The sequence below is a fragment of the Verrucomicrobiota bacterium JB022 genome (assembly GCA_030673845.1).
In the GTDB taxonomy this organism is placed as follows: Bacteria; Verrucomicrobiota; Verrucomicrobiia; order Opitutales; family Oceanipulchritudinaceae; genus WOUP01.
Genome location: JAUTCQ010000017.1, coordinates 113477 through 170405, shown reverse-complemented (window position 1 = coordinate 170405; position 56929 = coordinate 113477). Strand labels below are relative to the sequence as shown.

53 protein-coding genes and 1 tRNA gene (2 of these 54 cut by a window edge) are annotated in these 56929 nt (G+C 62.3%); 22 read left to right on the top strand and 32 right to left on the bottom strand.

The genetic code is table 11. The features are described 5' to 3' along the window. Both Q7P63_13500 and Q7P63_13495 read left to right on the top strand, forming a co-directional pair. On the top strand, positions 1 to 516 hold the final stretch of the coding sequence (locus tag Q7P63_13500) for a S8 family peptidase (protein ID MDP0501104.1). The gene continues 1143 nt to the left of window position 1, outside the view; only the last 516 of its 1659 coding nucleotides appear in the window; the start codon falls outside the window, past its left edge; its stop codon occupies positions 514 to 516. A gap of 67 nt (positions 517 to 583) precedes the next feature. After that, complete coding sequence (locus tag Q7P63_13495; GenBank protein MDP0501103.1) at positions 584 to 1396, top strand: hypothetical protein; 813 nt, start codon at positions 584 to 586, stop codon at positions 1394 to 1396. 187 nt (positions 1397 to 1583) lie between these two features. Here Q7P63_13495 and Q7P63_13490 read toward each other — a convergent pair whose 3' ends face one another. Continuing rightward, positions 1584 to 3305 carry an Rne/Rng family ribonuclease gene (locus Q7P63_13490; protein MDP0501102.1) on the bottom strand — a complete coding sequence of 574 codons (1722 nt, stop codon included), beginning with the start codon at positions 3303 to 3305 and terminating at the stop codon, positions 1584 to 1586. 129 nt (positions 3306 to 3434) lie between these two features. Beyond that, positions 3435 to 4688, bottom strand: coding sequence for an FtsW/RodA/SpoVE family cell cycle protein (locus Q7P63_13485; GenBank protein MDP0501101.1), 1254 nt, complete (start codon positions 4686 to 4688; stop codon positions 3435 to 3437). Between the two features lie 138 nt (positions 4689 to 4826). On the opposite strand from Q7P63_13485, the gene Q7P63_13480 reads away from it, so the two are divergent. Next, positions 4827 to 5570 (top strand): single-stranded DNA-binding protein, encoded by a 744-nt coding sequence (locus Q7P63_13480; protein ID MDP0501100.1) that lies wholly within the window; start codon positions 4827 to 4829, stop codon positions 5568 to 5570. Between the two features lie 152 nt (positions 5571 to 5722). After that, positions 5723 to 7735, top strand: coding sequence for a methyl-accepting chemotaxis protein (locus Q7P63_13475; GenBank protein ID MDP0501099.1), 2013 nt, complete (start codon positions 5723 to 5725; stop codon positions 7733 to 7735). Positions 7736 to 7998: 263 nt separating this feature from the next. On the opposite strand, the gene Q7P63_13470 is transcribed toward Q7P63_13475, so the two are convergent. Beyond that, positions 7999 to 8574 carry an outer membrane beta-barrel protein gene (locus tag Q7P63_13470; protein ID MDP0501098.1) on the bottom strand — a complete coding sequence of 192 codons (576 nt, stop codon included), beginning with the start codon at positions 8572 to 8574 and terminating at the stop codon, positions 7999 to 8001. Between the two features lie 208 nt (positions 8575 to 8782). On the opposite strand from Q7P63_13470, the gene Q7P63_13465 reads away from it, so the two are divergent. Both Q7P63_13465 and Q7P63_13460 read left to right on the top strand, forming a co-directional pair. After that, a complete protein-coding gene (locus Q7P63_13465) occupies positions 8783 to 9967 on the top strand; it encodes a glycerate kinase (GenBank protein ID MDP0501097.1) in 1185 nt (394 codons plus the stop codon). A 60-nt stretch (positions 9968 to 10027) separates the two neighbouring features. Further along, positions 10028 to 11284, top strand: coding sequence for a DUF1343 domain-containing protein (locus tag Q7P63_13460; protein MDP0501096.1), 1257 nt, complete (start codon positions 10028 to 10030; stop codon positions 11282 to 11284). Between the two features lie 220 nt (positions 11285 to 11504). Here Q7P63_13460 and Q7P63_13455 read toward each other — a convergent pair whose 3' ends face one another. Together Q7P63_13455 and Q7P63_13450 are read right to left on the bottom strand one after the other, a co-directional pair. Next, entirely contained in the window at positions 11505 to 11999 is a 495-nt protein-coding gene (locus Q7P63_13455) for a hypothetical protein (protein MDP0501095.1), read from the bottom strand. A gap of 182 nt (positions 12000 to 12181) precedes the next feature. After that, a complete protein-coding gene (locus Q7P63_13450; GenBank protein ID MDP0501094.1) occupies positions 12182 to 12553 on the bottom strand; it encodes a hypothetical protein in 372 nt (123 codons plus the stop codon). A 153-nt stretch (positions 12554 to 12706) separates the two neighbouring features. Here Q7P63_13450 and thiS point away from each other — a divergent pair, with 153 nt between their 5' ends. Both thiS and Q7P63_13440 read left to right on the top strand, forming a co-directional pair. Next, positions 12707 to 12922 (top strand): sulfur carrier protein ThiS, encoded by a 216-nt coding sequence (thiS, locus tag Q7P63_13445; protein ID MDP0501093.1) that lies wholly within the window; start codon positions 12707 to 12709, stop codon positions 12920 to 12922. Positions 12923 to 12933: 11 nt separating this feature from the next. Further along, on the top strand, positions 12934 to 13338 hold the full coding sequence (locus Q7P63_13440; protein MDP0501092.1) for an ApaG domain: 405 nt from the start codon (positions 12934 to 12936) through the stop codon (positions 13336 to 13338). Between the two features lie 266 nt (positions 13339 to 13604). On the opposite strand, the gene rny is transcribed toward Q7P63_13440, so the two are convergent. Together rny and Q7P63_13430 are read right to left on the bottom strand one after the other, a co-directional pair. Next, the gene (rny, locus tag Q7P63_13435) at positions 13605 to 15155 is read right to left on the bottom strand and encodes a ribonuclease Y (protein ID MDP0501091.1); all 1551 of its coding nucleotides are present in this window, start codon (positions 15153 to 15155) and stop codon (positions 13605 to 13607) included. Positions 15156 to 15276: 121 nt separating this feature from the next. Continuing rightward, entirely contained in the window at positions 15277 to 16905 is a 1629-nt protein-coding gene (locus tag Q7P63_13430; GenBank protein MDP0501090.1) for an exosortase/archaeosortase family protein, read from the bottom strand. A gap of 107 nt (positions 16906 to 17012) precedes the next feature. Here Q7P63_13430 and Q7P63_13425 point away from each other — a divergent pair, with 107 nt between their 5' ends. Genes Q7P63_13425 through Q7P63_13415 form a run of 3 tightly spaced genes read left to right on the top strand, consistent with a single transcriptional unit; the run spans position 17013 to position 20463 of the window. Beyond that, complete coding sequence (locus tag Q7P63_13425; GenBank protein MDP0501089.1) at positions 17013 to 18131, top strand: glycosyltransferase family 4 protein; 1119 nt, start codon at positions 17013 to 17015, stop codon at positions 18129 to 18131. Between the two features lie 2 nt (positions 18132 to 18133). Continuing rightward, on the top strand, positions 18134 to 18931 hold the full coding sequence (locus Q7P63_13420) for a hypothetical protein (GenBank protein ID MDP0501088.1): 798 nt from the start codon (positions 18134 to 18136) through the stop codon (positions 18929 to 18931). A gap of 53 nt (positions 18932 to 18984) precedes the next feature. Further along, entirely contained in the window at positions 18985 to 20463 is a 1479-nt protein-coding gene (locus Q7P63_13415; GenBank protein ID MDP0501087.1) for a hypothetical protein, read from the top strand. Positions 20464 to 20482: 19 nt separating this feature from the next. Here the strand turns inward: Q7P63_13415 and Q7P63_13410 are convergent, their stop codons facing one another. Continuing rightward, positions 20483 to 21097 carry a polysaccharide biosynthesis/export family protein gene (locus Q7P63_13410; protein ID MDP0501086.1) on the bottom strand — a complete coding sequence of 205 codons (615 nt, stop codon included), beginning with the start codon at positions 21095 to 21097 and terminating at the stop codon, positions 20483 to 20485. A gap of 45 nt (positions 21098 to 21142) precedes the next feature. After that, a complete protein-coding gene (locus Q7P63_13405) occupies positions 21143 to 21910 on the bottom strand; it encodes a hypothetical protein (protein ID MDP0501085.1) in 768 nt (255 codons plus the stop codon). A gap of 138 nt (positions 21911 to 22048) precedes the next feature. Here Q7P63_13405 and Q7P63_13400 point away from each other — a divergent pair, with 138 nt between their 5' ends. The 3 genes from Q7P63_13400 to Q7P63_13390 are packed head-to-tail and all read left to right on the top strand — an operon-like array spanning position 22049 to position 24224. Then, positions 22049 to 23149 (top strand): quinone-dependent dihydroorotate dehydrogenase, encoded by a 1101-nt coding sequence (locus Q7P63_13400; protein ID MDP0501084.1) that lies wholly within the window; start codon positions 22049 to 22051, stop codon positions 23147 to 23149. A 21-nt stretch (positions 23150 to 23170) separates the two neighbouring features. After that, on the top strand, positions 23171 to 24055 hold the full coding sequence (locus Q7P63_13395) for a hypothetical protein (GenBank protein MDP0501083.1): 885 nt from the start codon (positions 23171 to 23173) through the stop codon (positions 24053 to 24055). Continuing rightward, a complete protein-coding gene (locus Q7P63_13390) occupies positions 24030 to 24224 on the top strand; it encodes a hypothetical protein (protein ID MDP0501082.1) in 195 nt (64 codons plus the stop codon). Before Q7P63_13395 ends, Q7P63_13390 begins: the two co-directional genes overlap by 26 nt. Before the next feature lie 190 nt (positions 24225 to 24414). Here Q7P63_13390 and Q7P63_13385 read toward each other — a convergent pair whose 3' ends face one another. Next, entirely contained in the window at positions 24415 to 25497 is a 1083-nt protein-coding gene (locus tag Q7P63_13385; protein MDP0501081.1) for a hypothetical protein, read from the bottom strand. Between the two features lie 99 nt (positions 25498 to 25596). Further along, entirely contained in the window at positions 25597 to 26703 is a 1107-nt protein-coding gene (locus Q7P63_13380; protein ID MDP0501080.1) for a DegT/DnrJ/EryC1/StrS family aminotransferase, read from the bottom strand. 139 nt (positions 26704 to 26842) lie between these two features. Between Q7P63_13380 and Q7P63_13375 the strand changes: the two genes are divergently transcribed. Further along, the gene (locus Q7P63_13375; protein ID MDP0501079.1) at positions 26843 to 27415 is read left to right on the top strand and encodes a hypothetical protein; all 573 of its coding nucleotides are present in this window, start codon (positions 26843 to 26845) and stop codon (positions 27413 to 27415) included. Here Q7P63_13375 and Q7P63_13370 read toward each other — a convergent pair. The 12 genes from Q7P63_13370 to Q7P63_13315 all read right to left on the bottom strand — a co-directional run bounded on the left by Q7P63_13370 (position 27412) and on the right by Q7P63_13315 (position 42396). Further along, positions 27412 to 28149, bottom strand: a complete 738-nt coding sequence (locus Q7P63_13370) for an SDR family oxidoreductase (GenBank protein ID MDP0501078.1) — start codon at positions 28147 to 28149, stop codon at positions 27412 to 27414. The two genes, Q7P63_13375 and Q7P63_13370, sit on opposite strands and share 4 nt — an antisense overlap. A gap of 66 nt (positions 28150 to 28215) precedes the next feature. After that, entirely contained in the window at positions 28216 to 29409 is a 1194-nt protein-coding gene (locus tag Q7P63_13365) for a DUF2264 domain-containing protein (GenBank protein ID MDP0501077.1), read from the bottom strand. 135 nt (positions 29410 to 29544) lie between these two features. Further along, complete coding sequence (locus Q7P63_13360; protein ID MDP0501076.1) at positions 29545 to 30348, bottom strand: TIGR00282 family metallophosphoesterase; 804 nt, start codon at positions 30346 to 30348, stop codon at positions 29545 to 29547. A gap of 183 nt (positions 30349 to 30531) precedes the next feature. After that, a complete protein-coding gene (locus Q7P63_13355; GenBank protein MDP0501075.1) occupies positions 30532 to 31662 on the bottom strand; it encodes a DUF481 domain-containing protein in 1131 nt (376 codons plus the stop codon). Between the two features lie 117 nt (positions 31663 to 31779). Continuing rightward, positions 31780 to 33228, bottom strand: coding sequence for a Na+/H+ antiporter NhaC (nhaC, locus tag Q7P63_13350; GenBank protein MDP0501074.1), 1449 nt, complete (start codon positions 33226 to 33228; stop codon positions 31780 to 31782). Positions 33229 to 33540: 312 nt separating this feature from the next. Continuing rightward, positions 33541 to 33618 (bottom strand) — tRNA-Pro (locus Q7P63_13345). A gap of 65 nt (positions 33619 to 33683) precedes the next feature. After that, complete coding sequence (locus Q7P63_13340) at positions 33684 to 34184, bottom strand: DUF4339 domain-containing protein (protein MDP0501073.1); 501 nt, start codon at positions 34182 to 34184, stop codon at positions 33684 to 33686. Then, positions 34171 to 34479: a hypothetical protein gene (locus Q7P63_13335; protein ID MDP0501072.1), complete on the bottom strand. Its 309-nt coding sequence runs from the start codon at positions 34477 to 34479 to the stop codon at positions 34171 to 34173. The genes Q7P63_13340 and Q7P63_13335 overlap by 14 nt, the downstream gene beginning before the upstream one ends. Positions 34480 to 34528: 49 nt before the next feature. Beyond that, entirely contained in the window at positions 34529 to 39487 is a 4959-nt protein-coding gene (locus tag Q7P63_13330; GenBank protein ID MDP0501071.1) for an autotransporter-associated beta strand repeat-containing protein, read from the bottom strand. Positions 39488 to 39640: 153 nt separating this feature from the next. Then, the gene (locus Q7P63_13325; protein ID MDP0501070.1) at positions 39641 to 40444 is read right to left on the bottom strand and encodes a TatD family hydrolase; all 804 of its coding nucleotides are present in this window, start codon (positions 40442 to 40444) and stop codon (positions 39641 to 39643) included. 60 nt (positions 40445 to 40504) lie between these two features. Next, positions 40505 to 41797: a glycosyltransferase family 4 protein gene (locus Q7P63_13320; protein MDP0501069.1), complete on the bottom strand. Its 1293-nt coding sequence runs from the start codon at positions 41795 to 41797 to the stop codon at positions 40505 to 40507. Between the two features lie 128 nt (positions 41798 to 41925). Continuing rightward, positions 41926 to 42396, bottom strand: a complete 471-nt coding sequence (locus Q7P63_13315) for a thioredoxin family protein (protein ID MDP0501068.1) — start codon at positions 42394 to 42396, stop codon at positions 41926 to 41928. Positions 42397 to 42619: 223 nt separating this feature from the next. Between Q7P63_13315 and Q7P63_13310 the strand changes: the two genes are divergently transcribed. From Q7P63_13310 to Q7P63_13280, 7 genes are all read left to right on the top strand, one after another. Next, the gene (locus Q7P63_13310; GenBank protein MDP0501067.1) at positions 42620 to 43792 is read left to right on the top strand and encodes a M20/M25/M40 family metallo-hydrolase; all 1173 of its coding nucleotides are present in this window, start codon (positions 42620 to 42622) and stop codon (positions 43790 to 43792) included. Beyond that, on the top strand, positions 43782 to 44786 hold the full coding sequence (locus tag Q7P63_13305; protein ID MDP0501066.1) for a glucosyl-3-phosphoglycerate synthase: 1005 nt from the start codon (positions 43782 to 43784) through the stop codon (positions 44784 to 44786). The genes Q7P63_13310 and Q7P63_13305 overlap by 11 nt, the downstream gene beginning before the upstream one ends. A 20-nt stretch (positions 44787 to 44806) precedes the next feature. Beyond that, positions 44807 to 46264, top strand: a complete 1458-nt coding sequence (locus Q7P63_13300; GenBank protein MDP0501065.1) for a glycosyltransferase family 4 protein — start codon at positions 44807 to 44809, stop codon at positions 46262 to 46264. 120 nt (positions 46265 to 46384) lie between these two features. Next, positions 46385 to 46783: a DUF983 domain-containing protein gene (locus Q7P63_13295; GenBank protein MDP0501064.1), complete on the top strand. Its 399-nt coding sequence runs from the start codon at positions 46385 to 46387 to the stop codon at positions 46781 to 46783. Positions 46784 to 46829: 46 nt separating this feature from the next. Next, a complete protein-coding gene (locus tag Q7P63_13290; GenBank protein ID MDP0501063.1) occupies positions 46830 to 48182 on the top strand; it encodes an arylsulfatase in 1353 nt (450 codons plus the stop codon). A gap of 103 nt (positions 48183 to 48285) precedes the next feature. Then, positions 48286 to 49641: an MBL fold metallo-hydrolase gene (locus Q7P63_13285; protein ID MDP0501062.1), complete on the top strand. Its 1356-nt coding sequence runs from the start codon at positions 48286 to 48288 to the stop codon at positions 49639 to 49641. Positions 49642 to 49830: 189 nt separating this feature from the next. Continuing rightward, positions 49831 to 50730, top strand: a complete 900-nt coding sequence (locus Q7P63_13280; protein ID MDP0501061.1) for a hypothetical protein — start codon at positions 49831 to 49833, stop codon at positions 50728 to 50730. 60 nt (positions 50731 to 50790) lie between these two features. Here Q7P63_13280 and Q7P63_13275 read toward each other — a convergent pair whose 3' ends face one another. The 9 genes from Q7P63_13275 to Q7P63_13235 all read right to left on the bottom strand — a co-directional run. After that, the gene (locus Q7P63_13275; protein MDP0501060.1) at positions 50791 to 51393 is read right to left on the bottom strand and encodes a PEP-CTERM sorting domain-containing protein; all 603 of its coding nucleotides are present in this window, start codon (positions 51391 to 51393) and stop codon (positions 50791 to 50793) included. A 208-nt stretch (positions 51394 to 51601) separates the two neighbouring features. Continuing rightward, complete coding sequence (locus Q7P63_13270) at positions 51602 to 52276, bottom strand: PEP-CTERM sorting domain-containing protein (protein MDP0501059.1); 675 nt, start codon at positions 52274 to 52276, stop codon at positions 51602 to 51604. Between the two features lie 266 nt (positions 52277 to 52542). Continuing rightward, entirely contained in the window at positions 52543 to 53199 is a 657-nt protein-coding gene (locus tag Q7P63_13265) for a PEP-CTERM sorting domain-containing protein (GenBank protein MDP0501058.1), read from the bottom strand. Positions 53200 to 53392: 193 nt separating this feature from the next. Continuing rightward, positions 53393 to 54025 carry a PEP-CTERM sorting domain-containing protein gene (locus Q7P63_13260; protein MDP0501057.1) on the bottom strand — a complete coding sequence of 211 codons (633 nt, stop codon included), beginning with the start codon at positions 54023 to 54025 and terminating at the stop codon, positions 53393 to 53395. A 146-nt stretch (positions 54026 to 54171) separates the two neighbouring features. Then, entirely contained in the window at positions 54172 to 54831 is a 660-nt protein-coding gene (locus Q7P63_13255) for a PEP-CTERM sorting domain-containing protein (GenBank protein ID MDP0501056.1), read from the bottom strand. A gap of 178 nt (positions 54832 to 55009) precedes the next feature. After that, complete coding sequence (locus Q7P63_13250; protein ID MDP0501055.1) at positions 55010 to 55396, bottom strand: VOC family protein; 387 nt, start codon at positions 55394 to 55396, stop codon at positions 55010 to 55012. 44 nt (positions 55397 to 55440) lie between these two features. Continuing rightward, positions 55441 to 55734 carry a hypothetical protein gene (locus tag Q7P63_13245; GenBank protein ID MDP0501054.1) on the bottom strand — a complete coding sequence of 98 codons (294 nt, stop codon included), beginning with the start codon at positions 55732 to 55734 and terminating at the stop codon, positions 55441 to 55443. Position 55735: 1 nt separating this feature from the next. After that, complete coding sequence (locus Q7P63_13240) at positions 55736 to 56767, bottom strand: WecB/TagA/CpsF family glycosyltransferase (GenBank protein ID MDP0501053.1); 1032 nt, start codon at positions 56765 to 56767, stop codon at positions 55736 to 55738. Beyond that, positions 56764 to 56929, bottom strand: the 3' portion of a protein-coding gene (locus Q7P63_13235; protein ID MDP0501052.1) for a trypsin-like peptidase domain-containing protein. Its footprint extends 1199 nt past the window's final position; only the last 166 of its 1365 coding nucleotides appear in the window; its start codon lies beyond the right edge, outside the window — the gene reads right to left on this strand; it ends in the stop codon at positions 56764 to 56766. The genes Q7P63_13240 and Q7P63_13235 overlap by 4 nt, the downstream gene beginning before the upstream one ends.

Genomic DNA, 56929 nt, shown 5'->3' with positions numbered 1-56929 from the left:
TACTCAAATTACGGTAGTGTCGTAGATGTCTGGGGCCCTGCTGATGAACTCTATTCCGCAAGCCATAATGATAATTATGACTATGCTTTCTGGCATGAAGGCGGGACGTCTTCAGCTTCTCCCCATGTGGCTGGGGCAGCGGCACGAATTTTAGAGCAATCCCCATCGCTTACACCGGATCAAGTCCAACAGGCAATCAAGAATCAAGCCTCTATTGGAAAGATCACCGGCTCTCTTGGTGGTTCAGCAAACAGAATGCTCTTCATTAACTCATGGTTCTACCCCTTTCAGTGCAATCAACAGGATGGCCTGAAAGAATGGGCTGACAGTGATGAACCGATGACAACGCATACGGTATGGCGCGAAAATCTAGGCTGGATTTCTGTAGATCCTAGCACACATCCTTGGTTCTGGCGCTACAGTGACAACGCTTGGATTAATTTCCACAGCACGGGTGCAAATCATTGGATGTTCTGGAATGACTCCACCCAGGGCTGGGAAGCTTACAACGAATAAAACTCCTAGCATATCTATCACCTCCCATACGACCTGCAGCCTGGATGCAGGTCGTTTTCTCCGCATCATGAAAATCCATTTATTACCTTTTCTTGTCTTTACTTCGATCTCACTATGTGCCCAAGTCGCGACGCAAGGTCGTGCTTTTGTGATAGGGAGCACCTCACTGGACGACAACAAGCGTGATTCTTATATTGTATCCTTGCAAGAAGAGGATGACATTGCATACGCAAGGCAGCTGATTGAAGTCTGGAGACGCCCAGATTACAAACCAGGATTATTCAGCGAGCTCGGTCTATTGCCGATGGTCGTCGTGAACATATATCGCGGGAGCGACTCCATCAACGGTGACTACATATCCGGTCTTACCGATCCCTCTGTTCCACATGCATTGCCCACCGATTTCTCGCGGTGGAACTGGAACGCTGAATTCCTCCGCTTCACTGATGCCTCGCCTGAAATCCTGGATAGCTGGCCGTCATACATCGAAAGCAATCTGGACACCTGGATCTCGGTTACGCACAACCATCCAAAAATAGACGTAGGAGGTGCCGCGTTTTGGGGCTACACCATCGTGGGCGAGCTTCCCCTGCAGTTCACGCAATATTCGCCTGATGGCTGGCGCAAGGGCTGGTTTGGCTGGTTCTGGGATTTCGACTGGCCGTGGGTATGGCGGAAGGATACGGGGTGGTTTTACCTCTCCGGGCTCGATCCGTTCAACATCTGGATGTATCACCCAACCGCCGGCTGGCTCTGGACCAGCGAGACTGTCTACCCACACCTCTGGAAGCCAGACGAGGGCTGGATCTTCCACAACCGCAATCCAGACACCCCGAAGTGGTACTGGAGCTACGAGGAAGAGGTCTGGAAAAAGTTTTAAAACCACATTGCCTCACGCCAAGGCGCGAAAACGCCAAGGGATGCGCTGACCGCCGCCTGAGTCTACTCTTGGCGGCCTGGCGTGGTCCACATCACCACCCTCTTTACACAAAAAAGCCGCCTCCGGTGAGATCCGGGAGGCGGCGAGAAAGTGGTTTCTGGCGAACTGACAGACGGGAGCGGGCGCTCTAGCGCAGCTCCTGACCGGTCATGGCGTCGACGATCTTGAAGTTCTCGACGTGGTAGGCCGGGTCGGCGCGGAAGGAGAGTTTGACGCCGTAGGTGTCTTCCATCTCCACCAGCACCTTTTCGTCTTCCTGGCGCAGGCTTTCGAGGGCGTGCGGGTGGCAGAAGACGCGCAGCCAGTAGGGCTCCTTGCGGGACTCGATCTGGGCCTTGAGGCGGCGGATGACGCTGATGAGGCGGCGCTGGATCTCAACGCTCATCGTGCGGGGGCTCTTGACCGTGCCGCGCCCGCTGCAATAGGGGCAGGCGTGGTAGAGGCCACTGGAGACGGACTCCTTGTGGCGCTGGCGGGTCATCTGCATGATGCCGAGCGAGGAGATGGGCAGGATCTGGCATTTGGCTTTGTCCTTGGCCATCTCGTCCTTCATCACCTTGTAGACCGCGCGGCGGTCCTTGGGGTTCTTCATGTCGATGAAGTCGCAGATGATGAGGCCGCCGATGTTGCGGAGGCGGATCTGGCGGGCCATTTCGGCCGCCGCTTCGAGGTTCACCTGCAGGATGAAGCCGTTCTGGTCGCCCTTTTGCTTGTGCGAGCCCGTGTTGACGTCGATGGCGACGAGCGCCTCAGTCTCTTCGATCACGATTTCGCCGCCACTGGGCAGGGGCACCTTGCGTTGGAAGGTCTGCTCGATCTGGCGCTCGATGTTGAAGCGCTCGAAGATCGGGATGTTCTCCTTGAAGCAGGCGATCTTGCCTTTGCTGCGGGGGGAGATCTGGCTGACGAGCTCGGTCACGCGGGCGGCGTCTTCCTGGTTGTCGACGAGCACGCGGTCGACGTTTTCGGTCAGGAAGTCGCGCACGGTGCGCTCGATCAGATCGGGCTCCTTGTAGACGCAGGTGGGCTGGCGGGCCTGGTCGATGCGGGCCTGGATCTGGCGCCACTCGTTGAGCAGGATGGTGAAGTCGCGCACGAAGTAGGTCCAGCGTTTGCCTTCGCCGGCGGTGCGGATGATCACGCCCATGCCTTCGGGGATGGAGAGCTTGCGCAGGATGTCCTTGAGGCGTTTGCGCTCGCCCTCGTCCTCGATCTTCTTGGAGATGCCGACCTGGCCGCCGTAGGGCATGAGCACGAGGTAGCGGCCCGGGATGGCGAGGTTGGTCGTGGTGCGGGGGCCCTTGCTGCCGATGGTGCTCTTCGTGATCTGGACCACGATTTCGCTGCCGATGGGGAAGAGCTTGGGGATCTCCTTGAGGCTGGGCTTCTTGGCCTTTTGGGCGGCGGTGCGGGTGTCGCGCACGACTTCGACGTCGCCGTTGGGCTCAGCCTGGGGGATAATGTCCCAGTAGTGGAGGAAGGCGTTCTTGGGCATCCCGATGTCGACGAAGGCTGCCTTGAGGCCGGCTTCGAGGTTCTGGATCTTGCCTTTGAAGATGGCGCCGACGAGGCGGTCTTCGTCCACCCGTTCGAGGTCGAACTTTTCGAGAATGCCGTCGTTGAGCACGGCCACGCGCTTTTCGAGCGGCTCGGAATTGATGATGATCTCGCGGTAGGGCTCTTTCTCGTTCTTGAGCTTTTGGGCGAGCTTCTGCATCACCGGGCGCTGTTTGCTGCGCTCGCCGGCTTCCTGCTTGATTTTCTCGGGATCGACGTTGGTGGCGGCGGCCTCGACCGGGGGATGCTTCAGTTCAGCTTCCTGCTCGGGGGAAAGGTCTGTCGAGGGCATAGAGCTGGAGGGTTTCATGATGTATTGAACCAGCGTGATAAGGTTGAAGGTGATGGTGCCCCCTCATTCTCTGTCCGTGCTGCCCGCCTCGGCGGTTCGCAGGTGAGGTATCGTAGTGTCGGTGCGTCATCATTCGAATGCTCGGCGATGGCGGTAAACACTTTGGACGATCCCCTGCAGGATGCAGCAGCTTAAAATGAAGGAGCCTCCGTAACTGACAAAGGGCAACGGAAGGCCGGTAATTGGAGTGAGACCAATCGTCATTCCAATGTTCACAAAAACGTGAATCAGAAAGATCACGGACACGCCCACACAGAGGAGCATGCCGAAACGGTCACGGGCCTGGCCGGCGACACGGACGCCGTTGCCGATCAGGACACCAAACAAACCAACCATCAGCATTCCGCCCAGAAATCCTTGTTCCTCGGCGAAGACGGCGAAGATAAAATCGTTGTGCGCTACCGTGCGCGGCAGGTAGCCCAGACGGGCCTGCTGCCCGTTACTGTAGCCCCGGCCCGTAAGCCCACCCGAACCGACGGCCGACTCGGCCTGGATGGCATTCCACGCCGCCCCGGTGCCGGTGGGGTCGACAATCTGCGGGTAGGCGAAAGTCATGATCCGCTCGCGCTGGTAGTCGCGCAGCGGCATCAGCGATTCCGACTGGTATTGCCCACGGAAGTCCTGGGCCGAGAGGCCGCTCTCCTTGAGCGCCTTGGCGTAGTGGTAAAGGTCGAAGCTCAGGACGCTCGCCATCAAGACAACAATGGCGAATCCAATCAGAAAGAAGCGTATCGACAGCTTCGACACATACAGCAAAGCCAAAACCATTGGCGGAATAATCAGGCACGAACCTAGGTCGGGCTGCAGAAAAATCAAGAACATTGGCAATGCAGCCAAGCCAAAGACTATCAACAGCACACGCACCGAGTCCGTGATCTTGCCGATCCGCGTGGTGGCCAGGACCGACGACACCATAATGAGCGTGCACACCTTGGCTGCCTCCGAGGGCTGGTAGGCCAGCACCACGAAGTTGAGCCACCGCGTCGCCCCCTCCCGCGTCAAGCCCAGCGGAGTAAAGATGAGCAGGAGCAGAAACAGACCCGCCAGGTAGAACCAGATGGCGTTCTGCAGGTAGAAGCGGTAGTCGATCAGCGCGACAGCCGTATACAACGCCCCGCCAAGCCCGATCCAGACCAGTTGCTTGAGCCAGAAATCCGTAACGGTGAAGGCGTGGGCCGAGTAGATAAAGGCGACGCCGATCAGGCTGAGCAGCAGCATGCACACAGGCGCAACCCAGTCGAAACGCAGCTTCGACGAAGCGCGGATCCACTGTCTGGTCGTATCCAGGAGATGTTCACTGTCCAGGCGACGAACGGCACCCATAGTAAAAACAGTACACTACAGCACAATCCACCGCACACGCAAAGGGTAAAGCGGCGGCAGTGGGTAAAAGAGCGCAGCACCCCGCCCCATCCGCGCTTTGCCCTTGCCAGCGCGGCGGAAGCGGAGAAGTTCGTGCCCATGAGCGAACACCCCGTAACCGCCGAGGTGCTGCAGGCCGCGCGCGACCTCCGCCAGACCGTCGATTCCCTCCACTTTGCCGCCCCGGTGGCCTGGGTCTACAACCCGCTGAGCTACGCCTGGGCGGGTTACGAGGCCTACGTGCGCAAATTTGTGACGGGCACCCGGCGCACGGTCTTCCTCGGCATGAATCCGGGGCCGTTTGGCATGACGCAGACGGGCGTGCCCTTTGGCGAGATCGAGGCGGTGAAGAGCTGGATGGGCATCGAGGTGCCCATCGGCCAGCCCGAGCGCACACACCCGAAGCGCCCGGTGCAGGGCTTCGACTGCCACCGCAGCGAGGTGAGCGGCCGTCGGCTGTGGCGCGAGCTGTTTGCGGTCAAATACCCGCAAGCGGAGGACTTCTTCGACCAGCATTTCGTGCTCAACTTTTGCCCGCTCGTCTTCATGACCGAAACGGGCGCCAATTACACGCCGGACAAGCTGAAGGCTGCCGAACGGGCCGAGCTGGATATCGCGTGTCAGGACCACCTCATCCGCTGCCTCACCGCGCTCAAGCCGGAGTTCATCGTGGGCGTGGGGGCCTATGCGCGCAAGCAGATCGACCAGGTGGTGGGCTTGCTGCCGCTGGAAAAGCTGCCCACGGTGGGCCAGATCATCCACCCGGCCCCCGCCAGCCCCATCGCCAACCGCGAATGGCCCGAACGGCCGAAACAGGAATTGTTAAACTTGGGCGTCTGGTAGGTGACAGGGAGGCGACACCACTTCGCCAAATCTTTTATGGCCCGCGATTTGTAAAAGTTTGTTCAATTTAGCGGCTCCGGGGGTAGATAAAGAAGGGCTGGCGGTGGCCGATCTGCGGGGTAAACCTCCAGCTCACGCACCCGCAAACCCCTATGCCGCGCCGTCCGCTCTCCATCCGCATCCAGATTGCACTCTTTGCCGCCGCCCTCGTGACCGTGAGCGTCGTGCTCACCTCCTGGGCGGCCCAGCGACATGCCACCGCTGCCCTGCAGGAGCGCGGTGAGGCCTTGATGATCGAAAAGGCCGACGACTTGACCCAAGCCATCGACCACCAGTTGCGCAACCAGGCGATCTTGATGCGCAGCCTTGGCCGCATGCCCGGGCTCGACCGCAAGCTGAAGGCGGCGCAGAGCAAGCTGGCCGGCATGTCTGCCCCCGCCAAGCGCAGCATGGAGGCCCTGCTCGCCTCGCTGCTGGAGCCGCACCAGGACGTCTACCAGGGCTTCTGGCTGGCCAACCTCCAAGGCGAGGTGATCGTGAGCGTACACCAGAACGCTCAGGACGGGGCGAGCCCTTTTACCTCGCTGCAACTGGCCGACGCCCCGTGGTTTGCGGAGCTGCTGGAGCACCAGGAGGCAATTTTCAGCGAGCCGGAGTTCCCGGAGGGAGGCGAGCCGGTGGTGCAACTGGCCGCGCCCATCCTCGATGACGAGGGCCAGATGCAAGGCGTGCTCGGCGGCGCCTTCAGACTGGGTTACCTGACCAAGCTGTTGCAGGACACGCGCCTCTCGGAGGAGAGCTACGCCTTGGTGGTCGACCGACAGCAACGTATCCTTGCCCACCGCGACGCCTCCCAAGTGGCCGCCACGATAACCACCCCGGCCCTCGTCGCGGCCCTAGATGCCGTGGCCGCCGACCAATCTCGCCTCGACTACATCGGGCAGGAGGCGGGCAACGAAGTCGTGGCGCTGCATGGGCTGGTCGAGCGCCCCTGGCGGGTGCTCGTGGCCATGCCGGAGCGTGAGATCCTCGCCCCCGTAGCCGCGATGCGCCTCAACCTCGCCCTGCAGGGCCTCGCCATCCTCGCGGCGTCGATCCTCGTGGCCGGCTATGCCGGTAATCGCCTGACGCTGCCGATCCGCCGCGCCATCCGTCGCCTCGGCCACACGCACCGCGGCCTTGGCCACGCCTCGGACCAGCTGGTGAGCAACAGCCGCACGATTGCCGATACCAGCAGCGAGCAGGCCGCCTCCATCGAGCAGACCTCCGCCAGCATGGAGGAGATGCACGCGACCACCCACGCCAACGGCGAGCGCGCCAAGGAGGCCGAAACGGTCGCCCGCTCGACCGAGGCGCATATCCGCCAGGCGCTGAAGCGCATGCACAGCCTCGACGAGAGCATTGCCGCCATCGAGCAACAGAGCCAGCACACGCAGAAGATCATCAAGACGATCGACGAAATCGCTTTCCAGACCAACCTGCTCGCGCTCAACGCCGCCGTGGAAGCCGCTCGCGCCGGAGAGGCCGGAGCCGGTTTTGCCGTGGTGGCCGACGAGGTGCGCAGCCTCGCCCGCCGCGCCGCCGAGGCCGCCCGCTCGACCACCGATATTATCGAGGCCACCTTCAAGCGCATCAAGGACGGTCAACGCCTCTCCCGCGAGACGGTCGAGGCGTTCACGACGGTCGACCAGGACACCATGCGCCTGCGCACCGCAGTGGAGCAGATTGCGATTTCCTCTCGCGAGCAGGCCCGGGGCAGCTCCCAGATCAACGACTCGCTCCAGACCATCGAGCAGGCCGTCCAACGCAATGCCGCCCAGAGCGAGGAAGTGGCCGCCGCCGCCAGCGAACTCGACGAGCAGGTGGGCCAGCTCGAACGCATCACGCGCGACCTCAACCGCATGGTCTACGGCCAGCGCCGCCGCACCCCCCAGGCGCCGACATCCGAACCCGGCGAGGCGGAGGCAGCCAAACCCGCCCCGAAGAAGCAGTCGAGCGACGCGCCCTACGTCTTCTTTACCCCTGCAGGCAAAGGCCCTGCCCTGCCCCACGACCTGCCCGAGCGCAAGCTGGAGGTGCCCCGCGATGCAGACGAAGACGCCCCCGAGCCGAAGCCTGAGGCGCCCAAGGACGAACGCTCGCCCCTCAGCTTTTTCCGCCGGTAGGAAACCACGAGCGTTGGCTTGTCGCATCCGCTCTCGTCTGACGCGCTCTGGAGTGCGGTGCTTTGCACCGACCTGGATTGGAAAACGAGCTGCCCAGCGCCCAATACATACCTCCTTGCATACGGACCCCTGTCTTAAAATCCAGATCTGGGCGGAGCCCAGCACTCCCACAGCCCGCAGGGTGAATTGGTCCTGCTCGGGTACAAGAAAAGGGAACCGCAAACTGGGTTCCCTTTTTTGTAATCGTGCGCGGTGCGAGCGCCTTAGAACGCGATAAACGCGCCGATTTGCCACTCGTGGGTCTTCACGTCGGCATCATTCTCCCAATAGTGGTCGAACTCCACCGTCGCGCTGTTGTAAGAAGCTTCGAGGCCGAAGCTCATACGGCGGTCGCGGTTGAACTCGACTCCCACGGCACCCGTGTAGCCCAGATCGCCCGTGTCGAGGTAATCGCCACCGGCAAAGGCGTAGCTGAGGCCCGCCCGCACATAGGGAGCGATGTTGGCCTCCGGGGTGAAGGTGTAGCGGCCACCTACGCCCAGCGGAATCACGTAGGCGTCGGCATCGCCAAAGATGAAGACCATGGGCCCAATCGTGGCATCCCAGCCCAGGCCGTTGGCGAAGTCCTGACCGACGAGGAAATTCACGCCGACCGGCCATTCCCAATCCATCTCGTAGCCTTCCGCTTCGAACTCGTCCACCAGATCACTAAAGCCGCTGGTATAGCTGAGGCCGATCTGGAAGCGCCAGTCGGGACCGGAAGCCTGGGCGAAAGCCGCGTTACCGGCAGTTGCGAACGCCACGGCAGCCGCCGCGAAACAAACAGTGTGCTTGAACATGCAGTTACAGGATCAACAGGTTTTTAACGAGCCCACGCGTAATCAAAGCAGTCTATCTCTTAGCACGTGAGCAAGCCGTAACTAAGCGCCGCTGCTTCCATCAATGTCAAAAGCAAATAAAGCGGACACCCTAAAAAACACCTTTCGCGGCCTGCCGCTCATCTGCGCACGGGCTTGACGCGGGCGCGGAGCGGGCAACCTTGCTGCTATGCGCGTGTTACTGGCATTCGACAAGTTCAAGGGCAGCATGACGGCGGGGCAGGCCTGCGCGGCAGCACGGGAAGTGTTGCAGCAGCGGCATGGGGACTGGCAGATCGACGAGGCTCCGCTGACCGATGGCGGCGAGGGCTTTGTGCAGATCCTCACCCACTGCCTCGGCGGCTACACCGAGCCCCGCAAAGTCACCGGGCCCCTCTGGCAGCCCAAAGAGGCCCTAATCGGCTGGGTGCAGCTCGCTGCGGTGCCCGTCTCGGCCAAGAGTCGCCTCGATGTGCCCGACACCGGCAAGCTGGCCATTATCGAAATGGCGCAGGCCGCCGGCTTCCTCGACGTGCCGGCGGACCAGCGCAACCCGTGGCATACCACCACCTACGGCGTGGGCGAGCTGATCCGCTACGCGGTCGAAAGCGGTGCCTCCGCCATCCTCGTGGGCATTGGCGGCAGCGCGACCAACGACGCGGGCGCGGGTGCCCTCGAAGCCCTCGGCATGAAGGCCTACGACCGTGAGCTGCAGCCCGTGACGCACCTTTCGCCCGACCAGTGGAAGCGCATCAACAGCCTGGGCGGCCTCGTGAACTACCGCGACCAGTTTCCACCCATCCGCATCGCCTGCGACGTGCGCAACCCTTTGACCGGCGAACGCGGCGCGACCAGCGTCTTCGGCCCGCAAAAGGGCCTGCAGCCCGACGACCAGCCGAGCCTCGAACGCCAGATGGACAAGATGGGGCGGCGCCTGCTGGGCCTCTTCGGGCACCCCCTCAGCACCCACGAGGAGCGGCTGAACGAGCCGGGCGCGGGCGCGGCGGGCGGCCTGGGCTTTGGCTTGCGCACGGCCTTCCCGCAAGCGCGCTTTGTCGAGGGCTTCCCGCTGGTGGCCGAGCTGCTGAGCTTGCACGACAAGCTGGCCGCAGCCGATCTCGTGCTGACGGGCGAAGGGCGCTTCGATTCCAGCTCGCTCGACGGCAAGGGCCCGCTGAGCGTATTGACTGCCGCCCGCAAGGACGCGCGCAAGCTGCTGCTCTGCGGCGGCCTCGACCCGGCCGCAGTGGAGCAGGCGGCGCAAACGCTGCCCGGGCTGGAGGCGGTGGCCCTTACGCCAGACGACTGGCCGATCGAGCGGCGCTTGGCCGAAGGCGAAGAAGCGTTGCGGAAGCAGTTGGCGGCGTTGGATTAAGCTTACCGGCTGCGCGATTCTGCTTGCGGCAGGCCGCCTCTACGCGGTCAATGCTGCACCATGGCTCTATCGCGCACTGCTGGCCGCTGGCTCCTGCCCTGGCTGCTCTTCCTCATCCTCCCCACCCTAGCCGCCGCCCGGATCGGCCTCGGCATCGACACGCTCAAATCCCGTGATTTCGACGTGCTGCAAGGCAAGCGCGTGGGCCTGCTCACCCACCCCGCCGGGGTCAACCGCTTTGGCACCAGCACGATCGACGTGCTGCGTCAGGCACCGGGGGTGAACCTTGTGGCGCTCTTCGGCCCCGAGCACGGCATCTATGGCGACGAGAAGGCCAACGAGGACATCCAGGACCGGACCGACCGCCGCACCGGCCTGCCCGTCTACTCGCTCTATGGCAAGTATCGCCGCCCGAGCCCCGAGATGCTCGACCGGATCGACGTGATGGTGATCGACCTGCAAGACCTCGGGGTGCGCAGCTACACCTACGTCAGCGCCATGCGCTACACGATGGAGGCATGCTTCGAGGCCGGCACCGAAGTGGTGGTGCTCGACCGGCCCAACCCACTGGGCGGCCTGAAGGTCGACGGCCCGATGCTCGACAAGGGGCTGGAAAGCTACGTGGGCGCGTTCCCGGTGCCCTACGTGCATGGCCTGACGATTGGCGAACTGGCGCGGATGGCCAAAGACCAGCCGGGCGTGCTCCAGGTGTCGGACGAGGTGCGCCAGCGCGGTCGCCTGACCATCGTGCCCATGACGGGCTGGCGACGCAGCATGATGTGGCCGCAAACCGAGCTGGCCTGGGTGCCTACCTCCCCCGCCATCCCCGACCTTTCCGCCGCGATGGGCTATAGCATGACGGGCCTCGGCTGTCAGCTCGGCGGCTTCAAGCATGGCTTCGGCTCGCAATACCCCTTCCGCGTGCTCCAGTTTAGCGGCAAGACGCCGGAGGAGATCGAGGCGGCCCTGGAGGCGCGTCGCATCCCGGGCGTCGAGTTCCGCGTGGTGCCCTTTGACGTCAAGGGAAAGCCGCACCGGGGCGTCTACGTGCTGGTGACGGATTGGCAGACCGTGCGCCCGACGGAGCTGAGCTTCCACCTGATGACGATTGCCGCCGGGTGGAGCCGGGGAAACCCTTTCCGCGCCGCACCGGACTCCCAGCAGCTGCTCTTCAACAAGCACGTAGGCAGCTACGCCTGGTGGGAAGAGCTGGAGCAAAAGGGCGCACAAGCCGACGTGCGAGGCTTCGTCAACCGCTGGACGCAACAGGCCAAGGCGTTCCAGCAGCAGAGCCGCCGCTGGTGGCTCTACGAGTAGACCCGCGGTGGGACATGAGAAAGCCCCGGTACACCCATGACCGGGGCGAAGAAGAACGCAATTTGGTCGAACTCACCCCTGGGAGTTCGTCGACTGTTTTATGGCAGAGAGGTTGCGGAGCAGCAGCGGATGCAGCCTGCTTCAGCATCCAGATCTGGGCCCAGCCCAGCATTCCAGAGCGCGAAGGACCAAGCCGGATGCCTCTGGAGGCTAGCTCGCTCTAATACTCGCCAGCGTCTTCCGGAGGCGGGCCGCCGGCATTTCCTTTGGAAGGAAATGCGCCACGGTTGCCGATGCGGCCGCGCAGTTGTTCCATGCGCTTCTGCATCTCCTTGAATTCCTTGCGCTGCTTCCGGTCGAGCAGTTCGGCGATTTCCTTGTTCGCCTCCTTGCCCACGTCGTGCGCCTTCTTGATCTGCTCGCGCGCCTCGCCTTCGGACTCCGCGTCGCGGGCGGCATCGAGGTAGAGAGCGCGTTTTTCCTGGCTCTCCTTGAGGATTTCGCGGACTTCGGCCTCCTGCTCGTCCGTCAGGTCCAGGCGGTCATCCATGCGAGAGATCATACGCTCTATAACCTCTTCGGGAGTCAAACGGCCTTCGCCGGGCCGAGGGCCGAAACCCTGAGCGCCGAGTTGAGAAATGCCCAGCCAGGCAACCGTGCCGATCAAAAGCCAGTTACGCAGGTGGGAGCGGTTGGGTAATCCAGTGTTGTTCATCGTCTTCCGGGGTTGCAGCATTCTTGCCAGCGCGGGCATGGGTATCTTAAGCTGCACATTCTAAAGCGGTTAACGATTGTGCCAACAAAAAAGGACTTTTTGCCCGGCCTCTTGCGCTGGGGAAAATTTCCCGGCTCTCCGTCCTTTCCCGCCTCCTGATGGTGACTCTTTACCGCTCGGCGCTAGGCCGAAAGCTGGTGCGTGCCGACAAGGGTGAGGCGCAGCTCGCGGCAGCGGCGCCAGGTGCCGTATTGCTCGGGCCGAAGCAAGCGCTCGATTTCTTGGTCGACCCAGCGGTGCAAGTCCGTCAACCGTCGCCACCACATCTGAAAAGCTTCCTCGTCTCCCTTGGCGCGCCACTCGTAGTCGATCTCCTGGCGGCGGCGGTGGGTGGTGGTGAGAAGGCGCTCGACGGCTTCGACTTGCCGGGCGTCGAGGCCGAGCTCACGGGCCACGCGGAAGAGCTCCCGCGTGTCGTGGACGGTTTCGGAAAGGGCCGCCGGGGATGGGACCGCGGCGGAAGAGACAGATGCGCGAGAGACGGACGACTTCATCAAGGTGAACCGGGTGGACAATAACCCAGATCTTAGCCAGAAGCGGCCCAGTGGCAAGTAGGCATGCCGTCAGCTAATCGTAAAAATTAGCCGCGCAGTCTCTTAATTTACAGAAGTTTGCACTTTCCGCGAGAAGGCTCCATCGTGCTGGGCATGGACGTTGCACAGATCGAGATCGTCGCCAACGGGCAAACCTACCAGATCGCCCTCGGCACGCCCCTGCCCGCCTTTCTGGAGCAGCGTGGCCAGGCCGTGCGGCGCGTGGTGGTAGAGCGCAATGGCGAGGCCCTCACCCCGGCCGAGGCCGAGCAGACGACGCTGGCCGCCGGCGACCGCCTGGAAATCGTGCGCATCGTCGCCGGAGGCTGAGCCCCACTTGTATGGCGCACCCGACCGACAGCTATACCCCCGAGGGTCTTTATGTGAGCCTCGACGCGCTGGAGCACCGCTTCGAGCCCGAACAGGCTTCGCCTGACCGGCCCCACCTCTTCATCTACCACCTCACGATCCAGAACGATTCCGACCGCCGCGTGACCTTACTGGCGCGCAAGTGGGTGATCACCTACCCCGATGGCGAGATGGATGTGGTGGAGGGCGACAAGATCGTGGGGCAGGAGCCTGTGCTGCACCCGGGTGACCACTTCAGCTACAACAGCTTTCACCTTACCGGACGAGACTGTATCGCCCAAGGGGCCTTCTTCGGCCTCGACGACGGCGACAACCGCGTCCACGTGCGTATCCCGTCGTTTGAAATGCCGATCCCGGGCAAGTACCGGAGAGATTAGACCGGTTTCCAGCCGCAGGTTTTCGCGGATAAAAACAGAAAGAAAGGGGCCTCACGCAAAGGCGCCAAGCCGCGAAGGTGTTTTTTAAGACTATAGGTTCTTAAAGGTTAGAAGAGTCTCGAAGGTGGGAATAGTCGACTCCTTCTCTTCTTGACGGCTCCGCGCCTTGGCGTGAGACATGAACACCTGCCCCAATCGCTCTAAAGGCTAATTTTATCCGCGAAAATTTGCGTCCACCTGCGGCTAAAGAACCTCCGCCCTGCAGCCTACTTGGCCGTCTCGGTGATGCGGCTTTCGCGGATGACGGTGACTTTGATCGTACCGGGGTACTGCAGCTCGTCTTCGATGCGGCGGCGCACTTCGCGGGCGATGCGGCGCGCGCTGCTGTCGTCGATCTTCTCCGGGGAGACGATAACGCGGATTTCGCGGCCCGCCTGGATTGCGTAGGCGTCGGTGACGCCTTCGAAGCTGCGGGCGATCTTCTCGAGGTTGCGCACGCGCTGGATGTAGCCGTCGAAGCTGTCCGCACGGGCACCCGGGCGCATGGCCGAGAGGCTGTCGGCCACCACCACGAGGGGTGAGTAGGCGCTGGTGGCAGCAATTTCGTGGTGGTGCGCGGCCACGGCGTTGATCACGCGGTCGTCTTCCTCGCCGTAGCGTTTGAGGAAGTTGGCACCGGCGACGGCGTGGCTGCCTTCGTATTGCTCGTCGAGCACCTTGCCGATGTCGTGCAGCAGGCCGGCGCGTTTGGCGAGGTCGATATCCAGGCCTAGCTCGGCTGCCATCAGGGCGCAAAGGTTGGCCACCTCCACCGAGTGATCGAGCGTGTTCTGGTTGTTGGAAAGGCGGTAGTGCAGGCGGCCGATGCAGGTGACCACCTCGGGGTGCAGGCGGCCCAGGCGCAGGCGGCGGAGGGCCTCTTCACCGTATTCGATCACGCTTTGCTTCACCTCGGTCTCGGCCGCAGCCACCGCATCTTCGATCGAGCTGGGGTGGATGCGGCCGTCTCGCACGAGGGATTCCAGCGCCAGCCGGGCCACCTCGCGGCGCACCGGGTCGAAGCTGGAGATGAGCACGCTGTTGGGCGTTTCGTCGATCAGCAGCGTGGTGCCGGTCATCGACTCGAAGCTCTTGATGTTGCGCCCTTCGCGGCCGATGATGCGGCCCTTCATGTCTTCCGTCGGCAGGGAGACGATGGTGGCCGTCACGTCGTGCTGCGTGGTGGTGGAGAGGCGCTGCATGGCGGTGAGCAGCACGCGGCGGGCGTCGTGGTTGATCTCTTTTTCCGCCTTGCCGAGGATCTCGCTGCGCAGCTCGCGCACCTCGTGGTCGCACTCGCGGCGCACCTCTTCCATCAGCGCGGTGCGGGCGGCGTCGCGGTCGAAGTGGGTCAACGACTCCAGCCGGCCCTGAAACTCCTGCTGCTCCTTGTTGAGCTGTTCGCGTTGCTCGCGCAGCTTTTGGCGCTGAGACTCCTGCTCGCTCCGTTCTTCCTGCAGGCGCTTCTGGGTCTCTTCAAATTCTTCGCGGCGCTGGCCGGCCACGCGCTCCTGGTGCTCGGCGTCGCGCAGGCGCTGTTGCCAGTCGCTCTCCAACTGCATGCGCTTCTTTTCCCACTCCAGCTCCTGCTTGGCCTTCAGGTCGCGCAACTGCAGTTCATTCTCGCGCTCGCCCATCTTGCGCTGCTCGTCCAACTGCTCGCGTGCGCTGCGGTACCAGCGGATAAACCACCAATACCCGATCACCACCGCCACCAAGGCTCCACCGACAAAGAGGGCCAAATGCGTGGCGAGAGGGGTTTGAGCGAGTGTGAACATATTTTTTCCAAAAATGTAGCGGCTTTTTTGAACATTGCGAGGCGATACCGCGACGCGGGATGAGAAACCGGTCCCGTTTGATGTGTCAAGCCAGTGGTGAAGTCCCTATAAACCAAGATACTTAATTTGCCTGAGCTTGGCGCACGCTTGCACCCACTCGCGCCAGTCGTAGCAGGGCCTCCGTCGGCAGGCCACCGTTAGACGCCAACTGCGCTTCTTCTGGGCTCAAAGGCGTTTGTACCAGCACATACGCCCACCGATGGGCCTCCCCTTGCAGGCGATACCGCAAATCGAGCAGCCGTCGCGCGTGGTGGGTGCCGGCCTCATCGCGACCGCTGACAAACCAGTAGCCAAGCAACGCATACGTAACGCCCTCGCCTTCCCGCGAAGGCTGCGCCGCCAGCATCACCGTGGCGGGCCAAACGTCGCCTTGCGTCACTCCTAATTCCTGCGCCTCGCTCTGCCGGATTTCCCAGCCCTGTGCGCGCAGGCAGATCTCGGGGCGGTGGATCGAGCTGCGGTCGAGCCCGCTCAGCACCTGCGTATACAGCACCTGCTCGCGGTGGAGGCTGCGATAGAGGGCGCGCGCAAAGCCGGTATCGGGCGGCAACACCAGGCGCTCGGCCTCGCTCATCGGCAGCGTGTAGCCCAGCCACGGCCCCGGCAACACGTCGGGCAGCGCCTCCAGTTCACCCCTCGGGGTCAGGGGCAACCCTACCTGCAGGCGGTCCACATCCTGCCGCTTGAGCGGCTCCAGCGCGGCGACGCTCAAGGCCGCCAGCGCAAGCACCGTCACGGGCGCCAGCCAGAAATGTCGCGCCGCCTGCCGCGTTTTAGCGGGGCGCTCTACAACGGGCTTTTCGGGCACGAACTTCTCCAATAGGTGAGCCGTCAGCAGCGCCAGCCCCAGCACGACCGCGAACACCACGAAGCCGCTGTAATCGTGCACGCGCAGACCCCATTCGCTGCCCGCAAAATGGCCGACCAGGACGATCGCAAGCACGCGCAGGAGGTTGCCGACGAACGCGAAGGGCAGCGCGAGGGCCAGTAGCAGGGCACGCCGCCCATTGCGTTGAAAGGTGAAGTAGCTCGCCACGAGGCTGAGCACGCCCACCACCAGCAGCGAACGGATGCCCGAACAGGCCGGGGCCACATCGTAGACGTAATCCCGACCAGGCGACATCAGCACCGTGCCTACGCGCTCGACCTCCAGCCCCAGCAGCTCGGTGATCCCGTGCACACTGGCGATGACGGCATACCGCAGGTGCGCGCCGATGAAGTCTTGCACGAAGTTGAGCGGGATGCTGAAGAGCATCAGCAGGAGCGGAAACCGGGCCGCCCTGCCCCAGCGTTCACCGCCCAGCAGCCACGCCATGCCTTGAAGCCAAGCCAGCACCCCCAGAATGTTGAGCCGCGTCTCCTGCACGAAAAAACCGAGCGCGTTGAGCACCACGGCCCCCACCAGCCACGCCCCACCCCGCCACACGCGCGGCTGCAGATCGAGCGCCTTCCACCGCTGGAGGTTGTGGTAAAGCAGGTAACCCGCGAGCAGCAGCACCAGCGGCCCGTGTTCGGCATCGGAGCCGTCGTTGAACCACTGGCTCATCCACCAGACGAAGACCGAGCCCGTGTCGATGTAGCCGCGCGTGGCGTTGCCCCACCACTGGAAGAGCACAAACCCGCCCAGCGCCAGGGCAATGCCTGCCCACCAGCGCCCACCGGCCATGCTCTTGGTGCCCGCGTCTGCCATCGGCCCCCATCTGAGGCCAAGGCGGTGCGGCTGGCAAGGCGAGGCGGCAGCAGAAAGACAAGAAAGCTTTTGTCTCCCGTCGCCCATTGGTGATGCTGAGCAGCGCCATGCCGCGCCGCACCCTGCTCCTGCTTGCCCAGACGCCCCCGCCCCACCACGGGCAAAGCGCGATGGTGCAGCGCGTGCTCGATACCTTGCAGGCCGACCCGGACTGGCGCGTCTGCCACGTCAACCTCCGCCTCTCGGCCACGAGCGACGACATCGGCGAGCCCCAGCCGCGCAAACTGGCCGCACTCGCAGCCTGCAGACGCGAAGCGCTGGCGGTGATCCGCCGCGAGCGGCCCGACGCGGTTTATTACGTGCCGGCCCCCGGCCAACTGGTGCCGATGTTGCGCGACGCCCTGCTGCTGCCCGCCATCCGCGCCCGCGTGCCGCATACCATCCTCCATTGGCAGGCCGTGGGGTTGAGCGAGCGGGTGCAAGCCCTTCCCCTGCCCCTGCGGCTGGCCGTGCGCCGCATCTATCGGCACGCCACGCTATCACTGGTCCAGAGCCCACGCGTGGGCTTCGACGCCCTCTATTTTGCCTCGGAACAAGCGGTGGTGTTGCCCAACGGCTTGCCCGACGCCTGCCCCGACGCGGCGGAAGTCATCGCCGCCCGGGCCGCTCGCCTGGACGACCCCACCCACCGCCGCGAGCTGCTCTACCTCTCGAATCTCCAGATCGAAAAGGGCGTGCTGACCGCGATGGCCGCCGCCCACGAGCTGGCCCGCCACGGCCCCGTGCGTCTGCGCCTGGCCGGCGGCTACGTCTCCCAACAAGAACGGGCGGAGATCGAGGCCGCGCTGCACCATCCCGGCCCGGCCACAATCGAATACGTGGGCTTTGCCGATGAGGCCCACAAGCGCACCCTGCTGGCCGAGGCCGACGCGCTCGTCTTCCCCACCCACTACCGCAACGAGGGCTTCCCGCTGGTGCTGATCGAAGCCCTCAACGCCGGCTTGCCCGTCGTCACCACTCCCTGGCGCGGCATCCCCGACCTGCTCCCGACCGATTATCCCCACTACGCGCCCGAACCGTCGCCCGTTGCCGTGGCGAACGCCCTGCGCGTGCTCTTCGCGCAGGACAGGACGGCGCTCATGCACCAACTCCGCGCCCATTACGAGGCCCATTACGCGCTGGAGGTGTTCGAGCGGGGGTTGAGGGATGCGTTGGAGCAGATTTAGGCTTGCTTAGCCTATCGCCGCTTGCTATAAGAATTAAAGTGCAACGAGCTTATAATGCCATTTGTGGCCAAGTTAATCCTCTTATCGAACTCCCGTCATGGGAAATTGCAGCTCCTGAATTAGAGGCAGCTCATGCTCACCGGGAGCGTTGGCGCCCGAACAAAGTAAAGGTATTGCTGTTGGCGGAGTCGCACGTGGCGACGACGCCACAAGAGGCCGCGCATGATTTGAACTACGAACAATATGCGCAGCTGGCTCCTCTGGCTCTCCCGCATGCATTTGTCCGCCTTGTATACTGCCTCGGATACGGAGAGCGCACATTGGCCCCCGGGGTAAGCAAAAACCCGGGAACGTGGCAGTTCTGGAAGATCTTCTATGCCTGTGTGAACCAGGTGATTGACAATACTGATTTTGCCCCGATATTGATTAGTGGCCAAGCCAACCCCGCACAGCGTCTAGCCAACAAGATCGCCGTTCTGGAGCAAATGAGGGAGCGGGGCATTTGGCTTTTGGACGCTAGCCTGCCAGCTATTTATAAACCGAGAGCGCCTCGCCCTATTCCCCAACAGGTGGAAGCTATACTCGAAGCTTCCTGGCAACATTGGACACAGGCGCAGGTTGCAGCCGCCCAGCCTTGTAAAGTCATCATCATTGGTAGGGGTGTCAGCACGGTAGTGGCACCGTATTTGTACCAATTTCAGATTCCACATCAGGTCCTTCGGCAGCCAAACAGTTACCGTAACCATGGCGGCATCCCCCTCAACTACTGGCAATCCTTCTTTGAGTTCTGCCAAGCCTAGCGTCGGTGCAATCTACGCTTGAGTGATGAAGTAACGCTTGGTTCATATAAGGCATGTTCCGCCGCCCGATCCTCCTGTTGGCCCTATTCAGCCCTTTGGCATTGCCCGCCGCGCAGTTCACCGTGCCAGCGGAGTTGAGCCTTGAGGGACAAGCTATGCTCCAGATCGAGGCGCTGCAGGAGCAACTGAACGCCGAGCAAGCGACGGACAAATCGCGGGAAGCGGCGCTGAAGAAACTGGAGAAGGCGATCCAGCGCGCCAAGCGATCATCCGCCGGGCTCCCGGCAATGCATCTCTATGCCGCGCTCGGCAACCTGCGCCTGAAGCGCTGGGAGCAAGCGGCAGAGCACGCGCACCAATTTATCAGCCTGGAGCAGGCCGCCCAACGCCCGGAGGTCCTCCTGTTAGGCCACCAATTGGCCGCCTATGCCTTGATCAAGGATGGCGCAGAAGAGGCTGCGCTGGCCGAGCTGGCCCAAACCGACGCCTGGCTGGACCAGACGTCATCGCGCCAGCGTGCGTTGCCGCAAAGTCTGCTCTACGGCAATGCCTACCTCGGGTTGCACCGGCTGAAAGACGCCCAAGCCGCCTTCACCGCCGCAATCGAGGAAGGGCAGGCGATGGGCCACGCCAAAGCGGTGGTCGAAGCACGGGTGCAGCTGGCCCATACGACCAACGAGATGAATCAGTGGAAGCAGGCAGCCGAGCTGGGGCACGAAGCACTCAAGGCCGCCCAGGCTGACGATCCCGAGATGGTGGGCCAAGCTTGCTATTACCTCGGCATCACGTATGTCGACCTGCGCGAGATGCTGAAGGCCCAGATGCTGCTCGAACAGGCAGTGGAGCTAAAGCTCCGCTATGGCCACAAAGACGTATCTCAGGCCTACTACTGGCTCGGGATTGTTCATGCGATGCAGCGCCGGAACGGCCTCGCCAAGGAGATCTTTTTGCGAGGGCTGGAGCACGTCGAACCGGGCGACTTAAAAGGCCGCGCCGATCTGGTGGGCCAAGTTGCGCGGGCGGAAATGGGCGTAGGCGACTACGAAAACGCTCACCGCCATCTGGACGAGGCCGAAGCTCTCCTGGCAGAAGCGGGAGAAACGGGACCACTTTGCCACCTCTACCAGAACCGCGCGTTTTGCTATCTCCGGCAGGAGAAGTTCGCGGAGGCAGAGCACACCTGCCATCTTACCCTCAGCTACACGACTTCAACCCGCGATCAGAGCAACGTTCACGCGCGGCTTGCCTACCTCTACGTCGCGTGGGCGAAGACAACGCCCGAGCAGTGGATCCGCGAGCGCAACCTGCAGGGGGCAGCCTACCACGCGCTGATCGCGCTGCCCATGGCCGAGGAACGCCCCAACAAGGAGGTGCTCGCCTCCCTGCCCCGCACCATGCGGGCACTGCTCAAGGAAACCTCCGACCGCGCCGGCAGCATCGGCGAGATGGAAGCCGCCCTCCAGAGCTACCTCGACCGCCACCCCGACGTCCGCCAGCAATGGCAACGCAACAAGTGGCTACCGCTGCCCTGAAGGCAAACCATTCCCCCCTCTAAAACGCGCTCCTCGGCACGAAGATCGTGTCGCCGGGGAGGAGGCGGACGTCTTCGGTGGGGGTGCGTTGGGCGAGGCGGGCGTCTAGGGTGTAACTACGCTCGTCGCGGCTGAGTTGCACGCCTTGTTCGCGGGCGTAGAGGCCGAAGCCGCCGGCCGCGGTGATGGCTTTGGTCAGCGTGAGATCATTTGACCAGGTGACGGGGCCGGGGCGCTGGACTTCGCCGCCGACGTAGACGTAGCGCTCCGCCAGCACGACGGAGACGTTGATCTGGCGGTAGATGTCGCGCTCCAGATAGAGGTCGCGGATTTCCTGGGCGAGGGACGACGCCGTCTGCCCAGCCGCCTCGACCTGGCCGAGGTAGCGCAGGCTGATGCGGCCCTGATCGTCGAGCTGGAGGCTGAACTGTGCCGGGTCGGGGATGCCTTGCAGCTCGACCAGCACGGTGTCGCCGGGGCGCAGGCTGGCCACGTCTCCGGCGGGGGGCTGCGGGTTGCGCCCCACCCCTTCGCGCGCCGCTGGCGTCTGCTGGCAGCCCAGCGCCCACCAGCCGAGGGCCAGCAGGAGGAGGGTGGTCGCAATCCAGCGCGGGAGGGCTTGGAGGTGGGTCAACCGCGTAGGGGGGGGTGGAGGTGGGAGGAGGATCAGGCGGGGATGCTAGCGACGGAAATCGTCGTCGTCGTCATCATCGTCCTCATCCTCGTCGTCATCATCATCGTCTTCGTCGTCATCATCGTCGAAGTCGTCCTTATCTTCGTCTTCGTCCTCGTCCCAGCGCATCGTTTCGTCTTCCTCGATCTTCTCTTCCTCGTCGTCTTCGAAGTCGGGGATGTCGTCGATGTCTTCTTCTTCACCGCGCTTGCCGCCCTCGTCGTCTTCCAGCTCGTAGCCTTCGGGCACGTAATCGAGGATGGCCGTGATCTCGGAGAAGGGGTGCACCGCGCGGCCTTCCAGGTATTCCTGGTTCTGGCGCTCGCGGATCTCTTCTTCGAGCTCGTCGACGGTGAGGTTCTGGTCGAAGTCGATCAGGTCGTTGAGCATCTTGACGCGATGCCGGGTGATCTGGTCGATGAAGTCGGCATAGGGCCCCTTCTCCTCGTCCACGATGTCGGGGAGGGCAAAGAGGGTGGCCTCGTCGTCTTCCAGCAGGCTTTCGCGGGTGCGCTGGAGACGGACGCGACCGTCCTCGCCTTCTTCGTTCTGGATGGAGAAGGAGAAAAAGGCGTCTTCGATCACGTCGGCGTCGAAGCCGTATTCGCGAAGGGCCTCGCACTGTTCGAGGATGTACGCCATCTGGCGGGGGTCGAGGATGCCAAGACCGTCCACATCCCAGTGGATGGGGTCGGATGTCTCCATCACCCACCAGTTCATGTCTTCACCAAGGCGCACGAGGCACCATTCGAGCTTGTTCGTATTGGCCGCCATAAGGAGTCAACGATATGCAAAAAAGTTCTTTGGGTTGCTACGCGCCGTTTTTGTTCAAGGGGGAGTCGCCGAAGTCAAAGGTTTTTGCTCGGAAACGTGAGAAATAACATGGCGCTTGTGTTTTCCCGCCCTCTTCCAATGATGCGCAGCTACATGGGCCTCTGGTATGAGAAGGTGATCCGTCCGCGCCTGTTTGCGATGGACCCGGAAAACGCGCACGAGATGGCAATCTCCGTCATGGAGACCTTGGGCCGTTTCGGCTGGCTGTGTCGTGCGATGCAAAAGGCGGTGCAGCCAAACGGCACGCGCCCGATCGAGCTGTTCGGGCTGCAATTCCCCACCGCAGTGGGCATGGCAGCCGGGATGGACAAGAACGCGCGCGCCTGGCAGGCGGCGGCCGCCTACGGCTTCGGCCACGTCGAGATCGGCACGGTCACGGCGCGGCGGCAGCCCGGCAACGACCGGCCTCGCCTGTTCCGCTACCCGCCGGAAGAAGCCATCATCAACCGCATGGGCTTCAACAACGACGGCGCCGAAGCCATCGCGCAGCGCCTCAAGGCCCACGCCAAAGGCAAGCAGCGCCTCATCCCCCTCGGCGTCAACATCGGCAAGACCAAGGTGGTGCCGCTGGAGCAGGCCGCCGAGGACTACCTGACCTCTTTCAACCTGCTGGCCGACTACGCGGACTACATCGCGATCAACGTCAGTAGCCCCAACACGCCCGACCTGCGCAAGCTGCAGGGGCAGGAGCACCTGCAAGTGCTGCTGGGCGAGCTGAGCCGCGCCAACCAGGCCCGCGCGAAGCGCTTGGGCGACAACCCGATCCCCCTGCTGCTCAAGATCGCGCCCGATCTCACGTTCCGCCAGGTCGACGAAGTCATCCAGGTGGTCTACGAAACGGGCGTCAGCGGCGTCATCGCGACCAATACGACGATTGCCCGCCCGGGCACCTTCGCCAAGGTCAACGAAGCGGGCGGCCTCAGCGGCAAGCCCCTCTTCCGCCGCTCGCTGGAAGTGGTCAACTACCTCTCGCGCGCGACCGACGGCAACCTGCCCATCATCGGCGTTGGCGGTATCACCACGCCTGACCGTGCCTCGATGATGATGGACGCCGGGGCCAGCCTCGTGCAGGTCTACAGCGGCTTCATCTACGGCGGGCCTTTCTTCCCCGCCGAAATCGCCAAAGCCCTCGCCCCCCGCCACCGCGACTGGGTCAAAAGCCGCCGGGTAAGGCGGTAGGGCACTTCTTCCCAGCATAACATGGGTAATGTCGCTAAAACCGCCGTTCAAGAGCTGGCAAAGCTCCTGCGGCAGGCGTTATTACCCACTCCAGGTGCACCGGCCTGGCTGAATGTGGTCAAGACCGTCGCGGTATTGGTCGCCGTGCTCGCGATCATAGCCGTTGGCGGTGCCCTCTATACCGGCCTGGGCGATCCTGTCCTGCTCGTGCTGATGGGGCTGATGGCCTTGCTTTTTCTCGCTGTCCTGATCGCTGTATTTTCCTCGCGGGGCGAAACGCAGCCGGCACCCATCTGGGAAAAGCGTGTCGTGATCTTGCCCCAGGTACTGCCGGCCGAGCACGAGTTGCCCATCTTGCTGGAATTCCTGCAACAGCGGGCCATCGAGACGGCACAGGCCGCCCTCGGCCACGAGATCGGGACCGGAGACATCCGCGTAGCCGTCTTCCTGCCCAACTACCGTGACTCCGAACGCCTCGGTATCCTTTCGACCAACGACGACCTCATGGTCAATTTCCCCTTTGGGGCCGAGCGGGAGATTGTCTTCTTTCCTGGCGAAGGGCTGGTCGGTTCAGTCTTCCTGCAGCAGCGCACGCAGTTTGTCTCTGCCCGCCTCGAAAACGGGGTGTATGTCTGGCCTGCTTCCTATACTCTCACCAACGAGCACCTGCGCCGGATCAGCCCCGACCTGCGTTGGACCCTCGGCCTCCCATTGGCGGGCGAACACCACAATCCTCTTGGCGTTCTGGTGCTAGACGGGCTAGGCTTCGAATTGAGCGAAAGCGAAGCCCCGAAGCTGCTGGATGGGATCCGGCAGGAATACCTTGCGATTCTGGCCAGTATCGGTAAACTGCCGAAGAAATCTTACCGATTATACGAGTATGACGCGCGAACAAAAACTAGCTAAACGACGTTCCCTCATCGCGAACATTTCGCGGGAGGAGCTGCTGGTGAAGGTCTTGCGCGAGTCGAGCGACCCGAAGCTCCGCAGCATTGTCGCCAACGGCCAGATCGACCGCGATCTGAGCCGCCAAGTCACTTTGGAAATCGCAGGCCTGGAGCCGAAGGCGTCGTAAGGAGCGATTGGCCTCACGCGAAGCCGCCAAGGCGCTGAGAATAGAACCCTCGTCGGCGCATTATCGCTGGAAGGTTCCTCAACCAGAATTTCCTTCGCGGCTCTGCGCCTTGGCGTGAGAAACGGCCCGCCGTTGAGAGGCTCTGCGCCGCAGTCAAAGCAAGACTGTAATATCCCGCAAGGTAACGGCTTCATTCCCGCTCGTTCGCCTGCCCGAGAGGCTGCAAGTAGACCTTGAGGGTCTGTTCACCCTCTTCGCCGGTAAAGGTAAAGCGGGCCGCCTGCCCTTCATAATCCTCTGCTTTGACCTGGATGGTGCCGCTTAAAGGTAGTGTGCCATACAGGTTAGCCACCAAAGCACTAGGAGGCGCAAATTGCACCCGCGCTTCACCAATGTATACCGTCGGGTCAAAACGCGGAAAACCGTAACCAGCATGCGGCAGCGGCTCTTGTGTGACAGCATCGTAGGCCTCGACCCGTAGGGTAAACTCACGCACTTGCGACACGATTTGACGTTGATCCGGCCAGGTGGCAGCCACGAAGGTCAACTGACCCACCAACAGAAGCAGGACCAGCACGGTCGGGCCTTTCCAGTGCGGCAAGTTGGGCCAGTGGAATGCCTTGACTCTCTCTCCGCTACGAAGCGCACGGGCGATATACCACCCCACTCCCACCCAGGCGGCGACTGCCACGGCCCAAACCCATCCGCGCAAGGAGAAGTCGACGACAGAATTGGCCACGAAGTCGGCGAGGGAGCCGTCTCGCGAGGATACGCGAGAGAAAGCATGCCGGATTCGCTCATCCTCCGAGGCGCGCAGCCAGCCGACAACAGAGCTCGCTACCGCCAATCCAGACACGACCCCTACACTCGGCCATAGGTTGCGAGGGATGTCGCGTGGCGAGATCTTGATCGTCTCGCAATCAAAGTGCTTTTTCTGGCGGAACAGCAGAATCGCCAATCCAATCGAAACAGAAGCAATTCCCGCGCACCAAATCGCACTTTCCGTCGATAGGGAGTCGGCGTTGATAAGGACCACCAGGAGAAAGAGCGGACCCGCTCCTCCCGCCAAGAGCAGGAAGCAAACGGAGAAGGTGCACGCACTGCGCCAATGGTATTGGGCAATACCGGGGCCCAGCCAAAGAAACAGCAGGGCAAAATTGAGATGAAACGAACCGAAAAACAGCCCGACGACCATCTCCACCAAGGCCAACAGCCCAAAGAAGGCGATGATGTAGCCGAGCCAGGCGATCCAGCGCGGCTTATCAGGAGTCAAGGCAGCAGCGGGCGTTTCCACTGCACCATTGAAGTAAAGCCTCGGGCGGTTAGCGATCAGATTTCGAGGCGGTCGACACTTTCGTCGAAAACCACGGCTCTACGCCCAGGCTTTCAACGCCTCGATCACCTCGTTGCGTTCGGCTTCGGTCATCTCGGGGAAGACGGGGATGCTGAGGACTTCGTCGGCGAGGCGGTGGGCGGTGGCGAGGCGGTCGCTGCCACGCCCCACACCCTTGAAGCATTCCTGCCGGTCGAGCGTGAGCGGGTAGTAGATTTCGCTGCCGATCTTGCGCTCGTTGAGGTAGGTGCGCAGGGCGTCGCGGCGGCCACCGGGCACGCGAATCGTAAACTGGTTCCACACGTGGTGGCGGTCTTCCAGCTCGGCCGGCAGCTCGAAGGTCTTCACGCCCGCAAGGGCTTCGAGGTAGGCTGCGGCGTGGACGCGGCGGGCGTCGTGGTAGCTCTCCAGGTGAGGCAGCTTCACGCGCAGCAGGGCGCACTGGATGGCGTCGAGGCGGAAGTTGCCGCCTACCTCGCGGTGGTAGTAGCGCGGGGCCATGCCGTGGTTGCGCAGGCGCAGGAGCTTCTCGGCCAGCTCATCGCTCTGGGTGGTGACCATGCCGCCGTCACCGAAGCCGCCAAGATTCTTCGTCGGGTAAAAGCTGTAGCAGCCGATGTCGCCGATGCTACCGGCCATCTTGCCCTCATAGCGGGCGCCGAGGCTCTGAGCGGCGTCTTCGACCACGCCCAGATTGTGCTGCTTGGCGAGCGCCATCACGCAGTCCATCGACGCCATTTGGCCGAAGAGGTGGACGGGGATGATCGCCTTCGTCTTGGGGCCGATCTTGCTCTCGGCGTCGGCGAGGTCGATATTGAAGTCGTCTTCGCGCACATCCACCCACACCGGAGTCGCCCCGACGCGGGAGACCGAGCCGGCGGTGGCAAAAAAGGTGAAGGCCGGGCAGAGCACTTCGTCACCCGGGCCGATGCCGAGGGCCATCAGCGCGATGAGCAGGGCGTCGGTGCCGCTGCTGATCGAGATGGCGTGCTTTGCGCCTGCGTAGGCGGCCACCTCCTGCTCAAAGGCGGTCACTTCCTCGCTGAGGATGAAGCGGCCGGAGCGCAGCACGTTGGCGCTGACGGCTTCCAGTTGGGCCTGGAGGGGTTGATGCTGGCGGGAAAGATCGAGCAAAGGCACGGCCATGAAACCCACTCTAACCTCACCCACCCGCCGGTGAAAAGTTTATTTGCGGGCGCAGATGGTCAGCAAAAGCCCTACTGTCCTTCCCTACCTCCCGCAGTTGAGCTTGCATCTGATCTTTTGAGTAGAAAGATCGGCCCGTATGAAACCTACCACAACCGCGTTTATCTCTTTAGCCGCATCTCTACTCGGTCTCGCTGCCCCTGCCCAGGCCGCCTGGTATTACCACGGCGAGGGTGAGCCGTGGATCTGGGCGCAAGAGAGCGAAGACTGGATCTACTTTGGCGACCGCGCCCCCCTCGCATGGTCCAACAGCGGCCAGACGTGGATCTTTAACCCGCTGGCCCAGGAGAGCTTCCTCGTCAGCAAGATCTTCGGTGGAACTGGAGCCTACCGACTCCAGATGGCCACCGAGATGCCGTGGGTCGAGTATACGTTCTTTCCGGACAGCGCCGCCAGTGTGTTCGTACGAGGTTCCGAAAACTCCCGTCCAGGCACCTGGAGCTATGTTGCCGATGACTCCACGGGCGAAATCCTGATTCTGGTGAGCTACGCAGATGGCGAAGGCAACCCGTGCGCGGCCTCCATCCACCTTTCGTTCGAGACGCGACTCTCCGGTCAAGGCAAGATCATCGCCCACGGGCATACCTCTGGCGTCCATGCGATACAGGTGGAAGACACATTCATCCTCAAGGCCCAGCCTTACGAGCGCTAGTGCGCGTAGATCATCTTGCGGGTCATGCCGCCGTCGACGACAAAGTCTTGCCCGGTGATGAAGCGGGCGGCGGGGCTGAGCAGGAAGGCGCACAGCTCCGCAATGTCTGCCGGTTGGCCGACGCGGCCGGCCGGGTGCTGGTCGTGGTCGACCGGGCGGAGGTCGTCGTAGTCTTCGTTCTGGATCCAGCCGGGGGCGATGGCGTTGGCGCGGATGTCGGGCCCGAGACTGATCGCGAGCGAATGGGTGAGCGCCACGATCCCGCCCTTGCTCGCAGTGTAGGCAAAGGTGTTGGGCTCGGACTGGTAGGCGCGAGTGGAGGCGATGTTGACGATCGCGCCCTGGCTTTCGTGCAAGAGGGGCGTGGCGGCCTGTGCGCAGATGAAAGCGCCCGTAAGGTTGGTGCGGATGACTTCCTGCCATTCGTCGAGCGACAGCTCCGTGATGGGCTTACGCTCGGGGTTGGCATGGCCGGCGTTGCAGACGAGCGCATCGAGGCGGCCCCAGTTTTCGCGAATCCAGGAGATGGAGGAGCAAACGGCCTCCGGGTAGCCTACATTGCAGCGGCAGAAGTGCACCGGGCCGAGCTGCTTGAGGGTGGGCAGCGCCTCGGCGGCGGCGTCTTCGTCCAGGCCGGCAATCAGCACGCGGTAGCCACGGCGCAACAGTGTTTGGGCAATGCCACGGCCGATGCCGCGCTCGCCCCCGGTAATCATCGCGACAGGTGCACTCATCCCCCACTCTATACCGGGTCGCGGGCGCGCGCAAAGCGAGGCGGTGCGAATCTGGTAGTCTAATTCCTACTTCGAGCGCGGCTCATGATAAGCGTGGTCGGCCGAGAGGTTTTCGCCCTGCCAGATGCGGCGCTGCGTCCACGGCTCGGCGGGCACCGTCCAGAAAGGGTCGTCGGCAGGCAGGCCGAGCTGCATGAGGCCAAAGGTGCAGAGGTAGATGCTGCCGTGGTTGATGTATTCCTCCGCCATCCCCGGCTGGTGGCCCACCACGCCGATGCGCAACCAACCTTGCTCGTCGAACGTGCCGGGGGCTTCGATCATGCGGTGAATGACTGCGGTCAAGGCATTGCGGACGCCGCCCGGGGTGGCCGGCTCCACCAGCTCGTGGCGCAGGGCGGCCATGGAGAGCGACTGCAGGGCGCCGAAGCGGTAGGCCGACGAGCGCCCGATAACGGGGTAGGTCCCTTCCGGCGAGATCATGCGCTCGAGCACGGCGGCGTAGCGCTGGCTACGGGCCTTTACACGCGGCAGGTGCTGGCCCAGCTCCTGGTCGTGGCGGGCGCACACTTCGAGCACTTCCACCAGCATCGGCTGGATGACAAAGCTGTTGTAATAGTCCCAGTGCCACTCCGGGCCGTCACCATAAGTGCCGTCGCCGACGTACCACTCAAGGTGGCGGTTCACCGCGTGCTCGATAGGCCCCATTTCGCATTCGCCGGTGAACTCCAGCAGGGCCGCCTCCACCATCGCGCTGAAGAGCAACCAGTTGCTGGGGTATGGCTCGATCGCGCGTGTGGCCTTCAGCTCGCGGATCATATTGGCCTGCGCCTCGGCATCCAGGTTTGCCCACAGCTGGTTCGGCGCACGCAGCAAAGCTTGCGCGACAAAGGCAGCATCAACGAGCGACTGCTTGCCCTCCGCAAAGTCGAGGTGGCCCGGCGAGTCGGGATCGACGGCGTTTTCGAGCGTCTTTACCGCAAGCTCGATGTAGCGGGCGCGCAGCTTGCCTTCGGCGTCGTCACCCGGACCCAATTCCAGCCAAGGGGCCACGCCCGCCAGCGTGCGGCCAATCGCCTCCAGCGGGGCAAAGGCGTCGCGCGGCTTCCCCAGCTTGGGCAGCTCGTCCTTGAGGGTATTGCCAGCACCGGCCCGGAGCACGGGCTCGATGATCCGTTGCGTCACCTCTACCTGGTAAGCACGTTGGCTCGCGCCGTCGTCTGCCGGGGCGGGAGCTGCCCAGGCGCAAGACAAGAGGCTCAACAGGAAAACAAGGAAAGGGTAACGGAGGGGTAACATGCCCGTAGGCTACGCCCCCCTCACACCTGCCACAACCGCGATTTTGCCGGACAGTCAGGTGGAGCCTCATCAACCACCTGTATTCCCGCCGCGCCAGATCTAATCGCCCAGCAGCGAGAGAGTCGAGGCGGCGATTTCGAGGCGGTCGATCTTGATCGCCTTGCCCGTCTTCGTATCGATGTCGACGATACAGCCGCAGATGCGCACATCGCCTTCCGCAATGCCGAAACGGCGGGGCATGCCATCGACAAAACGGGCGATAACGGGCGGAATTTCGCGGCCCAGGACGCTCTCGTAGGGCCCGCTCATGCCGGCGTCGGTCAGGTAAGCGGTGCCGCGGGGGAGCACCCGGCCATCGGCGGTCGGCACGTGGGTGTGGGTACCGACGACCAGCGCCACGCGCCCGTCGAGGAACCAGCCCATGGCGATCTTCTCGGAGGTGGCTTCGGCGTGAATCTCCACGATTACGGCGTCACACAGCTCGCGCAGCTCGAGCAGCTTCTGGTCGGCATAGGCGAAGCCGTTGTCGGCGCTGATCTTCATGAACTGCGAGCCGAGCACGGTGAAGACGCCGAGGCGAAACCCGTTTTTCTCCACGATGAGGTGCTCGCGGCCAGGGCAGACTTTGGGAAGGTTGCCGGGGCGGCAGATATAGTCGATCTGGCCGATGTCGTTCTCAAAGCCGCGCTGGTCCCAGCAGTGGTCGCCCAAGGTGATGGCGTCGACACCGGCTTCACGCAGTTCGCGGGCGATCTGGAGGTTGATCCCCGCCCCTGCGGCCGAGTTTTCGCCGTTGGCCACGACGATGTCGGCGCCATATTGCGAGCGGAGGCCGGGCAGCATTTTCTTCACCGCTTCGCGGCCGGGCTTTCCGACAATGTCCCCAAGAAAAAGGATTCGCATCCTTCCACCGAAAGACGATTGCCCCCAAAAGGCAAAGTATTTGCGGCCCGCCTGCACGTTGGGCGGAGCACGAGGCACAAAAACGGTGGGAATTCTCCTGCCCCCGACGCGCTGCAGACCCAAAAAAGCCGGTCGCACCATCAGTGCCACCGGCCAGAAAGGGAACCACTTGGCTGCCCTGCCCTATTTCCAGTTGAGGATCAGGCGGGTGAAGTAGGTGGTATCGAGGTTTTCCTTATCGCCCTCGGGCTTGGAGTTGTAGGTGTTGCTCACCCCGATGCCGAGCTTCCACTGGTCGGAGAAGGCCAGCGGGATGTTCACGCTGGTGTCTTGCTGCACGATGTACTGGTTGAAGTCTTCGAACGCGGGCGTGTAGGTCCACTTGGACTGCAGGTCGCCCCAGGCGGCAAACTTCCAGTAGAGGTCGAGACCGAAGTCGAGACCGAGGTAGCCTTCGCTGTCAGGCGTGTAGGTGGTCTCAATCACGGGCGTGTCGGGGTTGTCACCCGTCACCGGCACGTAGGATTCGTAGCGGTAGCTCAAACCGGTTCGGCCTTCCAGCTTGAAGTCCTGGTAGTTGTAAAAGCGGTAGTTGGCGCCGGCGCCGGTGAGGGAGCGCAGGTCGATGCCTTCGAACTCGTCTTTCTCCAGCTCTTCGCGGACGTACCAGCCCCACTTCTCCGTGAAGAAGTTGGTGTAATTGAAGCCGCCGATGATTTCCTTGGCCGTGGTGTCATCGCCGTCGTTGGCATACTCAAAGGCCGAGTAGAGGCGGAGGCGGTCGGACGGGCCTTCGAGCGTGGCCTGCACGCGGGCGGAGGTGCTCGTCTTTTCGGTGTTACCGGCCTTGCCCGAGAGGTCGAGGCTGGCCTGGTAGGCCCAGGTGCGCAGTTGGCCGCGCAGGGCCGCTTCAGTCGCCGCCACATCCGGATCGGTGCCGCCGGCGGGCCAGGAGGCCTCGACCGCACCGACGTTGGACGTCATGGTGCCGGCGTTGGTCTGGATCTGGAGCTGGTTGCCGGCGGTCGGGCGCACGGGGCCTTGGGCCACGTTGCCGCCTTCCAGGCGCACGGCCACAGGTTCGTCGGTCATAAAGCTGACCACTTGATCCTGCGGGATCACCAAGGTGCCAGCGTAGGCCGTCTTGAGATGGACCTTCCCGTCGTGAATCTTCTCGATCGTGCCTTTGAGGACAGAACCATCGGAGACGCGGACTTCATCGGCCGCCAGGGAGGAAACCATCAACGCGAGACTGCCGAGCAGGAGTGCGCGAGAGGCACGGGCAGCCTTGTCAGAGAGCAGGTGTGCAATCATGTCAGGCGCAGAAAGTAGGCATCGCGGCGGCAATGGCGAGCGCGGATTGTCCCTAGCGCCACACAAGGCATGCCCCTGAGCGTAAACGGTTAAAAATGCGGACCGGCGGTTAGCACGCTACGCACTCTCGGCCTCCATTTCCTCCGCTGCTTCAGCCTCCTGCGCCACCGCTTCCTGCGAGGGAACGAGCGTCCAGCCGCTGAAGATGATGAGCGTCGACATGACGGGCACCAGCAGGTTGAAGAACGTATACGGCGCGTAGGCCAGGGCCGAGACCCCGAGCACCGAGCCCATGTAGGCGCCGCAGGTGTTCCAGAAAATGAGGGGCGAGCTGACGGTGCCGCCGTCTTCGAGCACGCGCGACAGGTTCTTGAGGTGCAGGCCGCTCTCGGCCACCGCCGGGCGGAACATGCGCCCGGGCACCACGATCGAGAGGTATTGGTCGGACGCGAGGAGGTTGATGCCCACGCACGAGCACAGGGCTGAGAAGAGCACGCCCTTTTGCCCCCGCGCCACGCGCAGGATCGCCGCACTGATGCTCTGGAGCAGGCCGCCCGCCTCCATGATGCCACCAAAGACCATCGCGAGGATAATCAAGCCGACCGTCCAGTACATGCTGTCGAGCCCACCCCGGTTGAGCAGCTCGTTCAGCTCCGGCGAAGAAGTTTCGAGGGCGAGGCCGTTTTGGGCGGTTGAGAGCAACGTGGCCAGCGGCACGCCCTGGAAAACGGCCCCCAGCAGCGCGCCCACGAGGCAACCGACGATCAGGCTGGGCAGCGCGTCCACCTTCAGCAACACGAGCCCAAACGTGACTCCCGGGGCCAGCAGGAGCAGCGGCGAGAGGTTGAACTCCGTCCGCAAAATGGCCAGCAGCGTCTCGATATCGGCCAGGCGACTGCCCGAGGTGTCGAGCGTGAAGCCGATGACGGCATAGAGGACAAGCGCGATCAAAAAGGGCGGCAGCGTCGAGTAGACCATGTGGCGGATGTGCTCGAACAGCTCGCAACCGGCCACCGCCGGGCTGAGGTTGGTCGTCTCGGAGAGCGGCGACATCTTGTCGCCAAAGTAAGCCCCGGAAACGACCGCCCCGGCCACCAGGGGCAACGGCATCCCCATGCCCCCACCAATCGCCATCAACGCGACCCCCACCGTGCCGGCAGTGGACCAGCTACTGCCGATCGCCAGCGAGACGACCGCGCACAAAAGGCAGGCCGTCGGCAGAAACACCGCCGGTGAAATGAACATCAGCCCGTAATAGATCAGCAGCGGCACCACGCCCGAAATGATCCAGAGGCCGATCAGCACGCCCACCACCAGCAGGATGAGGATGGGCTTGATGGCGACCGTCACGCTCTCGATCATGCGCTCCTCCAACTCACGCCACGAGCTGCCCAGCGCCAGACAGGTAACGGCCGCGATGACCGAAGCCAGCAGCAGGGGGATGTGCGGATCGCCCTGAAAGACGAGCACATTCACGCCCAGCAGGGCAATGAGCGCGATAACGGGGACCAGCGCCACACCGAGTGGTGGGTGCGCCAAGGGCGAGGTAGGATCGAGCTTCTCCATTCGGTGGATGGCAGAGGTGGACAAGGCAATGCCCGGCGCTTGTCGGCTGCCCATTCACCGTCCATCCACCGCAGGGCGCCCCAAAACGACCGGTCAAACTCGATGCGAGTGATAGCGCCGTCCGCCTGCAATGTAAAGGCTATGAACGTCTTTCATCGCTCAGGCGGTGGAACCCCGCCTGCGGCATTACCTTGGGAGCCATACAGCAAAAACTCATTGGAGAGTCTTATGCCTTTGTGGTGAGAAACCACTGCCCCCTTTAACGGAAGCTTGAGTCATAACTGGAGGTGACGCTCTCCGAGACTCAAAAAATGGTCGGGCTGACAGGATTCGAACCTGCGACCCCTTGCACCCCATGCAAGTGCGCTAGCCAGACTGCGCCACAGCCCGAAACAAAGGTCCATCAACGCGTATCGACGGCCCGGAGTCAAGCCTGCAAACGAGGAAAATCGACCTTAGGGGCGAAAAACGACCAAAAGCATCCAGGCGAGCAGGGCGTTGAGCACTACGCCGGCGATGATCAGCACGAGAAAGAGCGGCGCGCCCAGGCCGATGAGCGCCAGCAGGAGCCCGAGCGGGAGGTTGAGCAGCGAGAAGGCGACCACCAGGCGGGCGTTGCCCGCATTCCAGAGGGGGTGTGGCAAATCGTCGAGAACCTCGGGCGGCAGGCGGCTCTGGTTGTCGCGCACGATCTGGCGGGGGTCGACCGGCGGGGCGGTATCGGGGGTAGCCGCCGAGCGCTGCTCGCGCAGGGCCAGCCGACGCGCGACCGGGAAGGCGTCGGCCAGCTCGGGGAATTCGGCGGCACGGCGCCAATCGACATCGCCTGCCCGGGCAAGGAAACTCTGCGGCAGGACGATCCCCTGCCCGATCAACTGGCGTAGCTGCTCCGCGTCGTAGGGGCCGCGGGGCTCGTGTGTGCGAACGTCGAACCAGTAATAGCTATTTTTTGCCACGGCGGGCGCGCATACCCTTCTGCAACTGCTTCTGGAAGAGGGGCAGGATGTCCTGCTCGATGTAGGTGAAGGCGGCGTCGAGGCCCTGCTCTCGATACACGACGCCGATCTGCGCCTCCATGCGGGTGGGCTCGCCGAGGCCGGAGAGGAACTGGTTGCTCGTCATCTGCTCATACAGCTCGTGCCGGGAGAGGTTGCCCGGCAGGGGCTGCGTGAGGATGTACTGGCGGGCGAAAAGGCCCAGCACGGCGTCGCCCAGCCAGGCCAGGTCGCGCACTTCGGCTTCGGTCTGCATGGGGGCCATCCAAGGCGATGCGTAGCGGGAGGGCAATCCCGCACACGGGCTAGGCCTGCTTTTCCGGCGTCTCGGCGGTGGCTTGCGCGGCCTGCCTCTGGCGATGGCGGCGGTAGCCGTGGCCGCCGATGAGCAGCACGAGGGCGCTGGCCCCGAGGATGGTGGCAGGCTCGGGCACGGGCACAAGCTCACCGTTTTCGAGCAACATGGCGGCCCAGTAGCCTTCGCCAAACCCGTTGGGGTTTTTGAAGAAGATACGGCTTACCTGGCCGCTGGTCAGCGCGCTGGCGTCGGAACCGAAGAAGATCTGGTCGGTGCCGCCCCCGCTGCGCTTGCCCGACCAGTTTTCGATGATCAGGAAGTCCGAAGAGGTCCAGGAGCCGGCGAGCGAGGAGCTGTCTTCAAACTTGAGGATGCTCGCGCCCGCGCCGAGGTCGAAGGTGCTGCTGCTCGCGAGGGTCAGCTTGCCAAAGTCGGTATTGCTGAAGCCTTGGGTGTCCAGCTTGGCGTTGTTGAGCGCGAGCGCGGTGCCGCCGGCCACCTGCTCGTGGTCGGAGAGGAGGAGCGTGCCGCCGTTGATGTTGATCTTGTTCGCGCCGTCAATCGCCGGGCCGTTGGCCGAAGCCAGGTTCAGCGTGCTGTTGTTGACGGTGATGTTGCCCGTCATCGTGCTCTCGCCGGTGAGCGTGAGCGTGCCGGTGCCGTTCTTGACGAGGTTGCCGGTGCCGCTGATCGAGCCGCCGTAGACGGTGCTGGCGTTGTTGCCGCCGGTCGTGAGCGTGTTGGAGCCGAGCTCGACGTTACCGCCGTTGCTGCCGCCGCCACTGAGGCTGCCGACCGTTTCGTCGCGGCCATTGAGCACGACGCGCGCGCCGGTCTGGTTGGCGAGGCTGAGGTTGGCGTTGTTGCCGATGTTGTCGTTGGCGCTCAGCTTGAGCGTGCCGGCGGCCACATGGACATCGCCGGTAAAGGAATTGTTGGCCTTGAGGTCGACCGTGCCGTCGCCCACCTTCACCAGGCCGGCCGAGCCGCTGATGCCTTTCTGGATCGTCAGCTCCGTGCCGGCAGCGGCGCCGATGGCGGAGTTGCTGCCGAGCGTGATGCTGCCGTTGTAGGTATTGTTTCCAGAAGCGTTGTAGAGCGCACCGAGGTTGTCGTGGCCCGCACCGTTGAGCGTGAGGTTCTCGTTGGTGATGGTGATGCCGCCGGAGAGGCCGAGCGTGCCGCCATTTTGCACCGTAGTGCCACTGTTGTTGCTGCCCAGGGCGTTGTTGTGCGCCGCCATCAGGATGCCGCCTTTGATGGTGGTGGTGCCGCCGTAAGTGTTGTTGCCCGAGAGGACGAGCGTGCCGGAGCCTTCCTTCGTCAGGTCGGAGCTGTTGTTGCCGACGATGGCGGAACTGACGGTGGTGGTGCCGGTGCCGCGGAAGGTGATGTCCTTCCCGTTCAGGTTGAGGTTGCTCCCGTTCTTGAGGACGGTGCCGGTGCCGCTGTTGGACCAGATGAGGTCGTCGTTGAGCTGCAGTTCCGCGCCGATGATGCGGTCGCCGTCGCCCGTCATCGAGATACGGGCGGGGCCGGTGCTGGCATCAAGGATGATCTTGTTGCTCGCACTGCCGCTGTTGTCGGAAGTCTGGCGGATCGTGTAGTCGTCCTGGCCGGAGAACATCCAGTAGCCGAGCGTGATGGAGCCGTTGGGGTCCACGTCCCAATTGTCGTACGAATTGTCGACATCGGGCATGTAGATGGCTACGCCCACGCCTTGCGGCTGATTGTAGGGATCGTCGACCCAGTTCTCGTAAGGCCCGTTCCAGGTGTAGCCCCAGAGGCTGTAGGTGTCTCGCTGGAGCCAGTCGTTACGGGTGGAGCCACTGTTGTTCGAGGAACCGTCCCAAGTATAGGAGATGGAGAACTGGGGCACGATTTCCCAGATGCCGTTACCCCGATTGATGGTGGTGGCGGTGGCATTGCCCCAGTCGGAAAAGCGGATGTTGTTGAGCAGCGTGCTACTGCCGGAAACATTTTGCGAGACGAGGAACTGGTCGATCCCGCCACCGTACTGGGCGTCGCCATCCCAGTCTTGCACATAGAGGGTGCCGCTGGCGGTGCCGCCCCAGTTGTCGAACTCGATGATGCTGCTATCGCCGGTAAAGCCGAAGTAGGACTGGTTGCGGAAGGTAAAGTCGCCGAGGATGTCGCTGAAGCCGTTGGTATCGAAGCGGCCGCCGTTCCAGTAGTAGTTGGCGTCGTCGTTGATCTGGTTGTCGGCCCCGAGGCGGACGATGGCGTCGTTGGACGTGTAGATGGCCCGGGTATTGGCCAGCGACTGCCCGTTCTGGTTGTTCAGGTAGATGACGGCGCGGTCGTTCAGGATCGTGTCGCCGCTGTAGGTGCTCGTGTTCGTCAGCGTCAGCTCGTGGCTGTGGTGCAGCTCCAGGCTGCCGGTGCCGCTGATTACGCCGCCGTAATTCGAATAACCGACGCCGCCGTTGCCGATGCGCAGGGTGTCGTCGTTGAGGTAGACGTTGCCGCCGTTGGTGCCGCCGCCGTTGAGCGAGCCGATGGTGGCCCGCGTCGCGCCGGAGAGGCCCAGTTCAAAGGATGCGCCCGCGCGGTCGGCGAGGTTGACCGTGGGCCAGGCGTTGAGGGAGGAGATGTTGGCGATGCGGATCCGCCCTTCCTCGATGTTCATGGTGCCCAGCGAGTTGCTACCACTGAGCACTACGGTGCCTTCGCCCACCTTGGTGGCGGTGCGGCCATTGGAATTGTTGAAGTTGCCGGTAAAGTTGACCGTGCCGTTCCCTGCCGCGGTAAAGTAGATGTCCTTGTAGAGGTCGATATTCCCGGTAAAGGACGAGGTGCCGCTGGTGTGTGTGCCGCCAAGCGTCGTCTTGCCGCCGTAGTTGTTGACGCTGAGGTTGCGCGCGACGGTGATGCCGCTGCGGTTGGTGACGAGCGCCAGATCGCTGCTGCCGGTGCTGCTGTTGCCAATGACGACGGTGCTGCTGGCGTTGCCGAGCGAGCCGGTGACGTTGCCGCCATTGGGAGCATTGTCGCCCACCGAGAGGGTGCCTTGCGAGATCGTGGTGGTGCCGCGATAGGCGTTACGGCCATTCAACTCGACGGTGCCTTCGCCGGTCTTGGTAAAGTTGTAGTTGTTGTTCTGGTCGTTGGTCGTGATGCCGGGGTTAATGACCAGCGTCGAACCAGCCGAGGCGCCGACCGTGGTCGAGCCGTCCATCCGCACGACGGTATTGCTGTCGAGCGTGTTCGTGCCGGCGAGCGATTGGAGGGCACCCTTGCCGTCGGCTCCGCTGCCGCCTTTGAGCACGATGCTCTTGGGCCGGTAGCTGCCGTTGCCGCTCAGCGCGTCGAAGGCGAGTGTAGCCCCATTGGCGACGTTTACATCCACGGCGTTGCTGCCGCTGTGGACGCCGAGACCCGTGTTGGTGCGGGCGACGACGGTGCCGCCGTTGATCTGGAGGTCGCCTGTCCAGGCGGAATTGTCGCCCTGCAGCACGAGGGTGCCGGGCTGGCCCTTGCGGATTTCGTTGCTGCTGGCAATGTCGCCGGCGAGGATGACCTTGCTCACGGTCTCGACGTCGAGCACGTTGCCGTTGGTCTTGATGTCGCCGTTGATCGTCAGAGTCTTTTCGACGTAGTGGTCGATCTGCAACTCGTTCTGCAGCTCGAGGTCGACATTGAGGGTGTGCTCGGCGTTACCTTGTGCGTTGTTGAGCACGTTGAGGTAGCTGGCGCCGGAGTCGTTGCCATTGTCGAAAATGATCTTGATGCCCGGCTGAGTGGCGTCGGGATTCAGCGTATAGCGGTATTGGCCGCCAAACGTCATCGAGTCGATGGTCTTGTTGCCATCCTGCACGGTGATCGCCTGGTCTTCGCTCACGAAGGCGTTGTTGAAGACGACGTTGGGCGACTGACCGGCGGAGAGGCCGGTGCCGGGGTTGGTATCCGTCAGCCAGTTGACCTTGTGGCCGCCATTGGGGCCGTCGTTGGCGTTGCCCCAGTACTTCTGGCCCGAGCCCTGGCTGTTGTCCCAGATCCAGGTGTCGCCGGTGGCGCTGGTTTCGACGTCGATGCGGCGCATCTCGATCGTCTGCGTGCTGCCGCCCGTGGAGCCGGCAAAGCCCAGGCGCAGCTCGTCCGGACGCTCGACACCCAGGTTGCTCATGTCGACCTGCATGACTTCCAGGAACTCCGCCGTGAGGCCGAAGCGCATGTAGATCGTCATCAGGTCGTTCTCGTCGATCACGATTCGGGCGCTGCGCATGACCTCGGCCGAGGGGCGCGCGCTGCCCGCAAAGTCCATCTGCTCGGTCAGGCGGTTGACCGTCGTCGGGGTGCCGTTGCCGTTGAGGATGGTGGTATTGACGCCGTTGATGCCGCCGCCGCCGGTGCTGGCGAGGAACTGGAAGCCGTCTTGCCCACCGAGACCGCCGGTGTCGGGGCCGCGCACGACGATCGCATTGTCGTAGAGCGTGGTGCTGGAGCCGGTCGTGTACTGGTTGAGGCCCCCGTTACGGCCTTCGCCGCTATTGGAGTTGTTGCCGTAATTGTCGAAGGCGATGCCCACGTAGCCGCCGGGCATGCCGCCCACGCCAGAGCGGTTGGCGTAGCCGAGCGAGCCGCCATAGGCGCCGGGCGTAAAGAGGTCGATCGAGGCGTCGTAGAGGAAGAAGGTAAAGCCGTCTGCGCCCGTGCCGCCGTACATCGCGAGGTCGAACGAAATGTCGATCGTGTTGTTGTTCGACGGGATCTTCGTGTCGAGGAAGACGGCGTTGGACTGGTTACCGACGTTCTGGGTAGTCAAACGCAACCAGCCGTTGCCTTCGGTATCGCCTACCGCCGTGCCCGCCGTCAGGTAAGGGCCGGGGCTGGTATCGCCTTGGCTGAACCGCCAGCCGGGGGCAGCGGAATAAGTAAAACTCTCGTAAAAGGCAAACTGAGCATGTGCAGTCGAGGCAAAGCCCGCGCAAATCGCGAGCCACAACGTGGTGGGAAGGCGGCGCTTTAAGCTGAACGACTTAACAAGTTGATGCTGAGTGCTCACGAAGATCCAATACGAGTGATTACGGACAAGACTAGGGTAATTATCCCAAAATAGCAAGTACGAGTTATCCACCTAGCGCTGCCGAAAATAAGCTCAGGATCTTGCAAAAAGGGTGTAAAAAAGCCGCTCCGCACTTTCCCCTAGTTCCTCCATCGCTATGCCCTTGGCGTCGGCTACGCACTGGTAGATCATCGGCAGATTTCGCGGACTATTCAGCAGCGCCTGGTCGAGATCGCGCAGTTCCTCCACCTGGCAATGCTCGGGCCCCAGCATGTCGGGCGCATCGGTCTCGATCAGGAGGCGATCGAGCGGAAAGGCCTGCAGGGCTTGGCGGTATTTGGTGCGGTGCGGGGCGCAAAAATAGCCGCTGACGCTGAAGTAGCAGCCCATCTCAGCCAGTTGGTGGATCATCTCGGGGCTGGCGCCCGGCGAGTGCAGGAGCATGCGCGGCGGCAATGCGCTCCGGCGCTGCAATGTCTCCAGCAGCGGCCCCCAGGCCTTGAGGCAGTGAATGGTGACGGTGCGGCCCAATTCGCAGGCGAGATCGAGCTGCTGCTCGAAGGCGCGGCGCTGCCGGGCGAGGTCGTGCCCCGGGATCCACTGGTCCAGACCCACCTCGCCGACTGTCGCGTCAGAATTATCCTGCAGGCGTTGTCTCAACTCTTCAAGCCAGCCTGCTGGCTCTTGCCCCACGCGCCAGGGGTGCAGACCGTAGGCTGGTCGAATCCATCCCGGGTGCGCCTCCGCCAGGGCCTCCACCGCCGGCCAGTCCGCCGGGGAAGTGCCGTTGGTTACCAGCCCGGCCACGTCTGCCTCGCGCAAGGCGGCGATCAGGCGCTCCCGGTGCGGGTCGAGGCGAGTATCCTGCAGGTGGAGGTGAGCGTCGAACTGGCGCATGAGCGAGATCTACAGAGGATATATGAGCCGCAGATAGACGCAGATCTCTGGACGACTGCCCTACCCTTTCGACTTCGACTCGGCGCTGTTCTTGGGCGTGAAGCCGGTCAGGTTGGTCGTGAGCATGCGCAAAGTCCGGCGCAAGACGGTGTAGCTGTAGTAGCGCTTGGCGACCTTGAAGTTGTGCTCGACCGTGTCGTCGCGGAACTTCGCGTCTTCCAGCAGGCGGCTGACCGTGCGGATGACTTCGCGGGTGATGAAGCCGTCGATCACCGCCAGCTTGAAGCCCTTGGGCTCGATGTCTTCGACAAAGATGCTGTAGCGGTTGATGACGATGGGCTTCTTGAAGTAGATCGCCTCCAGCAGGGCGTTGCCGAAGCCCTCGTAGGTGCTCGGATAGGTCACAAGGTCGCAATGCGGGTAGAGATCCCACAGGGTATAGAGCTTGCGGCCCTGGCTGTCGAGCTGGCGCACCTCGCTCACACGCTCGCCGATGAAGCGGAGGTCGACGCCTTCTTCGCGGGCCAGCTCTTCCAGCATGTGCATGTATTCAAAGCCTTCGTCGCCCGCATCGTGGGAGATGACGAGCTTGTACTTCGGGTCGTTGAGCATCGCCACGAGCTTGATCGCGTGCTCGATACCCTTGCGCGGCACGATGCGCGTCGGCTGGAGGATAAAGATGTCGTCCGGCTCCAGGCCCAGCTCTTCGCGCACGTCCTTGGAGTATTCGTCGGGCTCGGGCGGCGGGCGGTCGAAGTCGAAAACGTTGGGGATGAGCAGGCTGCCCACGCCCTTGCGCAGCGAGAGCTGCTCCTGCGCCGCGTGGTTGATCACGGTGTGCGCGAGGCTGGGCAGGCGGGGCGGGAAGGCCTGGTCGAGCAGGTCGGTGACCGACGAGATCGAGAAGCGGGTGCGCTCCCAGTAAAAGTCGTGGTGGTGGGCGATCGAGGGGATACCCGTCTCGGCAATGAACTCCGTCAGCGCGATGCCGAGCGGCAGGTTCATGGGGATCGTCAGCGCGTTCTCCGGCACGAGCACGTCGATATTGTGGCGCTCGACGAAGACGTAGAGGGTGCGCTTGAGGTAGTCGGCCAGGTCGCGGATCCGGCGCGAGACGAGGGGCGAACGGCGGGTGGAGCTCCAGATGCGCTCGTTGATCCACTGCACCTCCGGGTGGCCGAAGTGGGCCTCGGGGATACACATCGAGACGTCTCCCGCGCGGTCGCTGAGGCCGCTATACCAGTAGCTGATATGGCGGTCGTGCCAAAGGACGTGAGCCCATTTGGCGCTTTCGAGGGAAACGCCGTCAGTTCCGGCGAATCGTGTGGAGACGAATCCAAAGTTTTTCGGCATCGTGCAAATCCCGCAGAGGTGAGGCTGCGCCTGGCCGAAGCGACCGGGCCACTCGCGTTAAAGGACAACGAAGTGGCCGATGGGTCAAGAATGGTTGCGGAATTACGCCGCGAGGGTGCGGGTTACCCTCAGGCGCTCTTCTTGGCCTTGGCCTGGGCGTCCTTGAGGAACTGCAGGAAGCCTTCCAATCCGTCTTGCGGGTAGCCCATGATGCGGGAAATTTCGTTTCCTTTGGCGTCGGTCACGATAATCGTGGGGAAAGCCTGGATCTCGTATTTGTCTGCAAGTTGTTGATTTTGGCGCTTTAACGCATTCGACTGCGGCTTGGCGCGGGGGTAGTCGACCTCCACGAGCACAAATTTGCCCTCCACCGCTTTCGCGAAGGCTTCGGTGCTAAAAATGTTGCGCGAGAGCGCCATACAAGGCGGGCACCAGTCCGACCCGGTAAAATCGTACAGCACGAGCTGGTTTTCGGCGGCGGCGGCCTCCTGGGCCTTGGCTACATCGGTCTGCCACTCCTTGCCTTCGGCGGCAGAGAGGGTGAGAGCGCCGGCGAATAGGAAAAGGGAAGCAATCCAGAGGCGAAGTCGTTTCATCATGATCATAGGATAGCGGAACGTATGCATTATTCCGGCGAAGGATGGGTTTCGAATCAACGCTTCTTTGTAGGCAAAATGCAACTGCTGCGCATGTGAATACCCCTACTTTGCACGGCCTCGCTAACGCCGCTCGCCTCCCTCCAAAAATCCCAAGTTGCGATCTATCAGCAAAAAGCGCTTGGCATGAGCTTCCGGCGCGCAATATGCTTACAGCGCCATGGCGATGGATCCTCTTTTGAATGATGTCCTGAGTCGGGTGGATGACTACCGCCTGAGACTCTCTGCTTTACGCGAAATCATTCTGGCCAATACCGTGATGTGCGGGGAAATTTCCTCCCCCACCTTCCGGGAAGAACGGCTGGTACGTTTTCTTAACGACCGCTTTACCGAAAGCGGACTGCAAAACATCGGCACCGATGAGGCAGGCAACGCCGTCGCGATGCTCCCGGGGACGGAGGGCAAGCACAACATCCTGATCGCGGCCCATACCGACAAGATCTGGGAAGAAGGTGTCGACCACACCGTCAGCGTCTCGGGCGACCGCCTGACCGGCGCGGGCGTGGCCGACAATTCCCTCGGCGTCGCGACCATGATCTCGGTGCCCGACATGCTGGAGCGCCTCGGCATCAAGCTGAAAAGCAACCTCATCCTGCTCGGCGCCAGCCGCAGCATGGGCCGGGGAGACCTGGGCGGGCTGCGCTTCTTCCTCGAAAACACGCAACGTGCGCCGAGCGCCGCCGTCTGTCTGGAAGGCGTGCAACTGGGCCGCCTCTCCTACAGCAGCCTGGGTATGGAGCGGGGCGAGCTGGTCGTGGAATCGCACGAAGACAAGACCCTTTCCACCCGCTGGGGCAGCACCGGCGCCATCGTGGTGATGAACCGCGTGGTACGCCAGATCCTCGAGATCCGGACCCCCGAAGAGCCCAAGACCTCGATCATCCTCGGCTCGGTCCGCGCCGGCAGCGCCTACAACACGCCGCCCCAACGCGCCACCCTGCGTTTCGAGATCCGCAGCGAAGCCCCCGGCATGGTCAACGAGATCAGCGACCGGATCCGCGAGATCGTGGAAGAGGTCAATGCCGAAGACCAGACCACCGCGCACTACACCATCGTCGCCCGCCGCAAGCCGGGCACCATCGGCTTTGGCCACCGCTACACGGCGGCAGCGCGCAAGATCATGGAAGCCCTCGATGTAAAGCCGAAGGCCGCGCCCAGCATCAGCGAACTCAGCACCCTGCTCGACCACAATGTGCCGAGCCTGACCCTGGGCCTCACCTACGGCGACAACAAGCACGAGCAAAACGAAACCATTTACATCGAACCCATCTTCCGCGGCCTGGCCCAACTGGTGGCCCTGCTGGAAGTGATCGACGGAGACTTGCAGGATGAGCAGTAAAACCGACAGCAAGAAGATCGACAAGTGGCTGGAGAAAAACACCTTCCACCACGGCCAATTCTGGGACTTGCTGAGCCTCGTGCGCGAGAAAGAGCGCAAGGGCCTCAAGATCAGTCTCTGTATCCCCACGCTCAACGAAGAAAAGACGATCGGTAAGGAGATCGTCATCTTCAAGAGCGAGCTGATGGACCGCTACCCGCTGGTCGACGAATTTGCCGTGATCGACTCCGGCTCGACAGACAAGACTCAGGAGGTCGCCGCCGCCTTCGGGGCCGACGTCTACTACTCGGGCGACATCCTGCCCGACCAAGGCTTCAAGCGCGGCAAGGGCGAAAACCTCTGGAAGGCCATCCACCAGCTCAAGGGCGACATCATCTGCTATGTGGATGCCGACATCAAAAACATCCACCCGCGCTTCGTCTACGGCCTCGTCGCTCCGTTGATCTACAACGACGACATGCACTACGTGAAGGCGTTCTACGACCGCCCAATGGCCTTCAGCGGCGGCATTCGCCCCTCCGGTGGCGGCCGGGTGACGGAGATCCTCGTGCGCCCGCTCTTCTCCCTCTTTTTCCCGGAGCTGACCTGCCTCATCCAGCCGCTTTCCGGCGAATACGCGGTGCGACGCGAAGTGTTGCAGGAGATCCCATTTCCCATCGGTTACGGGGTCGAAACGTCGCATATCATCGACGTCTACATGAAGCGCGGCATCAACGCCTTCGGCCAGACCGACCTCGACCAGCGCGTCCACCGCAACCAGACGACCCTCGACCTCGGCAAGATGAGCTTCGGCATTCTGCAGAGCTTCCTCAACCGAATGGAGTCATACGGAATGGTTGATAAGTTGCCGGAAATGAGCAACTTCTTCAGGCAGTTCCAAGCCGAAGGGAACCGCTACGAGCAGGTGGTAAAGGAGATCATCGAGGAAGAACGCCCGCCGATGGAAACCATCCCCGAATACCGCAAAAAATTCGGCCTGCCCCCGCTCAAATAACCCCCAAACACCCTCGCCCCATGCGGATCGCCCAAGTCCACTACCACCTCAAACGCGGTGGCGTCACCCGAGTGATTGAGAATGCCGTCGCGGCCCTCGACGGTCGCGGCGTGGACATCGTGGCCCTCTGTGGCGAACCCTACGACGGTAACGCCCTGCCTAAAGTGCAGGTGGTCGAGGGGCTGGCCTACCAGAGCGATTACAGCGCCGTGGATCCGGCCGCCCTTGCCCAGCGCATGCAGGCGGCCGCCCGCGAGGCCTTGGGCGGCGATCCCGATGTGTGGCACATCCACAACCACAGCTTGGGCAAAAACGTGGTATTTCTGGAGGTGCTCCATCGCCTGCTGGCCGAGGGCGCGAAGGTGTTGTTGCAAATCCACGACTTTGCCGAAGACGGGCGGCCCACCAATTACCGACGGCAGGCGGAGGTCTACGACAAGCAACGCGACATCGGCACCCTCGGGGAGCGGCTTTATCCGGCGGGCGCGCAAGTCCACTACGCCGTGCTCAACGCCCGCGATTTCCAGAGCCTCCAGCACATGGGCGTGCCGGAAGATCGCCTGCACCTCTTGCCCAACCCGGTTTCCGTGCCCGACCTGGAGCGCGAGCCGGAGGGTGAGACGCCGTTTCCCGACGCCAAGCAGGTCTTCGTCTACCCCACCCGCGCGATTCGGCGCAAGAACGTGGGCGAGTGCCTGTTGCTCTCGCTGCTCGCCCCGGCGGGCAGCGTGATTGCCCTCACCCTGAGCCCGGCCAACCCGGAGTGGCAGCCGATCTACAACCGCTGGCAAGCCTTTGCCCAGGAGCAGATGCTGCCGGTCGAGTTTGGCGTGGGCGAGCGCGAGCAATACACCTTTGCCGGCCTGATCCACCGCGCCGACGCCCTGCTCACTACGAGCGTGGCGGAGGGCTTCGGGCTGGCCTTCCTTGAGCCGTATCTCTTCGGCAAGGGCGTGGTCGGTCGCGACCTGCCCGCCATTACGCAGGATTTCAAGCAGCACGGGATCGAGTTCCCCGGCCTCTACGAACGCCTCGAAGTGCCGCTGGGCATCGTGGGCGAAGGGCCGTTGCGCATCCAGCTGGAGAAGGAGCTGAAAAGCTACTTTGCCTCCTACGGCCACCGGGCACCCAAGGATGCCGTCGACCGGGCAGTCGAAGCGTCCGTCCGCAACAAGCGGATCGACTTCGGCGTACTCAGCGAAACCTTTCAGGAGCGTGTGATCACGCAACTGCGCGCCAATCCCACCATGGCGGCCGACCTCCGCCGCCCCGCGCTGGAGCCGGTCGACCCGAAGGTGATCGCGCGCAATCAAAAGCTGATCGCCAAACACTACAGCCTCCCGGCCTACGGCGAGCGCCTGCAAGGCATCTACACCGGCCTGAGCAAAGCGTCGCCCAGCGAAATCGGCTCCCACGACGCCACCGCGCTGCTCGCCTCCTTCCTCGACCCCGCCAAGTTCTCCCTCCTGCGCGTGTAGGTGAAGGGAAGGTCAGATTAACCAGAAAAGACAGAAAATTAAGACAACAGGCCTGAATTTAATCTATCTTTTCTGCTTTTATCTGCTTTTTCTGGTTAATAGTACTGCTACGCTTTTCTCATGCCTACCCCTGATCGCACGACGGCGCTGAAGCGCGGGATGAAGGGGCATTGCCCGCGCTGCGATTGCCGCGACATCTACGTGAGCCATTGGCGTTTGCGCGACCGTTGCCCCAAGTGCGGCCTGCCGCTGGAGCTGGAAGACGGCTGGAGCTACGGCTCCGTACCCCTCGCCTACGGGCTCGCAGGTTTTGGCTGGGTGCTGCCGATCTTCGTGCTGGCCGTCTTTGGCGTGATCGACCCCATCCCTGCCGCACTGATCGGCTTTGCCGGCGTCGTCATCCTCCCGCTGGCGACCTTCCGCTTCACCAAAAGCCTCTGGGTGGGCGTCTACTACAGCCTCATCCACAACGAAATGGGCCAGCGCGACGCCACCGGCAAAGGCGATCATCACGGGTAGGTGTTTACGGCTGGCACAAGCGGCAGAGGCGTCACATGCTGCCGCCATGAAGCGTTTGTGGCCTCTCATTCTGCTAGCCCTCTTCGCAGCCTTGGCGGGTTGCGGCAAAAAAGCCCCGCCGCCCCGGCCCAACATCATCGTGATCGTCGCGGACGATCTCGGCTACGGCGAGCTTGGCAGCTACGGGCAGCGACAAATCGAGACGCCCAACTTGGACCGCCTGGCGACTGAAGGCATCCGCTTTACCCAAGCCTATGCGGGCAGCAGCGTATGCCAGCCCTCCCGTACCTCACTGCTCACGGGGTTCCATACCGGCCATTCGCCCACCAAAGGCAACTTCGCACCACCGCTCCCGGCGGGAACGGGCACACTGGCCACCCTGCTACAGCCGCTGGGCTACGCCACGGGTCTAGTGGGCAAGTGGGATTCCGGCCCGGTCGGCAGCAGCGGTTCGCCCAACGCGCAAGGCTTCGGTCACTTCTTCGGCTACGACAATCTGGTGGCGGCGCATAACTACTGGCCGGCCTTCCTCTGGTGGAACGATCAACAGGTGCCGCTCGCTAACGTAGTGCGCGAAGTGCCGGTCGATTATGCCGACGCCACCGGCGGAGTCGCCACCGAGCGCGTGCAATATGCGCCCGACCTGCTGCTCGAAGGCGCCCAGAAGTTTATCGCCGCCGAGCATGCGGCTGGGCACCCGGTCTTTCTGCTCTACACGCCCACCCTGCCCCACGCCAACAACGAAGCTGGCAATGAGGGCATGGAAATCCCCGACGCCGGACGCTATACCGAGCGTGATTGGCCGCAGGCCCAGCGTAACCACGCCGCCATGATCACTCGACTGGACGACGAGGTGGGACGACTGCGCGCCCAGATCGAGGAGCTGGGAATGGCCGATAACACGATCATCATTTTTACCAGCGACAACGGCCCGCATCGCGAGGGTGGTGCCGACCCCGAGTTCTTTGACAGCAACGGCCCACTCCGAGGAGCCAAGCGCGACCTCTACGAAGGCGGCATCCGCGTGCCCCTGATCGTCTGGGGCGCGGGCATCGAGCGCGGGGTGGACGACACGCCCGTCGCCCTCTGGGATCTCTACGCGACGTTGCAGGCTTTGACGGAGGCAGATGGTGAAGCGCGCGACGGGATGCCTCTGCCTTTTGCCGCTGACGATAAACCGACTGAGCGAGTGCTTTATTGGGAAAACCACGAGGAGCCTGTCGCGCGGGCGGTGCGTTTTGGCGACTGGAAGCTCATCGAGTTCCCAAATTCCGGACGAAGTGAGCTTTACAATCTGGCCAACGACGCCGCAGAAAAACACGACCTCGCCGCGACCGAACCCGAGCAGGTGAAAAAGGCACTGGAATTGATCGAAAAGAACCGAGCGACGGACGAGTGAACAGAATTGCCCTCTCAAAAACAAAAACACAGTGGACAGCGCCGCGTTTGCCTTTTCCTTTAGGAGCAGCAGGCATGACATACGAGGAGGCAAAGCGTTGAGATTGATCGACCTGAATCCGCATGGCGGGATCGGAGCCAACTCGCTGTTCGTGCAGCTGGGGCCCTTCAAGATCCTCGTCGACGCCGGGCTGAGCCCCAAACACGAGGGCAAGCAGGCCATTCCCCGGCTCGACCTGATCAGCCGCGAGCAGCTCGACTTGATCCTGCTGACCCACTGCCACCTCGACCACCTGGGCGCCATCCCGCTGGCCATGCGCCAGAACCCAGCCGTGCCTCTGGTGATGACGCCCGCCAGCAAGGTGATCGCCCAACGCATGCTGCACAACAGCCACAGCGTGATGGTGCGCCAGCGCGAGGAAAACGGCATCCGCGATTACCCGCTCTACACGCGCGGAGAGATCGAGGCGATGAGCGGCCGCATCTTCCCGCTGAACCCCGAGCAGCCGCGCTTCCTCAGCAGCCAGACGGGCGACAAGATGACGCTGACTTTTCACCACGCGGGCCACATCCCCGGCGCGGTGGGCCTCACGCTGCAGTACCGCCACCGCAAGGTCTTCTTTAGCGGCGACGTGCTCTTTGCCGACCAACGCACCCTGCCCGGCGCCGCCTTCCCGCGCGACCCGGTGGACACGCTGGTGCTGGAAACGACCCGCGGCGCCAACGGTCGCGAGCCGGGATACTCCCGCGAAAAGGAAGTCGCGGAGATGGTGAAGGAGATCAAGCACACCCTCGAGATCGGGGGCAGTGTGCTGCTCCCCACCTTCGCGCTCGGGCGGATGCAGGAGGTCTTCACCATCCTCCAGCAGGCGATGGTGCGCCGCCAGATCCCCAAAGTGCCGGTGTTTGCCAGCGGCCTGGGGGTCGATCTCTGCGACTATTTCGACGAGATCGCGCGCAAGACCAAAGCGGTGGACTTCCGGCGTCAGGTGCTGAAAGACCTGAAGGTGCAGAAGTTGCCCAATGGCTACAAGCCCGGCCAGAAGCTGCCCGGCCCCGCCATCTACGTGCTGAGCAGCGGCATGATGGTCGAGCACACGCCCAGCTACATCGCCGCCGTCAACCTGTTGGGCGACAAGCGCAACCTGGTGGCCTTCGTCGGCTATTGCGACCCGGATACGCCGGGCGGGATGCTGCAAAAGGCGGCCGAGGGCGAATACTTCCTCTTTGAGGTACTGGACAAGCGGGCGATGCTGGCCGCACGGCGCATGCGCTTCGACCTCAGCGGTCACGCCGACCGCGAGCAGCTCCTGTCCTTCGCGCTCGAGGTGAAGCCCCGCGCAGTCGTCCTCACCCACGGCGACCCGGAGGCGCGCGCGTGGTTTGCCGAACAGCTCAAAGCCGCCCGCCCCGAGCTGCAGGTAATCGACCCCGAGCCGCTGAAGCCGATCGAGGTGTAAGGGACCCGAGAGCTGCAACAACACAGATTAGGTGGAATAGCGCCAAAAATTAGCTAATCTATGAAACGCAAATCGGGTTGACATCTAAGTTGTGGAACCCGATTTCTTATTCAGCGGGCCTAATCCTGCCCCTCCGACAAAGCCCCCTCAAGATTTTCCCTGAGTCCTGGATCAGCTTCAACTCAAACAATGACCAAGACATCTAAACTGCCTTTTTCACGTTTAACCCCGAGCTTGTGCTTGGGGTTTCTACTGAGCAGTCCTGCAGAGCTGGCTGCTTTCTCCTGCAGAGATAGTAGTTATAGTGAACTTATCTCCGTCGGATCAACGGTATTCACTGGCAAGATCATAGACATTCAAATCGAAGCTATGCCAACTCTCTTTGGCGAATACCAGTACAACCAGAAAAGCACGTTTGAGGTATACAACATTTACAAAGGGGACAGCTCTATCCAGACCATCAGTGTTGTTTCCGCATACTCTCCATCTACTCACGGGCAACAGTGGGGAGCGCCAGCAGTTGGTTCAGAATGGCTGGTCGTAGCGATCGATCGTAATATTGCCACTGCAGTTGAAGTGCCGGAAGACAGCTTTCCGGACGTAGCGCTTAAATTCGATGTGTGCTATGCTTCCAATCCCCTTCTGCAAGTCTACTTCTCCTTGCCGGTTCTGCCTTATCTACCTGAACCCGTTCGCTCCTACACGGGCGGCCCATTTGGAGATGCTCAGCTAAGCAAGCACTTTGCCTATGTGGAAGGCCGTGGCCTCCTCTACACCAAGTTTTACCCTTGGGTTCGCGATCCTTCGTTGGGCTACTGTTGGCAGTATGACGGATCGGTGCCGAACGGTGTAGAAGGCCAATGGACCTATGCCGAGAACTTTGGCAATTTGTGGATAGACCCGGCTTTCCTGCCTTGGGTCTACAGCAGCGCCGAGCAAGGGTGGCGCTATTATGCAGCCGAGGGGGCCGACGGTGTCTGGCTCTGGTCACCTGAAGCCCAAGAGTGGGGGTTTCACGAGTTCAACAACGACTGGTACGCCATTTCTCCTAGCGTAATCCCTGAAAGCGAACTGGAGAAGCTACATTAAGGCAAAAAAGCCACTTCCCGGCGAAGGAAGTGGCTGAAAGGCGACTGCGAAACCCGCTTCTTACGCGCGGCGGCGCCAGGCGGCAAAGCCCAGAGCACCCAGGCCGAGGATCGCGGCGTAGGTCGAGGGCTCCGGCACGGCGGGCATCGGAGAGAAGGTGTAGCCATACGTGGCCAGCGGTTCGCCCTCAGGCTGCGCGCCAAAGGCCATCATCAGCGGGAACGGAGGGTAGATGAAGGCTTCGAAATCGCTGGGGTTGACAAGGCTACCTACTTCCGGGTCGGAAAGCACACCCCACATCGGAGACTGCATCGCCATGAACAGCGCATCGTCGAGCTGCATGAACGCAAATTCCGACTCCTGCGAGGTGAGGGCATAGAAAATCGGGAATTCGGACATCTCAAAAACGCCCGCGTAGGAGTTTTCGGAGTCGCTCCAGATTTCGTAGTAGCTGTCCAGGATCCCCGCGCCGCCCACAATACGCAGCTCGAGGAAGACATAATTCAGGCCCGTGAGCGGATCTTCCGAATTACCGAAAGCCGAGTAGGTCTCGTCGAAATAGTAGAGGCTGAACTGGAACTCGGAGCCGTTGAGGCCGAGCACGTCTTCGCCATCCGCAAAGGGATAGATCGAAAAGTCGACCGAGTGGGAGGGTTCGGCCATAACGGCGACCGGAAGCAGCGCGAGGGCTGCAAGCGTTGACTTCAACATAGATTACAGAGGTAAATCGAACAGTAGATGCGGCTCAGCCTCTCTAGACCATAGAGAGATTACGCCGTGGCATTAGATCGGCTAACGCCGCTTCGAGTTAAGATCGACTTATCAAAAAAAATGCAGGCCTTTAAAGTGGCCTGCATTCCCAAAGGATTTCCTACTTACGGCGGCGCCAGGCGGCGAAGCCCAGAGCACCGAGGCCGAGGATCGCGGCGTAGGTTGCAGGCTCCGGCACGGCAGTGAAGGGGCTAGAACTGTAGGCATACATCAGCGGAGAGCCGCCCTCGCTGCTGGCAAACATCATGTAGGGCACAAAGGCCGTGTATTCGAGTCCTTCGAACGACCAAGGGTCGATATCGCCCCCGAGCGTCGCCTCTCCGGAGTAGAGCGCACCGACAATCGCCGGCAGCACAAAGAAGTCGCCCGCATTGAAGAAGAGTTCCGGGCCAAATTCAGACTGGCCGACGGGGTAGAAGGGGAAAAACACATTCCCGTTGCCTTCCACCTCCGCAACCATCGCGTAATAATCAACGTTTTCCGAAGAGTGCGTCAGGTCGTAGGTGCCGTCCAGGATAGAACCACCCGCGATGGTCATCTCCACCCCGTGGAAAGTAAAACCGACCGCAGGAAACGGCTCCTGCTCTCCTCCCCACACGATGGCTTCATAGTCGCCATCGTAGGAATACATCGAGAACGTGACCGAAGCGTTGTTGAGACCGGGTTCGTCGGCGTGATCCATGGCCTGGAGATACACGGTATACTCCACATAGACGTTGGGCGCAGCTGCCAGGGCGCAGGGCAGAGCCAGCGCGGCAAAAATCAGAGACTTCATTTGAAAAAAACAGACGTTATAGGTGTTCAGGATGCCTCGCCCGTTTTCAAAAACCAGACGAGCCCAAGGCATCGACCTAGCATATCGTCAAACAAACGCCTCAATTTAGCCCATAAGCCGCCCTTAATGTAAAAACCTCGTAAACACGTTACTGCGGGCGAAAATGCCGAGCCCAACGCCCAAGATGCCAGGCGCCGATTTCCTTCCAATAAAGAAGGCGGCCCTGGTGGGGCCGCCCTACACTTCCAAAAAAATGGGATCCGCGACTACTTGCGGCGGCGCCAGGCGGCAAAACCGAAGGCACCCAAGCCGAGCAGCGCCGCATAAGTCGACGGCTCCGGCACGGCAGCAAAAGGCGTCAGGCTGATGGCATACGGAAGCAAAGTCTCGCCAACGGTGAGATCGACCGTGGGCGAATACAAGCTATAGGTAAGATTCTGATAGTCGATATGTTGGATGCTATCCCCGACCATCACGGCGGGCGTTTGAGCTGCCACCATCAACGGGCCCATGAAAAACAACTCGGTGCCGACCTCAAGGTAGGCCAAATGCGTCTGTTCGCCGGGGGCGGCCGGAAAGAGAGGGGCAAACAAATTGGGCTCGCCTCCGCCGACTCCAGAGATGCCATAGTGGTTGTTGGTGCCACCGATCGTCTTCAAGGAATACGTTCCGTCCAAAGAATCGCTGTCTGCAATCGTTACGGACATGGAATAGTAGGAGAAGGCAGGCAGGATGCCGGCTTCGGTGGACACGCCTTCGTATTGGCCTTCCGTCGAATACAGCTCAAAGGTGAAAGAAGAACCGCTCAGGCCCAAAGGGTCGATGCCCTGATCTTGCAGGTAAATCGTGAATTGGATGCCGAGTTCCGGAACGGCGGAAAGGGTCGCGGGCAGCGCCAGCGCAGCAATCAGGAGAGACTTCATAGGACAAAACAGTTTGATTAGGAGACTACAGGCGAAAATACTGAGGTGCAGAAAAGCCTGATAATTGCATATCGGCAGACAAACCGCGTAATTCAGACCAAACAAGGTCTTTTTTACGAAGATGGTGCCAAAGAAAAAGCCGCTCCGATTGCGGGGCGGCGTATCGAACAAAACCGTTAGATCTTGAATCCCTTTACTTGCGGCGGCGCCAGGCGACAAAGCCCAAAGCACCGAGACCAAGGATGGCGGCGTAGGTCGACGGCTCCGGCACGGCGGGGGCGGGAGCGAACCCGTATTCGTAGAAGATGCCTCCGTCCATTTGGGAACTAGTGCCGATCCCCATGTTGAGGGTGAAGGGAGGATACATGACCACGTCGAAGTCGCTGGGGCTGATCATGGCACCCGCAGTAGGCATCATTGCCGTAGCCCACAGCGGGGCTTCGAGCCCCAGGAAGAGACCCTCGTCCAGCTGAAGGACTGCCGCTTCGGACTCCATCTCGCTCAACGCACTGAAGATCGGAAAACCCTCTCCACCAAAGGAACCAAAGTATCCCGAACCGGAGAGACCGTAATAATTGTTCAGGATGCCTTGACCGCCGGTGATATTCAGCTCGATGTAATCGTATTCAAAGTAGACCGAATCACCGCTTCCAGCCGTGTAAGTCTCGGCATTGTAATACACCGTGAAGGCAAGTTCTGCCCCGTTGAGGCCATACGCATCGCTAGCGGAGGCGGTAGGGAAGATCGAAAATGTGACCGAAGGCGCAACACCCGCCATCGCCACCGCAGGGAACAGCCCGAGAGCTGCAAAGATGAGTGATTTCATATGAGAAACAGGACCAGCAGATTTTAAAGGATCGCCACCGCATTCGACTGAGAATGCCGCGATTGGAGGAAATATCGACGTGCGGGACGCAGAATTCAGGTAAAAAAAGCCGCACTTTCTTGAGTGCGGCCAAAACGGAATCAAGGCTACCTGCGGCGGCGCCAGGCAGCAAAAGCAAACGCCCCGAGGCCGAGCAGTGCGGCGTAGGTCGTCGGCTCCGGCACCGCAGGAGCGGGCGTCAGGCTGAAGTTGTAGGTCTCGAATGAACCCTCACCTGTCGAAATCTGCAACTGGTTGAAAATCACCTGATAATCGAGGTCCTCAAAGTCCGCGTAGTTTACGCTGTCACCAATGGCAACCTCGGGGAAAACCGCCGCGACCTGCATCGGCCCGATTACAAACAACTCCCCCACCACCAGGAAGCTATCCATCGCGCCCATTGTGTTTCCGGCCGGGAACAGGGGTGCGAAAATAAACTCCTCCAACTCTCCGCCGATGCCGGCAAGGCCGTAGTGGTTATTGAATGCCCCCAGCGTCTGCAGGCCGAAAGTGCCATCCCACTCATCGCTGCCCATGATCGTAATGCTCATGGAGTCGTAGGCGATGGCGGGGATCAAATCGCCCTGCACCTCAACGCTCTGGTATTGGCTCTCGGAGGATTCGAGGTTGAACGTGAACGAGGAGCCGTTGAGGCCCAGCACGTCGGCGCCCTCGGCTTGGAGGTAGATGGTGAATTCGAGGGTGAGCGCCGGATCGGCGGCCAACGTAGCCGGCAAAGCCAGCGCTGCAAACAGGAGAGACTTCATAGACATGAACTGTTGGGATGAGCCCAAAAAGGCGTGGTGAGTATCTGGTGCAGAATGCCCAGCGCTACCCTGCCTAGCCGATTCCCCCCATCGCGTAAATAACGATTTGCAAAAACGGACATTAAAAAGCCACCCTCGTGAAGGAAGGTGGCAAGCAAAGAGCGTGATGGGGATGCCGCTAGTTCTCGAGAATCTCGAGCTCGTAGCCGTCGGGGTCGGTCAGGAAGGCCATTTTGCGACCGCCGGGCTTGGTGAACTCTTCTTTCCACTTGCCGGGCCAGATGTCGAAGCCTTGGTCGGCAAGGTTCTGGCAATAGGCCACGATGTCGTCGACGCCGATGCAGGTATGCATGAGGTCTTCGGGGAATTCGACCTTGTAGTCGGGCGAGTAGGTGAGCTCGAGCATGTGCTCGTTACCGGGCAGGACGAGGTGGACGAGCTGATTGCCGGCAGGGCTCTTGTCGCTGCGCTTGTAGACTTCGAAGCCGCAGGTCTTCTGGTACCACTCGATCGAGCGTTCGAGGTTGCTGACGCGGATGCGGGTATGGAGGAATTTCGTAGGCATGAGAGATGGGCGTAAAAGGGTCGGTTGAGCGGGCGCGACGGGGTTTAGAAATACCCCTTCTTTTGCGCAGCATTCTGCAGCTCCACCTGGAAGTCCTGAATGTCTTGCGCGCTGGGCTGGTAGCCGGGCGTCTTGGGCTTGAGGCCCACGCGGCCGCCTTGGTCGATGTACCAGGTGGCCGTCTCGCCGTCGCTGAACTCGACGCTTCCGCTGATCAGCGTGCCGGGCACGTTGATCGAGTCGATGTTGACCTTTACCTGCCCGGTGCCGGCCAACTCGGCGTCGACCAGGTCGGGCGACTCGGGCTCGGGGGGTTCGGGCAGGTGGTCGGGCGCCACCTCACGCTCGGGCGTGGGCAGGCTGTTGGGGCCAGGTGCCGTCGCAGACGGTTTCGGGGAGGCGGGCTTGGCCTTTTCGACCAGCGTCAAGTCGAGATCGTCGACGAGAAAACGGGTGTCGAGGTAGGTCAGCTTCTGGCCCATCTCCGCCTCCAGGCGTCGCTGCACATCCGAAATTGAGGCTCCCTGCGTTACCCAGGTTGCCACTTGTTGCTTCTGCTCGTCGCTCAGTTGCATAGGAAGGGGAACCATACTCCCCACTGGGCGAAAGGCAAGTATTGGCGGCGGCCCGTGCGGTTTCGGAGCCGTGCCAGAGCACGAGGGGCAGGTGGAGCGTATTCCAGTAACGGCTGCCGTGGCGCTTCGGGTCGCGGAGCGAGCGGATCAGCCAGCCGAGGTAGAGGCGGTCGGCCCACATGGGGATGCTGGCCTGCTGGCCGCTGAGGAAGGCGATGGCGGCCCCGGTGCAAATGATGGTGGGGCGGTAGTCGAGGTGCTCGCGCAGCCAGTAGCCGAGCTGCTCCTGCACGCCGCCGCCGAGGTTGAGGAACACCCAGGCAGGGCGTCGCTCGTTGAGGATGGCAGCGAGGGCGGGGTCGGCGATGCTGTCGCGGCTGTATTTGGGCGCGTTGTAGCTGTCGTCCTGCCCGGCTTCGATGCCTTGGGAGCCGAGCCACTGGAGGTTGATCGCGCCTTCCTTCTCGTTGGGCATGACCCAGAAGGTGCGGCCCTTGGTGCGGTCTTCGGGCTTGAGGCGGCGGATGAGCTCGCCAAAGAAGTTGAGGCCGCTGATGCGCGTCAGGCGGACGCTGCTCATCACTTGCCAGCACAGGGCGAGGTAGCCGCTGTCGGCCAGCACCATGTCGGCCGTCAACAGCGCGCGCTGGTAGACGGGGTCACGGGGCCAGTCTTGCGCGAGGCCGGGGCCGGAGGGGGCGACGACGAGGCCGCCCTGGGAGGCGCGCTCGATCGCTTCCGCGCAGGTGCCGTGGAAAAAGTTGATCCCTATAACGTTGTCGGTAATCGACGTCATGGCTTTAATACCATCACCACAATCTCGCGATTGCGGCGGACTTCTAGTAATACGCGGGAGGGCGACGCGGTGTAGCCCTCATAGATCGAGCGCAGGTCGTCCATACTGGCCAGGCTTTCGCGATTGGCACTGAGGATGATGTCTCCCACGCGTACGCCTGCC

Coding starts and splice junctions, on each gene's coding strand:
- Q7P63_13490 (MDP0501102.1), bottom strand. CDS start 3,305: ATGCCCTCGACAGACCTTTCCCCCGAGCAGGAAGCTGAACTGAAGCAT.
- Q7P63_13355 (MDP0501075.1), bottom strand. CDS start 31,662: ATGATTGCACACCTGCTCTCTGACAAGGCTGCCCGTGCCTCTCGCGCA.
- Q7P63_13265 (MDP0501058.1), bottom strand. CDS start 53,199: ATGAAGTCTCTCCTGATTGCTGCGCTGGCGCTGCCCGCGACCCTTTCC.
- Q7P63_13360 (MDP0501076.1), bottom strand. CDS start 30,348: ATGCGAATCCTTTTTCTTGGGGACATTGTCGGAAAGCCCGGCCGCGAA.
- Q7P63_13455 (MDP0501095.1), bottom strand. CDS start 11,999: ATGAACAACACTGGATTACCCAACCGCTCCCACCTGCGTAACTGGCTT.
- Q7P63_13405 (MDP0501085.1), bottom strand. CDS start 21,910: ATGGCGGCCAATACGAACAAGCTCGAATGGTGCCTCGTGCGCCTTGGT.
- Q7P63_13250 (MDP0501055.1), bottom strand. CDS start 55,396: ATGCCTACGAAATTCCTCCATACCCGCATCCGCGTCAGCAACCTCGAA.
- rny (MDP0501091.1), bottom strand. CDS start 15,155: ATGTTCACACTCGCTCAAACCCCTCTCGCCACGCATTTGGCCCTCTTT.
- Q7P63_13310 (MDP0501067.1), top strand. CDS start 42,620: ATGGATCCTCTTTTGAATGATGTCCTGAGTCGGGTGGATGACTACCGC.
- Q7P63_13400 (MDP0501084.1), top strand. CDS start 22,049: ATGATGCGCAGCTACATGGGCCTCTGGTATGAGAAGGTGATCCGTCCG.
- Q7P63_13375 (MDP0501079.1), top strand. CDS start 26,843: ATGAAACCTACCACAACCGCGTTTATCTCTTTAGCCGCATCTCTACTC.
- Q7P63_13300 (MDP0501065.1), top strand. CDS start 44,807: ATGCGGATCGCCCAAGTCCACTACCACCTCAAACGCGGTGGCGTCACC.
- Q7P63_13450 (MDP0501094.1), bottom strand. CDS start 12,553: ATGAAGTCGTCCGTCTCTCGCGCATCTGTCTCTTCCGCCGCGGTCCCA.
- Q7P63_13440 (MDP0501092.1), top strand. CDS start 12,934: ATGGCGCACCCGACCGACAGCTATACCCCCGAGGGTCTTTATGTGAGC.
- Q7P63_13485 (MDP0501101.1), bottom strand. CDS start 4,688: ATGGGTGCCGTTCGTCGCCTGGACAGTGAACATCTCCTGGATACGACC.
- Q7P63_13395 (MDP0501083.1), top strand. CDS start 23,171: ATGGGTAATGTCGCTAAAACCGCCGTTCAAGAGCTGGCAAAGCTCCTG.
- Q7P63_13255 (MDP0501056.1), bottom strand. CDS start 54,831: ATGAAGTCTCTCCTGTTTGCAGCGCTGGCTTTGCCGGCTACGTTGGCC.
- Q7P63_13335 (MDP0501072.1), bottom strand. CDS start 34,479: ATGCAGACCGAAGCCGAAGTGCGCGACCTGGCCTGGCTGGGCGACGCC.
- Q7P63_13370 (MDP0501078.1), bottom strand. CDS start 28,149: ATGAGTGCACCTGTCGCGATGATTACCGGGGGCGAGCGCGGCATCGGC.
- Q7P63_13315 (MDP0501068.1), bottom strand. CDS start 42,396: ATGATGAAACGACTTCGCCTCTGGATTGCTTCCCTTTTCCTATTCGCC.
- Q7P63_13325 (MDP0501070.1), bottom strand. CDS start 40,444: ATGCGCCAGTTCGACGCTCACCTCCACCTGCAGGATACTCGCCTCGAC.
- Q7P63_13320 (MDP0501069.1), bottom strand. CDS start 41,797: ATGCCGAAAAACTTTGGATTCGTCTCCACACGATTCGCCGGAACTGAC.
- Q7P63_13390 (MDP0501082.1), top strand. CDS start 24,030: ATGACGCGCGAACAAAAACTAGCTAAACGACGTTCCCTCATCGCGAAC.
- Q7P63_13305 (MDP0501066.1), top strand. CDS start 43,782: ATGAGCAGTAAAACCGACAGCAAGAAGATCGACAAGTGGCTGGAGAAA.
- Q7P63_13295 (MDP0501064.1), top strand. CDS start 46,385: ATGCCTACCCCTGATCGCACGACGGCGCTGAAGCGCGGGATGAAGGGG.
- Q7P63_13240 (MDP0501053.1), bottom strand. CDS start 56,767: ATGACGTCGATTACCGACAACGTTATAGGGATCAACTTTTTCCACGGC.
- Q7P63_13415 (MDP0501087.1), top strand. CDS start 18,985: ATGTTCCGCCGCCCGATCCTCCTGTTGGCCCTATTCAGCCCTTTGGCA.
- Q7P63_13425 (MDP0501089.1), top strand. CDS start 17,013: ATGCCGCGCCGCACCCTGCTCCTGCTTGCCCAGACGCCCCCGCCCCAC.
- nhaC (MDP0501074.1), bottom strand. CDS start 33,228: ATGGAGAAGCTCGATCCTACCTCGCCCTTGGCGCACCCACCACTCGGT.
- Q7P63_13460 (MDP0501096.1), top strand. CDS start 10,028: ATGGCTCTATCGCGCACTGCTGGCCGCTGGCTCCTGCCCTGGCTGCTC.
- Q7P63_13280 (MDP0501061.1), top strand. CDS start 49,831: ATGACCAAGACATCTAAACTGCCTTTTTCACGTTTAACCCCGAGCTTG.
- Q7P63_13495 (MDP0501103.1), top strand. CDS start 584: ATGAAAATCCATTTATTACCTTTTCTTGTCTTTACTTCGATCTCACTA.
- Q7P63_13465 (MDP0501097.1), top strand. CDS start 8,783: ATGCGCGTGTTACTGGCATTCGACAAGTTCAAGGGCAGCATGACGGCG.
- Q7P63_13275 (MDP0501060.1), bottom strand. CDS start 51,393: ATGGCCGAACCCTCCCACTCGGTCGACTTTTCGATCTATCCCTTTGCG.
- Q7P63_13480 (MDP0501100.1), top strand. CDS start 4,827: ATGAGCGAACACCCCGTAACCGCCGAGGTGCTGCAGGCCGCGCGCGAC.
- Q7P63_13470 (MDP0501098.1), bottom strand. CDS start 8,574: ATGTTCAAGCACACTGTTTGTTTCGCGGCGGCTGCCGTGGCGTTCGCA.
- Q7P63_13270 (MDP0501059.1), bottom strand. CDS start 52,276: ATGAAGTCTCTGATTTTTGCCGCGCTGGCTCTGCCCTGCGCCCTGGCA.
- Q7P63_13380 (MDP0501080.1), bottom strand. CDS start 26,703: ATGGCCGTGCCTTTGCTCGATCTTTCCCGCCAGCATCAACCCCTCCAG.
- Q7P63_13475 (MDP0501099.1), top strand. CDS start 5,723: ATGCCGCGCCGTCCGCTCTCCATCCGCATCCAGATTGCACTCTTTGCC.
- Q7P63_13290 (MDP0501063.1), top strand. CDS start 46,830: ATGAAGCGTTTGTGGCCTCTCATTCTGCTAGCCCTCTTCGCAGCCTTG.
- Q7P63_13430 (MDP0501090.1), bottom strand. CDS start 16,905: ATGGCAGACGCGGGCACCAAGAGCATGGCCGGTGGGCGCTGGTGGGCA.
- thiS (MDP0501093.1), top strand. CDS start 12,707: ATGGACGTTGCACAGATCGAGATCGTCGCCAACGGGCAAACCTACCAG.
- Q7P63_13260 (MDP0501057.1), bottom strand. CDS start 54,025: ATGAAATCACTCATCTTTGCAGCTCTCGGGCTGTTCCCTGCGGTGGCG.